Annotated in this window: 54 protein-coding genes (1 of these 54 running past the window's edge); 16 read left to right on the top strand and 38 right to left on the bottom strand. The window is 59.7% G+C overall.

All coding sequences use genetic code 11. The features are described from left to right. Positions 1-181: the 3' end of a PA3611 family quorum-sensing-regulated virulence factor gene (locus tag F8N80_RS13500; RefSeq protein WP_150745626.1), read on the top strand. 245 nt of this gene lie to the left of the window's left edge; the window shows 181 of its 426 coding nt (coding positions 246-426); its start codon lies off the left edge, out of view; it ends in the stop codon at positions 179-181. Here F8N80_RS13500 and F8N80_RS13495 read toward each other — a convergent pair whose 3' ends face one another. Both F8N80_RS13495 and F8N80_RS13490 read right to left on the bottom strand, forming a co-directional pair. Beyond that, on the bottom strand, positions 182-382 hold the full coding sequence (locus F8N80_RS13495; protein WP_150745625.1) for a hypothetical protein: 201 nt from the start codon (positions 380-382) through the stop codon (positions 182-184). Continuing rightward, on the bottom strand, positions 379-600 hold the full coding sequence (locus tag F8N80_RS13490; RefSeq protein ID WP_150745624.1) for a hypothetical protein: 222 nt from the start codon (positions 598-600) through the stop codon (positions 379-381). Before F8N80_RS13490 ends, F8N80_RS13495 begins: the two co-directional genes overlap by 4 nt. 56 nt (positions 601-656) lie before the next feature. On the opposite strand from F8N80_RS13490, the gene F8N80_RS13485 reads away from it, so the two are divergent. After that, positions 657-1,775 carry an LOG family protein gene (locus tag F8N80_RS13485; protein ID WP_150745623.1) on the top strand — a complete coding sequence of 373 codons (1,119 nt, stop codon included), beginning with the start codon at positions 657-659 and terminating at the stop codon, positions 1,773-1,775. Between the two features lie 44 nt (positions 1,776-1,819). Here the strand turns inward: F8N80_RS13485 and recX are convergent, their stop codons facing one another. The 3 genes from recX to F8N80_RS13470 form a co-directional block, all read right to left on the bottom strand. After that, positions 1,820-2,287, bottom strand: coding sequence for a recombination regulator RecX (gene recX / locus F8N80_RS13480; protein ID WP_150745622.1), 468 nt, complete (start codon positions 2,285-2,287; stop codon positions 1,820-1,822). Between the two features lie 8 nt (positions 2,288-2,295). Next, complete coding sequence (gene recA / locus F8N80_RS13475) at positions 2,296-3,348, bottom strand: recombinase RecA (RefSeq protein WP_064676129.1); 1,053 nt, start codon at positions 3,346-3,348, stop codon at positions 2,296-2,298. Between the two features lie 83 nt (positions 3,349-3,431). Continuing rightward, positions 3,432-3,932: a CinA family protein gene (locus F8N80_RS13470; RefSeq protein ID WP_150745621.1), complete on the bottom strand. Its 501-nt coding sequence runs from the start codon at positions 3,930-3,932 to the stop codon at positions 3,432-3,434. Between the two features lie 280 nt (positions 3,933-4,212). On the opposite strand from F8N80_RS13470, the gene mutS reads away from it, so the two are divergent. Further along, entirely contained in the window at positions 4,213-6,792 is a 2,580-nt protein-coding gene (gene mutS / locus F8N80_RS13465; protein WP_150784016.1) for a DNA mismatch repair protein MutS, read from the top strand. A 142-nt stretch (positions 6,793-6,934) separates the two neighbouring features. Further along, positions 6,935-7,258: a ferredoxin FdxA gene (gene fdxA, locus F8N80_RS13460; RefSeq protein ID WP_150745619.1), complete on the top strand. Its 324-nt coding sequence runs from the start codon at positions 6,935-6,937 to the stop codon at positions 7,256-7,258. Positions 7,259-7,733: 475 nt separating this feature from the next. On the opposite strand, the gene rpoS is transcribed toward fdxA, so the two are convergent. The 8 genes from rpoS to F8N80_RS13420 form a co-directional block, all read right to left on the bottom strand. Further along, the gene (gene rpoS, locus F8N80_RS13455; protein ID WP_150745618.1) at positions 7,734-8,741 is read right to left on the bottom strand and encodes an RNA polymerase sigma factor RpoS; all 1,008 of its coding nucleotides are present in this window, start codon (positions 8,739-8,741) and stop codon (positions 7,734-7,736) included. 105 nt (positions 8,742-8,846) lie between these two features. Then, positions 8,847-9,704: a peptidoglycan DD-metalloendopeptidase family protein gene (locus tag F8N80_RS13450; RefSeq protein WP_150784015.1), complete on the bottom strand. Its 858-nt coding sequence runs from the start codon at positions 9,702-9,704 to the stop codon at positions 8,847-8,849. 201 nt (positions 9,705-9,905) lie between these two features. After that, positions 9,906-10,541, bottom strand: coding sequence for a protein-L-isoaspartate(D-aspartate) O-methyltransferase (locus F8N80_RS13445; protein WP_191632924.1), 636 nt, complete (start codon positions 10,539-10,541; stop codon positions 9,906-9,908). Between the two features lie 41 nt (positions 10,542-10,582). Then, the gene (gene surE, locus F8N80_RS13440; RefSeq protein ID WP_150745615.1) at positions 10,583-11,332 is read right to left on the bottom strand and encodes a 5'/3'-nucleotidase SurE; all 750 of its coding nucleotides are present in this window, start codon (positions 11,330-11,332) and stop codon (positions 10,583-10,585) included. Next, entirely contained in the window at positions 11,320-12,378 is a 1,059-nt protein-coding gene (gene truD, locus F8N80_RS13435; protein WP_150784014.1) for a tRNA pseudouridine(13) synthase TruD, read from the bottom strand. Before truD ends, surE begins: the two co-directional genes overlap by 13 nt. Next, positions 12,375-12,848 carry a 2-C-methyl-D-erythritol 2,4-cyclodiphosphate synthase gene (gene ispF / locus F8N80_RS13430; RefSeq protein ID WP_150784013.1) on the bottom strand — a complete coding sequence of 158 codons (474 nt, stop codon included), beginning with the start codon at positions 12,846-12,848 and terminating at the stop codon, positions 12,375-12,377. Before ispF ends, truD begins: the two co-directional genes overlap by 4 nt. 212 nt (positions 12,849-13,060) lie before the next feature. Continuing rightward, on the bottom strand, positions 13,061-13,906 hold the full coding sequence (gene fghA / locus F8N80_RS13425; protein ID WP_150745612.1) for an S-formylglutathione hydrolase: 846 nt from the start codon (positions 13,904-13,906) through the stop codon (positions 13,061-13,063). An 8-nt stretch (positions 13,907-13,914) separates the two neighbouring features. Beyond that, entirely contained in the window at positions 13,915-15,027 is a 1,113-nt protein-coding gene (locus F8N80_RS13420; RefSeq protein WP_033059912.1) for an S-(hydroxymethyl)glutathione dehydrogenase/class III alcohol dehydrogenase, read from the bottom strand. 107 nt (positions 15,028-15,134) lie between these two features. On the opposite strand from F8N80_RS13420, the gene F8N80_RS13415 reads away from it, so the two are divergent. Further along, positions 15,135-16,031 carry a LysR substrate-binding domain-containing protein gene (locus F8N80_RS13415; RefSeq protein ID WP_150745611.1) on the top strand — a complete coding sequence of 299 codons (897 nt, stop codon included), beginning with the start codon at positions 15,135-15,137 and terminating at the stop codon, positions 16,029-16,031. A 153-nt stretch (positions 16,032-16,184) separates the two neighbouring features. Here the strand turns inward: F8N80_RS13415 and ispD are convergent, their stop codons facing one another. The 23 genes from ispD to rpsB form a co-directional block, all read right to left on the bottom strand. After that, positions 16,185-16,892 carry a 2-C-methyl-D-erythritol 4-phosphate cytidylyltransferase gene (ispD, locus tag F8N80_RS13410; RefSeq protein WP_150745610.1) on the bottom strand — a complete coding sequence of 236 codons (708 nt, stop codon included), beginning with the start codon at positions 16,890-16,892 and terminating at the stop codon, positions 16,185-16,187. Further along, positions 16,889-17,167: a cell division protein FtsB gene (gene ftsB / locus F8N80_RS13405; RefSeq protein WP_008028992.1), complete on the bottom strand. Its 279-nt coding sequence runs from the start codon at positions 17,165-17,167 to the stop codon at positions 16,889-16,891. The genes ispD and ftsB overlap by 4 nt, the downstream gene beginning before the upstream one ends. Positions 17,168-17,375: 208 nt before the next feature. Continuing rightward, the gene (gene eno, locus F8N80_RS13400) at positions 17,376-18,665 is read right to left on the bottom strand and encodes a phosphopyruvate hydratase (RefSeq protein WP_033059918.1); all 1,290 of its coding nucleotides are present in this window, start codon (positions 18,663-18,665) and stop codon (positions 17,376-17,378) included. Between the two features lie 91 nt (positions 18,666-18,756). After that, positions 18,757-19,602, bottom strand: a complete 846-nt coding sequence (kdsA, locus tag F8N80_RS13395; RefSeq protein ID WP_150745609.1) for a 3-deoxy-8-phosphooctulonate synthase — start codon at positions 19,600-19,602, stop codon at positions 18,757-18,759. A gap of 5 nt (positions 19,603-19,607) precedes the next feature. Next, on the bottom strand, positions 19,608-21,239 hold the full coding sequence (locus F8N80_RS13390) for a CTP synthase (protein ID WP_150745608.1): 1,632 nt from the start codon (positions 21,237-21,239) through the stop codon (positions 19,608-19,610). A 279-nt stretch (positions 21,240-21,518) separates the two neighbouring features. After that, the gene (gene tilS / locus F8N80_RS13385) at positions 21,519-22,841 is read right to left on the bottom strand and encodes a tRNA lysidine(34) synthetase TilS (protein ID WP_150784012.1); all 1,323 of its coding nucleotides are present in this window, start codon (positions 22,839-22,841) and stop codon (positions 21,519-21,521) included. A 146-nt stretch (positions 22,842-22,987) separates the two neighbouring features. Next, complete coding sequence (locus F8N80_RS13375; RefSeq protein WP_150745606.1) at positions 22,988-23,935, bottom strand: acetyl-CoA carboxylase carboxyltransferase subunit alpha; 948 nt, start codon at positions 23,933-23,935, stop codon at positions 22,988-22,990. 152 nt (positions 23,936-24,087) lie between these two features. Further along, positions 24,088-27,609, bottom strand: a complete 3,522-nt coding sequence (dnaE, locus tag F8N80_RS13370; protein WP_150745605.1) for a DNA polymerase III subunit alpha — start codon at positions 27,607-27,609, stop codon at positions 24,088-24,090. Positions 27,610-27,684: 75 nt separating this feature from the next. Continuing rightward, on the bottom strand, positions 27,685-28,311 hold the full coding sequence (rnhB, locus tag F8N80_RS13365; protein ID WP_150745660.1) for a ribonuclease HII: 627 nt from the start codon (positions 28,309-28,311) through the stop codon (positions 27,685-27,687). A gap of 11 nt (positions 28,312-28,322) precedes the next feature. After that, positions 28,323-29,453 carry a lipid-A-disaccharide synthase gene (gene lpxB, locus F8N80_RS13360; protein WP_150784011.1) on the bottom strand — a complete coding sequence of 377 codons (1,131 nt, stop codon included), beginning with the start codon at positions 29,451-29,453 and terminating at the stop codon, positions 28,323-28,325. 2 nt (positions 29,454-29,455) lie between these two features. Beyond that, positions 29,456-30,232: an acyl-ACP--UDP-N-acetylglucosamine O-acyltransferase gene (lpxA, locus tag F8N80_RS13355; protein WP_150784010.1), complete on the bottom strand. Its 777-nt coding sequence runs from the start codon at positions 30,230-30,232 to the stop codon at positions 29,456-29,458. After that, positions 30,229-30,669 carry a 3-hydroxyacyl-ACP dehydratase FabZ gene (gene fabZ / locus F8N80_RS13350; RefSeq protein WP_007907157.1) on the bottom strand — a complete coding sequence of 147 codons (441 nt, stop codon included), beginning with the start codon at positions 30,667-30,669 and terminating at the stop codon, positions 30,229-30,231. Before fabZ ends, lpxA begins: the two co-directional genes overlap by 4 nt. A gap of 108 nt (positions 30,670-30,777) precedes the next feature. Then, positions 30,778-31,833, bottom strand: coding sequence for a UDP-3-O-(3-hydroxymyristoyl)glucosamine N-acyltransferase (lpxD, locus tag F8N80_RS13345; RefSeq protein ID WP_150784009.1), 1,056 nt, complete (start codon positions 31,831-31,833; stop codon positions 30,778-30,780). A gap of 3 nt (positions 31,834-31,836) precedes the next feature. Further along, complete coding sequence (locus tag F8N80_RS13340; RefSeq protein WP_010462812.1) at positions 31,837-32,340, bottom strand: OmpH family outer membrane protein; 504 nt, start codon at positions 32,338-32,340, stop codon at positions 31,837-31,839. Between the two features lie 45 nt (positions 32,341-32,385). After that, the gene (bamA, locus tag F8N80_RS13335; RefSeq protein WP_150745601.1) at positions 32,386-34,761 is read right to left on the bottom strand and encodes an outer membrane protein assembly factor BamA; all 2,376 of its coding nucleotides are present in this window, start codon (positions 34,759-34,761) and stop codon (positions 32,386-32,388) included. Between the two features lie 74 nt (positions 34,762-34,835). Beyond that, positions 34,836-36,188 carry a sigma E protease regulator RseP gene (gene rseP, locus F8N80_RS13330; protein WP_150745600.1) on the bottom strand — a complete coding sequence of 451 codons (1,353 nt, stop codon included), beginning with the start codon at positions 36,186-36,188 and terminating at the stop codon, positions 34,836-34,838. A gap of 52 nt (positions 36,189-36,240) precedes the next feature. Then, positions 36,241-37,431 (bottom strand): 1-deoxy-D-xylulose-5-phosphate reductoisomerase, encoded by a 1,191-nt coding sequence (ispC, locus tag F8N80_RS13325; RefSeq protein WP_150745599.1) that lies wholly within the window; start codon positions 37,429-37,431, stop codon positions 36,241-36,243. Then, positions 37,428-38,234, bottom strand: a complete 807-nt coding sequence (locus tag F8N80_RS13320) for a phosphatidate cytidylyltransferase (RefSeq protein WP_150745598.1) — start codon at positions 38,232-38,234, stop codon at positions 37,428-37,430. The genes ispC and F8N80_RS13320 overlap by 4 nt, the downstream gene beginning before the upstream one ends. After that, the gene (uppS, locus tag F8N80_RS13315; RefSeq protein ID WP_150745597.1) at positions 38,234-38,989 is read right to left on the bottom strand and encodes a polyprenyl diphosphate synthase; all 756 of its coding nucleotides are present in this window, start codon (positions 38,987-38,989) and stop codon (positions 38,234-38,236) included. The genes F8N80_RS13320 and uppS overlap by 1 nt, the downstream gene beginning before the upstream one ends. Positions 38,990-39,002: 13 nt before the next feature. Beyond that, the gene (frr, locus tag F8N80_RS13310) at positions 39,003-39,560 is read right to left on the bottom strand and encodes a ribosome recycling factor (RefSeq protein ID WP_150745596.1); all 558 of its coding nucleotides are present in this window, start codon (positions 39,558-39,560) and stop codon (positions 39,003-39,005) included. Continuing rightward, entirely contained in the window at positions 39,557-40,300 is a 744-nt protein-coding gene (pyrH, locus tag F8N80_RS13305; RefSeq protein WP_003172271.1) for a UMP kinase, read from the bottom strand. The genes frr and pyrH overlap by 4 nt, the downstream gene beginning before the upstream one ends. Before the next feature lie 211 nt (positions 40,301-40,511). Then, positions 40,512-41,375: a translation elongation factor Ts gene (tsf, locus tag F8N80_RS13300; RefSeq protein WP_150784008.1), complete on the bottom strand. Its 864-nt coding sequence runs from the start codon at positions 41,373-41,375 to the stop codon at positions 40,512-40,514. Positions 41,376-41,565: 190 nt separating this feature from the next. Next, positions 41,566-42,303 (bottom strand): 30S ribosomal protein S2, encoded by a 738-nt coding sequence (gene rpsB, locus F8N80_RS13295; RefSeq protein WP_007907989.1) that lies wholly within the window; start codon positions 42,301-42,303, stop codon positions 41,566-41,568. A 374-nt stretch (positions 42,304-42,677) separates the two neighbouring features. Here rpsB and map point away from each other — a divergent pair, with 374 nt between their 5' ends. The 7 genes from map to F8N80_RS13260 all read left to right on the top strand — a co-directional run bounded on the left by map (position 42,678) and on the right by F8N80_RS13260 (position 50,994). Then, positions 42,678-43,460, top strand: coding sequence for a type I methionyl aminopeptidase (map, locus tag F8N80_RS13290; protein ID WP_150745594.1), 783 nt, complete (start codon positions 42,678-42,680; stop codon positions 43,458-43,460). Positions 43,461-43,523: 63 nt separating this feature from the next. Beyond that, positions 43,524-46,226 (top strand): [protein-PII] uridylyltransferase, encoded by a 2,703-nt coding sequence (locus F8N80_RS13285; protein WP_150745593.1) that lies wholly within the window; start codon positions 43,524-43,526, stop codon positions 46,224-46,226. A gap of 212 nt (positions 46,227-46,438) precedes the next feature. Further along, complete coding sequence (gene dapC, locus F8N80_RS13280; protein WP_150784007.1) at positions 46,439-47,635, top strand: succinyldiaminopimelate transaminase; 1,197 nt, start codon at positions 46,439-46,441, stop codon at positions 47,633-47,635. 195 nt (positions 47,636-47,830) lie between these two features. After that, entirely contained in the window at positions 47,831-48,193 is a 363-nt protein-coding gene (locus F8N80_RS13275; RefSeq protein ID WP_224790676.1) for an ArsC family reductase, read from the top strand. A 33-nt stretch (positions 48,194-48,226) separates the two neighbouring features. After that, positions 48,227-49,261, top strand: a complete 1,035-nt coding sequence (dapD, locus tag F8N80_RS13270) for a 2,3,4,5-tetrahydropyridine-2,6-dicarboxylate N-succinyltransferase (RefSeq protein WP_150745590.1) — start codon at positions 48,227-48,229, stop codon at positions 49,259-49,261. 126 nt (positions 49,262-49,387) lie between these two features. Further along, complete coding sequence (locus tag F8N80_RS13265) at positions 49,388-50,593, top strand: aminotransferase class V-fold PLP-dependent enzyme (protein ID WP_150784006.1); 1,206 nt, start codon at positions 49,388-49,390, stop codon at positions 50,591-50,593. After that, complete coding sequence (locus tag F8N80_RS13260) at positions 50,590-50,994, top strand: SufE family protein (RefSeq protein ID WP_150784005.1); 405 nt, start codon at positions 50,590-50,592, stop codon at positions 50,992-50,994. Before F8N80_RS13265 ends, F8N80_RS13260 begins: the two co-directional genes overlap by 4 nt. Positions 50,995-51,111: 117 nt before the next feature. On the opposite strand, the gene tcdA is transcribed toward F8N80_RS13260, so the two are convergent. Further along, positions 51,112-51,924, bottom strand: a complete 813-nt coding sequence (gene tcdA, locus F8N80_RS13255) for a tRNA cyclic N6-threonylcarbamoyladenosine(37) synthase TcdA (RefSeq protein WP_191632918.1) — start codon at positions 51,922-51,924, stop codon at positions 51,112-51,114. Positions 51,925-52,201: 277 nt separating this feature from the next. Here tcdA and F8N80_RS13250 point away from each other — a divergent pair, with 277 nt between their 5' ends. The 4 genes from F8N80_RS13250 to F8N80_RS13235 all read left to right on the top strand — a co-directional run bounded on the left by F8N80_RS13250 (position 52,202) and on the right by F8N80_RS13235 (position 57,435). Continuing rightward, the gene (locus F8N80_RS13250; protein ID WP_150745586.1) at positions 52,202-54,793 is read left to right on the top strand and encodes a glycosyltransferase; all 2,592 of its coding nucleotides are present in this window, start codon (positions 52,202-52,204) and stop codon (positions 54,791-54,793) included. 219 nt (positions 54,794-55,012) lie between these two features. Further along, on the top strand, positions 55,013-56,164 hold the full coding sequence (dapE, locus tag F8N80_RS13245; protein ID WP_150745585.1) for a succinyl-diaminopimelate desuccinylase: 1,152 nt from the start codon (positions 55,013-55,015) through the stop codon (positions 56,162-56,164). Continuing rightward, on the top strand, positions 56,164-56,973 hold the full coding sequence (locus tag F8N80_RS13240) for a putative RNA methyltransferase (protein WP_150784003.1): 810 nt from the start codon (positions 56,164-56,166) through the stop codon (positions 56,971-56,973). The genes dapE and F8N80_RS13240 overlap by 1 nt, the downstream gene beginning before the upstream one ends. Positions 56,974-57,057: 84 nt before the next feature. Further along, on the top strand, positions 57,058-57,435 hold the full coding sequence (locus tag F8N80_RS13235) for a hypothetical protein (RefSeq protein WP_150745583.1): 378 nt from the start codon (positions 57,058-57,060) through the stop codon (positions 57,433-57,435). A 118-nt stretch (positions 57,436-57,553) separates the two neighbouring features. On the opposite strand, the gene F8N80_RS13230 is transcribed toward F8N80_RS13235, so the two are convergent. Then, positions 57,554-57,671: cold-shock protein (locus F8N80_RS13230; RefSeq protein ID WP_191632917.1), on the bottom strand; the 118-nt coding region annotated here is incomplete at its 5' end.

Below are 57,671 nucleotides of genomic sequence, written 5' to 3'. Positions count from 1 at the left end.
GAAAGCGGTTTATTTCCAGCTCGGCTCCACCGTCTGCAACAACGCGGGCTTGCGCAAGCTGATGGCCAAGGGCGCAATCATGCGTTACGAGTTCACTGAGGTTAAAACCAACCGTCCGATCGCGAGCGAGCGCTTTCAGGAATCGGATTGCCCGAAAGCCGCACCCGCGAAGAAAAAATAATCACTGGGATTTGGCGCGCCGCTGCTCATCCTCGGCGCGCAGTTCTGCCAACAGCGCCTGCAAATAACATGAGCGCCGCTCGGCCGCCTCGAGGCGCCGGCAACACTCCTCCTCGAGACTCAAATGATGGTTCTCGGCCGATGACTTCAGTAACCGATACAGTTGCGTATCGATTTCGATTTCCAGAATGACTCTGGTCATTGCTTCGGCTCCATGCGCCTCGCCCTACTGTGAGCGATAAAATCCTTCAACCGCTTGTATCGTGCGCCCTGCCATTGACGCAAAGTTGTCATGTCACGCCTGATATTCAGTAAATCAGAGTGATGGACAATGAGCTTTGCGTTCAGACGAGCGGTGAAATCACCTTGCAAATCTTCAATAAGCGGTTGCCAGGAAAGACTTTGCGGCGCAATGATCAAGTCAGCGCAAATCCTCGCGAGGGTCTAGATTCATAGTGTGCAGAAGGAGAAGCTGAATGCCTTACCAACCGAATGACCTCCTGAGCCGTCATTTTGAAGAAAGCGGCCACGACCTCACCAGCAAGGTCGAAGAACAACTCAACCTGGTTTCACCCAACAGCCCGAACACCCCCATCTACCGCGATATGATCCTGACCGTGCTGCGCATGGCCCAGGAAGATCACAACCGCTGGAATGCCAAGATCACCCTGCAAGCCCTGCGCGAACTGGAACATGCCTTCCGTGTGCTGGAACAGTTCAAGGGAAGACGCAAAGTCACCGTTTTCGGCTCGGCCCGAACGCCGATAGAACATCCGCTGTATGGCTTGGCCCGAGAGCTCGGCGCGGCGCTGGCGCGCTCGGACCTGATGGTCATCACCGGCGCCGGTGGCGGCATCATGGCGGCGGCCCACGAAGGTGCCGGCCTGGAACATAGCCTGGGATTCAACATCACCCTGCCCTTCGAGCAGCACGCCAATCCCACCGTCAATGGCACGACCAATCTGCTGCCCTTCCACTTCTTCTTCACCCGCAAACTGTTCTTCGTCAAGGAAGCCGATGCGCTGGTCCTGTGCCCCGGCGGTTTCGGGACGCTGGATGAAGCGCTGGAAGTACTGACCCTGATCCAGACCGGCAAGAGCCCGCTGGTTCCGGTGGTGCTGCTGGATGCCCCAGGGGGCAAGTTCTGGCAAGGGGCGCTGGACTTCATTCACCAGCAACTGGAGGAGAATCGCTACATCCTGCCCACCGACATGAAGCTGTTGAGCCTGGTCTATAGCGCCGAAGAAGCGGTAGGGCAGATCAATCAGTTCTACAGCAACTTCCACTCAAGCCGCTGGCTCAAGCATCAGTTCGTGATCCGCATGAACCACGCGCTCAGCGACGATGCGCTCGAACACATGCAAGGCGCATTCGCCGACCTGTGCCTGAGCGATCACTTCCACCAGCATGCCTACAGCGGTGAGGAGCACGACGAACCGCAGTTCAGCCATTTGGCCAGACTGGCCTTCACGTTCAATGCCCGTGATCATGGACGCCTGCGGGAACTGGTGGACTACATCAACTTGCCGGAAAACTGGGCGCAGTCAAAACCCCACGCGCAACAACGCACACGGGAGCCGTTGAAGGCTACCTAAGGCCGAAAAAAACGGCCCGCTATCGAAATAGCGAGCCGTGTCATTCAATCGTCCATCCCTCGGCCGCTGAACAAGCGGCTGATCATCTCCATGGAATATCCCCGATAACTCAGGAATCGGCCTTGTTTGGCGCGCTCCCTGGCGTCTATCGGCAAATGTCCGGAGAACTTGCGCCGCCAGGTATCTGCCAGCTGCTCCTGCCAGTTGATACCGCTCTCGCGTAACGCGAGTTCGATGTCAGTACGTTGCAGTCCGCGCTGGCTCAACTCTTCGCGAATACGCAAAGGGCCATAACCGGAACGGGCACGGTAGGAAACGAAACTTTCGAGGTAACGGGCTTCGGATAAAAGCCCCTCTTCCGTCAAGCGGTCGAGTGCGGTGTCGATCATTTCAGGGAGAGCGCCGCGCTGACGCAGTTTACGCGTCAGCTCGACTCGACCGTGCTCGCGTCGCGCGAGCAGGTCCATTGCGGTTCGCCGCACTGCGACGAGTGTATCGAGTACGGCGGTCATCGGATCAATCAGATATCAGCGTCAGCCAGGTCATCAGCAGTCTCTTTGACCGGCGATGCCTTGACGTCCGGCGCTGGCGTCAGCAGCTTGTCGCGCAGTTGTTTCTCAAGGGTCGCGGCGATGTCCGGGTTTTCTGCCAGGTACTTGGCCGAGTTGGCTTTACCCTGACCGATCTTGGTGCCGTTGTACGCATACCAGGCACCGGACTTCTCGACGAAACCGTGCAGAACACCCAGGTCGATCATCTCACCGTTGAGGTAGATGCCCTTGCCATAAAGAATCTGGAACTCGGCCTGACGGAATGGCGAAGCCACTTTGTTCTTCACGACCTTGACGCGGGTCTCGCTACCGACGACCTCATCACCTTCTTTCACCGCGCCAGTGCGACGGATGTCCAGGCGAACCGAGGCGTAGAACTTCAGCGCGTTACCACCGGTGGTGGTTTCCGGGCTGCCGAACATCACACCGATTTTCATCCGGATCTGGTTGATGAAGATAACCAGGCAGTTGGCGTTCTTGATGTTGCCGGTGATCTTACGCAGTGCCTGGGACATCAGACGGGCTTGCAGGCCCACGTGCATGTCACCCATTTCACCTTCGATTTCGGCCTTTGGCACCAGCGCCGCCACGGAGTCGACGATGATCACGTCAACCGCATTGGAACGCACCAGCATGTCGGTGATTTCCAGGGCTTGCTCGCCGGTGTCCGGCTGGGAAACCAGCAGGTCGTCGACGTTGACGCCCAGCTTGCCGGCATATTCAGGGTCGAGGGCGTGTTCGGCGTCGACGAATGCGCAGGTCGCGCCGGCTTTTTGAGCCTGGGCGATCACCGACAGTGTCAGCGTGGTTTTACCGGAGGATTCAGGACCGTAGATTTCAACGATACGGCCTTTTGGCAGGCCGCCAATGCCGAGCGCGATGTCCAGTCCCAGAGAGCCTGTGGAGATAGCCGGGATCGCCTGACGGTCCTGATCGCCCATACGCATTACGGCACCCTTGCCGAATTGACGTTCGATCTGACCCAGGGCCGCAGCCAAGGCTTTCTTCTTGTTGTCGTCCATTAAAGTCCTCACGTAATCAATAAGGCCTGACGGCCAACACCTGTATAAGTAGCCAGTATTATTCCACAGCGGTTGAGGATCGCCTACCCCTGATTTGAGGTTTCTCCGGCGGCATGCCGCAGCAGCCCCTCTAGCGCGGCCTTCACCGTTTGTCGGCGAACCTCGTCGCGGTTGCCGGGGAAGTACTGCACCTCGCTGAATACCCGCTCGCCAACGCCCCAGGCCAGCCACACCGTGCCAACCGGTTTGCTGGGCGACCCGCCATCCGGCCCGGCGACACCGCTGACCGCCACGGCAAAATGCGCGCGGCTTTTTTCCTGCGCGCCCCGCACCATCGCCTCGACCACTTCGCGGCTGACTGCCCCAACCGTTGCAAATAACTCGGCAGGAACATTCAACTGCTCGGTTTTCTGGCGATTGGAGTAAGTGACATAACCCGCCTCGAACCACGCCGAGCTGCCGGGAATGCGGGTAATGGCCTCGCAAATCCCGCCGCCGGTACAGGACTCTGCAGCAGTGACGTGGGTATTGAGAACCTGCAAGCGCCTGCCAAGTTCAGCGGCCAGCTGGGTGATTTCTTTCACGGTCCTCTCCTGATCGGGCTGAATGGGACTACCGTACACGAGCGGATCGCGCTTGCAAGACACGGCATCAATCAAGATGTTAACGGACAAAGGCTCTGAGGCAGGCCTCCTCCTGTCCCATCCATTTCGCCAGGCATCCCACCCGACAGGGCGAGGATCACAGGGCTTTCATGCCTGCGTCGGGTGGACCGCCCATGTTAACCTTGCGCCCATCGCGGAAAAGCCGGGCCGACGCCCCTCCTTTGCCCTACACCTTTCAACGAATTTGCCTGATTATCCGATGAATAAAGCGCTCTCCGATCTGTCCTCCCACACGCCAATGATGCAGCAGTACTGGCGCCTGAAAAACCAGCACCCCGACCAGCTGATGTTCTATCGCATGGGCGACTTCTACGAGATCTTCTATGAAGATGCAAAGAAGACCGCCAAGTTGCTGGACATCACCCTGACCGCCCGCGGGCAGTCGGCCGGTCAGGCGATTCCGATGTGTGGGATTCCTTACCACGCCGCCGAAGGTTACCTGGCGAAACTGGTGAAGCTCGGCGAATCGGTGGTGATTTGTGAGCAGGTCGGCGACCCGGCCACCAGCAAAGGGCCGGTGGATCGTCAGGTGGTGCGGATCATCACCCCGGGCACGGTGAGTGACGAGGCGCTGCTGGATGAGCGTCGGGATAACCTGATCGCTGCGGTGCTGGGTGATGAGCGCCTGTTCGGTCTGGCCGTGCTGGATATCACCAGCGGCAACTTCACGGTGCTGGAAATCAAGGGTTGGGAAAACCTGCTCGCCGAACTGGAGCGGGTCAATCCGGTGGAGCTGATGATCCCGGATGACTGGCCCAAAGATTTGCCTGCGGAGAAACGCCGTGGGGTTCGTCGCCGTGCGCCGTGGGATTTCGAGCGTGACTCGGCGCTGAAAAGTCTCTGCCAACAATTCTCGACCCAGGACCTGAAAGGTTTCGGTTGCGAGAACCTGACCCTGGCCATCGGCGCTGCCGGCTGCCTGCTCAGCTATGCCAGGGAAACCCAGCGCACCGCCCTGCCCCACTTGCGCAGCCTGCGTCATGAGCGCCTGGACGACACCGTGGTGCTGGACGGTGCGAGCCGTCGCAACCTGGAACTGGACGTCAACCTGGCCGGCGGTCGCGACAACACGCTGCAATCGGTGGTTGATCGCTGCCAGACCGCCATGGGCAGCCGGTTGCTGACCCGCTGGTTGAACCGCCCCCTGCGCGACCTGAGCGTACTGCTGGCTCGTCAGACGTCGATCACCTGCCTGCTCGACGGCTACCGTTTCGAGAAACTGCAACCGCAGCTCAAGGAAATCGGTGACATCGAGCGGATCCTGGCGCGGATCGGCCTGCGCAATGCCCGTCCTCGCGACCTGGCTCGTCTGCGCGATGCACTCGGTGCACTGCCAGCGCTGCAAGTGGCGATGAGCGAACTTGAAGCGGCGCACATCATTCAACTGGCCAGCACCACCAGCACCTACCCGGAACTGGCGGCCCTGCTGGAAAAAGCCATCGTCGACAACCCGCCCGCGGTGATTCGAGACGGCGGCGTGTTGAAAACCGGCTACGACAGCGAACTCGACGAACTGCAATCGCTCAGCGAAAACGCCGGGCAGTTCCTGATCGATCTCGAAGCGCGCGAGAAGGCCCGCACCGGTCTTTCGCACCTGAAGGTCGGCTACAACCGTGTTCACGGTTACTTCATCGAATTGCCAAGCAAGCAGGCGGAATCGGCGCCCGCGGATTATATCCGCCGTCAGACGCTCAAAGGTGCCGAGCGCTTCATCACGCCGGAACTGAAGGCGTTCGAAGACAAGGCGCTGTCGGCCAAGAGCCGCGCCCTGGCCCGCGAGAAGATGCTCTACGAAGCGCTGCTCGAAGACCTGATCGCCCAGTTGCCACCCCTGCAAGATACCGCCGCCGCCCTGGCCGAGCTGGACGTGCTGAGCAACCTGGCCGAGCGTGCCCTGAACCTGGATCTGAACTGCCCGCGCTTCGTCGACGAGCCCTGCATGCGCATCAGCCAGGGTCGTCACCCGGTGGTCGAACAAGTGCTGACCACGCCGTTCGTGGCCAACGACCTGAGCCTCGACGACAGCACCCGCATGCTGGTCATCACCGGTCCGAACATGGGCGGTAAATCCACCTACATGCGCCAGACTGCCTTGATCGTGCTGCTGGCGCACATTGGCAGCTTCGTGCCGGCAGCCAGCTGCGAATTGTCGATGGTGGACCGGATCTTTACCCGGATCGGTTCCAGCGATGACCTGGCGGGCGGGCGTTCGACCTTCATGGTCGAAATGAGCGAAACTGCGAACATCCTGCACAACGCCACCGAGCGCAGCCTGGTGCTGATGGACGAAGTCGGGCGCGGCACCAGCACCTTCGACGGCCTGTCCCTGGCATGGGCCGCGGCCGAACGCCTGGCGCATCTGCGGGCCTACACGCTGTTCGCCACCCACTACTTTGAGCTGACGGTGTTGCCGGAAGCCCAGCCACTGGTGGCCAACGTGCACCTCAATGCCACCGAGCACAACGAGCGCATCGTGTTCCTGCACCACGTGTTGCCAGGGCCTGCCAGCCAGAGCTACGGCCTGGCGGTGGCGCAGCTGGCCGGTGTGCCGAGCGAAGTGATCGTGCGCGCTCGCGAGCATCTGGGCCGACTGGAAGCCACTGCCCTGCCCCATGAAGTGCCGAAGGCAACCAAGGGCAAACCGGCCGCGCCGCAGCAGAGCGACATGTTCGCCAGCCTGCCGCATCCGGTACTGGATGAACTGGCCAGGCTCGATCTGGATGACATGACCCCGCGCCGGGCGCTCGAATTGCTCTATGCACTAAAGACACGGGTCTAACGCACTTGCCTGCAAGCTGTTAGAATCTCGCGCGGTTTGGGATGCTGCAGGCTAATAGCCTGGCCTGCAGACTATCGCTCCCGAACCTGGCGACCCCAACGTGAAGGGGCTCCGCTGCCGCCGCCTGAGGAGAAATCTAGAAATGACCTTCGTCGTCACCGACAACTGCATCAAGTGCAAGTACACCGACTGCGTAGAAGTCTGTCCGGTGGACTGCTTTTACGAAGGCCCGAACTTCCTGGTGATTCACCCGGATGAGTGCATCGACTGCGCGCTGTGCGAACCGGAATGCCCTGCCGTGGCCATCTTCTCCGAAGATGAAGTGCCTGCAGGCATGGAAAACTTCATCCAGTTGAACGTTGAGCTGGCTGAAATCTGGCCGAACATCACTGAACGCAAGGATCCTTTGCCGGATTCCGCTGAATGGGATGGCAAGACTGGCAAGATCGAACACCTCGAACGCTGATTACCCCCGCGTTCCCGTAAAAGGCCCCACAAGGGCCTTTTTGCTTTTCTGCAGGCAAAAAAAAGGGGCGGTTTGACCCGCCCACATTTTTTCCTTAGTCCCTGTGTTCCTTTTCATCGTCCTGATGAATCGCTTCCTGCAATGTCCTTTCCCCTCTTCCTTGAAGGGCGTGTCCGTCCTTGGACACAACCCAGATATTAGACAGATCCCCGGCAAGAGCAATCACTGCTTAGTGCACAATCGGCCTGTCACACTTCGGTAATCTAAAAAAATAAGCCTGTTAATCAGCTAGATAAGTTGCTCCCCGGAGGAACATAGACGACTGCTGCCCTGTAAAAATAGTGAACACTTACGAAAGAGTAAGCAAAGACTTACAGCGCGAGACTACAAAGCCGAGGTGATTCCCACTCCGATTTCCAGACAACAAAAAGCCCCGAACCAGTCGAGGCTTTTTGTTTCCTGCTCAATGAATCGCTTACTGAAACAGCGACTCGCTCGACAGGCCATTCTTCTCGAGAATCTCCCGAAGACGCTTCAGGCCTTCAACCTGAATCTGTCTGACCCGCTCCCTGGTCAGGCCGATTTCCAGGCCTACATCTTCAAGTGTACTGCTCTCGTGCCCGCGCAGGCCGAAGCGGCGGATGACCACCTCGCGTTGCTTGTCGGTCAGTTCCGAGAGCCATTGATCGATGCTCTGGGACAGGTCGTCATCCTGCAACAGTTCGCATGGATCGGTTGGGCGATCATCGGTAAGGGTGTCCAGCAGGGTTTTATCCGAATCCGGGCCCAGCGAGACGTCGACCGAAGAAACCCGCTCGTTCAGGCCCAGCATGCGCTTGACCTCAGCCACTGGCTTTTCCAGCAGGTTGGCGATTTCTTCGGGTGAGGGTTCATGATCGAGTTTTTGCGTCAGTTCCCGCGCAGCCCGCAGGTAGACGTTAAGCTCCTTGACCACATGGATCGGCAACCGGATGGTCCGGGTCTGATTCATGATTGCGCGCTCGATGGTCTGACGAATCCACCAGGTCGCGTAGGTCGAAAAGCGGAAGCCACGTTCAGGGTCGAACTTCTCTACGGCCCGGATCAGCCCGAGGTTGCCCTCTTCGATCAAGTCCAGCAGCGACAAGCCACGATTGACGTAACGCCGGGCGATTTTCACCACCAGCCTCAGGTTACTTTCAATCATGCGTTTGCGCCCGGCAGGATCTCCACTTTGCGACAGGCGCGCAAAATGAACTTCTTCTTCGGGGGATAGCAGAGGGGAAAAGCCAATCTCATTGAGATACAACTGCGTGGCATCGAGCGCACGCGTGTAATCAATGTACTTGTGTTGCTTTAACGAGGCGGAGTGTTTGGATTTGGCGCGAACGGAAGGTGGAGCAGCCCCTTCATCATTCAACATCGAATCCGTGTCGATGCCGGTCTCCATAAGGAGAACCTCATCGTCGATGTCAAACTCCGGCACTTCTTTACTGAGAGCCATTGTTATAGTCCTTTGGTGAGTTCGACCCCAAGCTCAAGCGGCGCCTTTATCCTTGGCAACGCCGGAGCCTGTCCCCTCTACGTGACGGAACAGGCTGGATAGCGATCAACGACGCGGCAGGAATTGCAGCGGATCTACAGGTTTACCCTGTCGGCGAATCTCAAAGTGCAGTTTCACCCGGTCTGTACCTGTTGACCCCATTTCGGCAATTGTCTGTCCAACCTTGACCTGCTCCCCCTCCCGAACCAACAGCCTGCGGTTATGTCCGTAGGCACTGACGTAGGTATCGCTGTGCTTGATGATGACTAATTCGCCGTAGCCCCTTAAGCCACTCCCGGCGTAGACCACCGTCCCATCAGACGCAGCTAAAACAGGCTGTCCCAAATCCCCGGCGATATCAATTCCTTTATTCAAACTCCCGTTTGAAGAGAATTTGCCAATGAGAATGCCATTAGATGGCCACCCCCAGCCGGTCGGGGCGGGACCTGCCGCGGGCATCGGAACGGCTGCCGGTTTGTTCGCGACGGACGGTACAACCACCGCCGTGCTGGTGGTCGCACCTGTAGCGGGACGACGGAAGACTGTGGTTTTACTCGATGACGAAGGCGTTGAACTGGATGAGCTGACCACGGTTGTCGGCGTTGAACCGGTGCGCCCATCGAAGCGAATCGTCTGACCCGGATGGATCGTGTAGGGCGCTGCAATGTTGTTGCGTGCAGCCAGAGCCTTGTAGTCCCAGCCGTAGCGAAAGGCAATGGAAAACAGGGTGTCCTTGGGTCGGACGACGTACTGACCTGTAGTGACTGCCGGACGCTGCGCGACGGAATTGTTGCGTTCGATGACGCGCACCTCGCTCGACTTGTTGCTGGAACAACCAACCAGCAAGGTGCTCAAGACGAGGCCAGTCACCAGGCGCTGAAAGCTCGTTATACCCATTCGCTGCGCAATGACTGTGAGACTCACCCGCCGCTCCCTTTGTGGTGGCTGAAAATGTGGATTGCCGTGTTACGGCAGGAAATGTCGCCAGTATAACGGGCTGTGCAGGCTTTACCTTTAATGACGCGAGGCACACGTTTGCTACCTGACGATGAATCTCGTTAACGGATCGTTGCCGCTGTTAAGACAGGGGCAATCGAAGAGAATTCAGCGCGCAGAAACAAATGCTCAGGCCAGTGGCCCATTGAGCAATGGAACGAAGCGTACAGACCCGAGGATGCGTCTGGAAAAGCCCTGTTCTTCCCGAATGATCAACATCAATTGTTGAACCTCACCGGACCCGACCGGAATCACCAATCGCCCACCCGGTGCCAACTGATCGAGCAACGCCTGAGGCACTTCGGTCGCCACCGCGGTGACAATAATGCCGTTGTACGGCGCCAGCGCCGGCCAGCCCTCCCAGCCATCGCCCCAGCGAAACACCACGTTGCGCAAGTTAAGTTCCACCAGGCGTTCCTTGGCCCGGTCCTGCAGCACCTTGATGCGCTCGACCGAAAACACCCGTTCGACCAGTTGCGACAGGATCGCGGTCTGATAACCCGACCCCGTGCCGATTTCCATGACCTTGTCCAGCGGACCTGCCTCCAGCAGTAGCTCGCTCATGCGTGCGACCATGTAAGGCTGGGAGATGGTCTGGTTGTTCCCGATCGGCAACGCCGTGTCTTCATAGGCACGGTGGGCCAGCGCCTCGTCGACGAACAGGTGCCGCGGGGTACGGCGAATCACCTCCAGCACCTTGGTGTTGGAGATGCCCTCCTCATACAAACGCTGAATCAGCCGCTCACGGGTCCGTTGGGAGGTCATTCCGATGCCGCGATGCAGCATGGGGTCTTGTTCACGTGCCATTAGCGTAGCCCCTCCAGCCAGTCATCGAGACTTCTGAAGGCATCATTGAAGGTGCGATCCAGTTGCAGTGGGGTGATTGAAACAAAGCCCTGCATCACCGCATGGAAATCGGTGCCCGGGCCACCATCCTCGGCGTCCCCCGCCGCGGCGATCCAGTAACCGGATTTGCCGCGCGGATCCACCACTTTCAACGGCGCCGCCGCGCGGGCGCGATGACCGAGGCGAGTCAATTGTATTCCGCGGATGTGGTCCAGCGGCAAATTGGGAATATTCACGTTCAGCACCGTGCGCGGTGGCAAATCGAGGTCCGCGTGAGCCTCCACCAGTTTGCGCGCAAAATAAGCGGCTGTGGGAAGGTTCTCTACTTGCCGTGAGACAAACGAAAAGGCGAACGAAGGACGTTCCAGGAAACGCCCTTCGAGGGCTGCGGCCACGGTACCGGAATACAGCACGTCGTCCCCCAGATTGGCGCCCAGGTTGATCCCGGAAACCACCATGTCCGGTTCTTGCTCCAGCAAACCGTTGAGCCCCAGGTGGACGCAATCGGTGGGCGTGCCATTAAGGCTGATAAAGCCATTGGCCAGGGTTTGCGGGTGCAATGGACGGTCGAGCGTCAGCGAACTGCTGGCGCCGCTTTTGTCCTGGTCCGGGGCGATAACCACGCAGTCGGTGTAATCCGCCAGCGCAGCATATAGCGCGGCGAGACCGGGTGCGGTTACCCCGTCGTCGTTAGAAATCAGAATACGCATGGGCTGTCCGTCTGCCCCACCGGCACCAGATCAACGAGTTCGCGCACCAATACGGTGGCGAAGCATCCGGCCGGCAGGACGAATTCCAATTGCAGAATGTCAGGTTCGGGATAATGCCACGTCAACCCAGCAATGGGCAGCCGCAGGATACGACGTTCGTGGCTCATCCCGGCGTTGATCAACCAATCGCGCAGATCCGCCTCGCGTGCGGCGATTGCCTGCTCCAGTTCATGGACAGCGCCCGAGGCCGGCGAGTCACCTTCGCCCCACTGCGGACCGGTCGGGTGCAGGTCGAGAATCGCCAGGCGCGGGTCGTTGCACTCGGCAACACCTGCCGGAAAGAAGCTGCGGCTGTCAGTGAAAGCTAGCAGATCGCCGACCTGAGCCCGCTGCCAGGTGCCATCGGCGACACGCGCCGCCAACACCTGGTTAAACAGAAAACTACGGGCTGTTGAAAGCAGGCGCGAACGCACGTTGCGTTGCTCAGGCAAAGCCTTGCGCGCGGCCCAGGCACGGGCGTCGACCACGTTGCCGCCATCAAACCCGAAGCGCTGGGCGCCGAAATAATTGGGAATACCTTGCTTGGCGATCCGTTGCAGACGCTCTTCGATCGCCGCTTTGTCGCCCGCGAACTGCGTCAGGCGCAAGGTGAAGCCGTTGGCCGAATGGGCACCGCGCTGCAGCTTGCGTTTGTGCCGGCCGGTCTTGAGGATTTTCAGCGTGTCGTTTTCAGCAGGCGACAGATCAGGATCAGCCTTGCCCGGCAGCTGTACGCTGAACCACTGACGCGTCAGCGCCTGACGGTCCTTGAGGCCCGCGTAGCTGACGGTGCGCAAGGGCACACCTGCGGCCTTGGCGATCCGCCGTGCCGCTTCTTCGGTGTTCAGCCCGCGCTTCTCCACCCAGATCCACAGGTGCTCGCCATCGCCACTGAGAGGGATATCGAGCACTTCATCGACCTGAAAATCTTCCGTCGTCGCTTTCAGCACGGCGCTGCCGAGGGCTTCACCGTAGGCACGCGGACCGAGCAATTGCAGGTCGTTCATGCGCGCAGCAACAAGGCAACGCAATGCACGGCAATGCCTTCTTCGCGACCGACAAAGCCGAGCTTTTCAGTGGTGGTAGCTTTCACGTTCACTTGATCCAATTCAATTTGAAGATCCGCGGCAATCAGCGCGCGCATCGATTCGATATGCGGGGCCATTTTTGGCGCCTGGGCGACGATGGTGTTATCGACGTTGCCGACTTTCCAGCCCTTGGCGTGGATCAGTGCAACGACGTGACGCAACAGCGCGCGGCTGTCGGCGCCCTTGAATGTCGGGTCGGTGTCCGGAAAGTGCTTGCCGATATCACCCAGCGCGGCCGCACCGAGCAAGGCATCGCACAAGGCGTGCAGCAGAACGTCACCGTCGGAATGAGCGAGCAGCCCGAAGCCGTGTGCGATCCGGACGCCGCCCAGAGTAATGAAATCGCCTTCAGCGAAACGGTGCACATCATAGCCGTGGCCAATACGCATAAAAAAACGCCCCGATTTTTGTCAGGGCGTGATTCTACCTGCTTTGTCGGACATTAGGGTCTGTTGACGTTTGGTGGCAAGCCGCGTTGCAGTGCCAAGTTGTGCGAGGCAAGGCGCGGGATGCAGCCAATGGTTGTTCCCTTGGCAAATCCCGCAACGCAGCATCCCGCAACTTGGCGCGCAACGCGGCCGTCACCGAACGTCAACGGACCCTACGCGCTTAGAGCACGTCCGTGATGTTGCAAGTGGTCGTCAATGAAGCTGGCAATGAAGAAATAGCTGTGGTCGTAGCCCGGCTGCAGGCGCAACGTCAGCGGATGACCGGCCAGTTTGGCCGCCTGTTGCAAGGTTTCAGGCTTGAGCTGAGTGGCGAGAAAGTCATCGCGATCACCTTGATCGATCAGCAGCGGTAACTGCTCGTCAGCCTCGGCGATCAATGCACAGGCATCCCATTCGCGCCACTTCGAGCGGTCTTCGCCCAGGAAGCGGGAAAAGGCTTTCTGGCCCCATGGGCAATCCATCGGATTGTTGATCGGCGAGAACGCCGACACCGACTGATAACGCCCCGGATTGCGCAAGGCACAGACCAGCGCACCGTGACCGCCCATGGAGTGACCGCTGATGCCGCGCTTGTCCGATGCAGGGAAATGGGCTTCGATCAATGCGGGCAATTCCTGCACGACATAGTCATGCATCCGATAGTGCCGCGACCAGGGTTCCTGGGTGGCATTCAGATAAAAACCGGCACCGAGGCCGAAATCCCAGGCGCCATCCGGATCGCCCGGGACATCGGGGCCGCGGGGACTGGTGTCCGGTGCGACGATGATCAGCCCCAGCTCGGCGGCCATGCGCATGGCGCCGGCCTTTTGCATGAAGTTCTCGTCGGTGCACGTCAGGCCGGACAACCAATACAGCACCGGCAGCTTGCCGCCCAGCTCCGCTTGCGGCGGCAGGTACACGGCGAACACCATGTCGCAGCCGAGCACATCGGAGCGATGCTTGTAGCGTTTGTGCCAGCCGCCGAAGCTTTTCTGGCAGGAGATATTTTCCAGGCTCATGACCGACCTCAGAAATGGATGACGCTACGGATGCTTTTGCCTTCGTGCATCAGGTCGAATGCCTTGTTGATATCTTCCAGGCCCATGGTGTGAGTGATGAAGGTATCCAGCGGGATCTCGCCGGTTTCAGCCATTTCGACATAGCTCGGCAACTCGGTACGGCCGCGCACGCCGCCGAACGCCGAACCGCGCCAGACGCGACCGGTGACCAGCTGGAATGGACGGGTGGAGATTTCCTGGCCGGCGCCGGCGACTCCGATGATCACCGATTCGCCCCAACCCTTGTGGCAGCACTCGAGTGCCGCGCGCATCAATTGCACATTGCCGATGCACTCGAAGGAAAAGTCGACGCCGCCATCGGTCATGTCGACGATGACTTCCTGGATCGGCCGGTCGAAGTCTTTCGGGTTCACACAATCGGTTGCACCCAGCTGTTTGGCGATCTCGAATTTGGCCGGGTTGATGTCGATGGCGATGATGCGAGCAGCCTTGGCTTTGACCGCGCCGATGACCGCGGACAGACCGATGCCGCCAAGGCCGAAAATGGCGACGGTGTCACCTGGTTTTACCTTGGCCGTATTGAGTACTGCGCCGATGCCGGTGGTGACACCGCAGCCCAGCAGGCAGACTTTTTCCAGTGGCGCTTCTTTAGGAATTTTGGCGACGGAGATTTCCGGTAGCACGGTGTACTCGGAGAACGTCGAGGTACCCATGTAGTGGAAAATCGGCTGTCCCTTGTAGGAAAAGCGCGAGGTGCCATCCGGCATCAGGCCTTTGCCTTGGGTGGCGCGAATGGCCTGACAGAGGTTGGTCTTGCCCGACAGGCAGAATTTGCACTGGCGGCATTCCGGGGTGTAGAGCGGGATCACATGGTCACCGACCGCCACGGAGGTCACGCCCTCGCCGATCGCTTCAACCACCGCGCCACCTTCGTGACCGAGGATCGACGGGAAGATGCCTTCCGGGTCAGCGCCGGACAAGGTGTAGGCATCCGTGTGACAAACACCGGAAGCCACCACGCGCAGCAGGACTTCACCAGCCTTCGGCATGGCGACATCGACTTCAACGATCTCGAGGGGTTTCTTGGCCTCGAAGGCAACGGCGGCGCGCGACTTGATCATGCTGACTCTCCAGTAAATAAAAACGAGACAAGGAGTGTAATACACCCCCTTCCGATGAATAATCGGGACAAATGCAAAATATTATTGCCATACAGGGATAATCCTTGATGTCCGAAAACCGCTGGGAAGGTATCGACGAGTTTGTAGCCGTTGCCGAGTGCAGCCAATTCACCGCGGCTGCCGAACGTCTCGGGGTTTCGTCCTCCCATGTCAGTCGACAAATCGTACGGCTGGAAGAGCGCCTTCAGACGCGGCTGCTTTATCGCAGTACCCGTCGGGTCACCCTGACCGAGGCCGGGCAAACCTTCCTGCAGCATTGCCAACGTTTGCAGGATGGCCGCGAAGAAGCGCTGCGAGCGGTCGGTGATCTGACCAGTGAGCCTAAAGGCATGTTGCGCATGACCTGCGCCGTGGCGTACGGCGAACGCTTCATCGTGCCGCTGGTGACGCGTTTCATGGGGCTTTATCCGCAACTGCGGATCGACATCGAACTGAGCAACCGCCAACTCGACCTGGTCCACGAGGGCCTGGACCTGGCGATCCGCCTGGGTCGCTTGCAGGACTCTCGACTGGTGGCGGCACGTCTGGCGCCACGGCGCATGTACCTGTGCGCATCACCGTCCTACCTGGAACGCTATGGTCGCCCACACAGTTTGTCGGAACTGAGCCGCCACAACTGCCTCATCGGCAGTTCGGACATCTGGCAACTGGAACAGAATGGGCGGGAATTTTCCCAGCGGGTACAGGGAAACTGGCGTTGCAACAGTGGGCAAGCGGTGCTGGATGCGGCGCTACAGGGTGTCGGGATGTGTCAGTTGCCGGATTATTACGTGTTGGAGCATCTGAAAAGCGGCAACCTGATATCGCTGCTGGAAGCCCACCAACCACCGAACACCGCCGTGTGGGCGCTTTATCCACAGCAGCGGCATCTGTCGCCGAAGGTGCGCAAGTTGGTGGATTATTTGAAGGAGGGGTTGGCTGAGCGGCCGGAGTATCGCAGCTAGCAAATCCGTTGCTGTCATCAAGATCCTGATTGCTTGGGCCACCGCATTCGCGAGCAAGCCCGCTCCCACAGTTGACCGAGTTCTATCAGAAGAATGCGATCGAGTGTGGGAGCGGGCTTGCTCGCGAAAGCGGTCTGACAGACACCACAGCAGTCAGCGGCGGTTAGACCAGCGCTGGCGCAACCATTCAAGGTCTTCGGGGCGAGTGACTTTCAGGTTATCGGAGCGACCTTCGATCAGGCGCGGTGCCAGACCGGCCCACTCCATCGCCGAAGCTTCGTCAGTAATGACCGCATCCGCCACCAGGCTGTCGGCCAACGCCCGATGCAAGGCGCCGAGGCGAAACATCTGCGGTGTGTACGCTTGCCAGATCACACTGCGATCCACGGTTTCGACGACACGGCCCCGCTTGTCGACCCGCTTGAGGGTATCGCGTGCCGGCACCGCCAGCAGCCCGCCGACCGGATCGTCAGCCAGTTCACTGAGCAATTTATCCAGATCATCACGACTCAGGTTCGGCCGTGCGGCATCGTGGACCAGCACCCAATCCTCATCGTCAGCGCCTTGGGCATGCAAATGCAGCAACGCATTGAGTACCGACCCGGAACGCTCGGCGCCCCCTTCAACCCGCTGAATACGCGAATCGCCAGCGCACGCCAGATTCGGCCAATAAGGATCATCGACAGCAAGACTGACCACCAGCCCCTTCAGGCAAGGATGATCAAGGAAACAGCCAAGGCTGTGTTCCAGAATAGTGCGCCCGCCCAGTTGCAAGTATTGCTTGGGACGGTCCGCGGCCATACGGGCACCGACGCCCGCGGCAGGAATCACGGCCCAGAAGGCCGGTAACGGCAGGTTCATTGCGCCAGCTGGTAAAGGGTTTCACCGTCCTTGACCATGCCCAGCTCATGACGAGCCCGTTCTTCAACGGTCTCCATGCCCTTTTTCAACTCACTGACTTCGGCGTCCATCACCCGATTGCGTTCCAGCAACCCTTCGTTCTCAGCGTGTTGATCCGCGATCTGCTGAGTCAGTTCGGCCACTTGCGCCAGACTGCCATTACCCACCCACAGGCGGTATTGCAGGCCAGCCAGCAGCAGGAGCAAGACGAGGAACAACCAATTGGGACTGCGCATCGAATATCGGGTATCCAGTGAAAAAAGACAGCCATGCAAAACTTTGAAGCTGCTGATAGCACGAAGCCTGGAAGACCCAGGCTTGTGCTTGTAAGGCATCAGATTAGTGGCAAATTCATCGCTGTTGCGACTTTTTCGACACAATCCGCTGTCTTTTTACCATTTAGCGCCCTGCCTCACCAACACGCTGGCGAGGCCGGGCACCTTATCAGCCGCGGAATTCGCTGCGACCGTTGTATTTGGCTTTGCCATTCAACTGCTCTTCGATACGCAGCAGTTGGTTGTACTTGGAAACGCGATCGGAACGGCACAGGGAGCCGGTCTTGATCTGGCCAGCCGAAGTGCCCACGGCCAGGTCGGCAATGGTCGAATCTTCGGTTTCGCCGGAGCGGTGCGAGATCACGGCGGTGTAACCAGCTGCCTTGGCCATCTGGATCGCTTCCAGGGTTTCAGTCAGGGTGCCGATCTGGTTGAACTTGATCAGGATCGAGTTGGCGATCTTTTTATCGATGCCTTCTTTGAGGATCTTGGTGTTGGTCACGAACAGGTCGTCGCCTACCAGTTGGACTTTCTCGCCGATCTTGTCGGTGAGGATTTTCCAGCCAGCCCAGTCGGACTCGTCCAGGCCGTCTTCGATCGAGATGATCGGGTAACGCTCGGTCAGACCTTTGAGGTAGTCGGCGAAACCTTCAGCGGTGAACACCTGGCCTTCGCCGGACAGGTTGTATTTACCGTCTTCGTAGAATTCGCTCGCCGCGCAGTCCAGGGCCAGTGTCACATCGGTGCCCAGCTTGTAACCGGCGTTGGCCACGGCTTCGGAGATCACTTTCAAAGCGTCTTCGTTGGAGGCCAGGTTCGGCGCGAAACCACCTTCGTCACCGACTGCAGTGCTCAGGCCACGAGCCTTCAGCACGGCTTTGAGGTGATGGAAAATCTCGGTGCCCATGCGCAGGCCTTCCGAGAAAGACTTGGCGCCAACCGGCTGAACCATGAATTCCTGGATGTCGACGTTGTTATCGGCGTGCTCGCCACCGTTGATGATGTTCATCATCGGAACCGGCATCGAGTAAACACCCGGGGTGCCGTTCAGGTTGGCGATGTGTGCGTACAGCGGCAGGTCCTGATCCTGTGCTGCTGCCTTGGCCGCGGCCAGGGAAACGGCGAGGATCGCGTTGGCGCCCAGGGAACCTTTGTTTTCAGTGCCGTCGAGCTTGATCATCGCGTGATCCAGCGCTTTCTGGTCGCTTGGATCTGCACCTTTCAACAGGTCGCGGATCGGACCGTTGATGTTGGCGACGGCTTTGAGCACGCCCTTGCCCAGGTAACGGCTCTTGTCGCCATCACGCAGCTCGAGTGCTTCACGCGAGCCAGTGGAAGCACCGGACGGCGCGCAAGCGCTGCCGATGATGCCGTTATCGAGAAGCACGTCCGCTTCCACGGTGGGATTGCCACGGGAGTCGAGAACTTCACGACCTTTGATGTCGACGATTTTTGCCATTGTTGTAAACACTCCAAAGTTGACGAAAACGCTCAGTACGATCGATTTATAACTTGTGGGTCATATTTCTTTGTAATCGGGTTTGCCGATGTTACGCGGTTTCTACGACAGGAAAACTCTTCACCAGTTCGTCCAACGCTTTGAGCTGGGCCAGGAAGGGCTCCAGTTTGTCCAGACGCAAGGCGCAAGGGCCGTCGCATTTGGCGTTGTCCGGGTCCGGGTGCGCTTCGAGAAACAGGCCGGCCAACGACTGGCTCATACCGGCTTTTGCCAGGTCGGTGACCTGGGCGCGGCGACCGCCGGCGGAGTCGGAACGACCGCCGGGCATTTGCAGCGCGTGGGTCACGTCGAAGAATACCGGGTATTCGAACTGCTTCATGATGCCGAAGCCGAGCATGTCGACCACCAGGTTGTTGTAGCCGAAGCTCGAACCGCGTTCGCAGAGGATCAACTGATCGTTACCCGCTTCCACGCATTTGCTCAGGATGTGTTTCATTTCCTGAGGCGCGAGGAACTGGGCTTTCTTGATGTTGATCACCGCCCCGGTCTTGGCCATCGCGACCACGAGGTCGGTCTGGCGCGACAGGAAGGCCGGCAGCTGGATGATATCGCAGACTTCAGCGACGACCGCGGCCTGATCAGGCTCGTGGACGTCGGTGATGATCGGCACGCCGAACGCTTGCTTGATGTCCTGGAAAATCCGCATGCCCTCTTCCAGGCCCGGGCCTCGGTAAGAGGTCACGGAGGAACGGTTGGCCTTGTCGAAGCTGGCCTTGAACACGTAAGGGATGCCGAGTTTCTGGGTAACCTTCACGTACTCTTCGCAGACCTGCATCGCCATGTCACGGCTTTCCAGCACGTTCATGCCACCGAACAGCACCATTGGCTTGTCGTTGGCAATTTCGATATCGCCTACACGGATGATCTTCTGCGCCATTGGATTTACGCCTTCTTCCGGTGTTGAACCAAAGCTGCTTTAACGAAACCGCTGAACAACGGGTGGCCGTCGCGCGGTGTCGAGGTGAACTCAGGGTGGAACTGGCAAGCGACGAACCATGGATGATCCGGGGCTTCGATCACTTCAACCAGCGCGCCATCACCGGAACGACCGGAGATTTTCAGGCCGGCTTCCATGATTTGCGGCAGCAGGTTGTTGTTCACTTCGTAGCGATGACGGTGACGTTCGACGATCACGTCCTTGGCGTAGCAATCGTGCACCAGGGAACCCGGCTCCAGCAGGCAATCCTGTGCGCCAAGGCGCATGGTGCCGCCCAGGTCGGACGATTCGGTACGGGTTTCGACGGCGCCGGTGGCATCTTCCCACTCGGTGATCAGGCCCACGACCGGGTGACCGCTGGCACGATCGAACTCGGTGGAGTTGGCGTCTTTCCAGCCCAGCACGTTACGAGCGAACTCGATGACGGCCACTTGCATGCCCAGGCAGATACCCAGGTAGGGAACCTTGTTTTCGCGAGCGAATTGAACCGCAGTGATCTTGCCTTCCACGCCACGCAGACCGAAGCCGCCAGGCACCAGGATCGCGTCGACACCTTCCAGCAGCGCAGTGCCCTGGTTTTCGATGTCTTCGGAGTCGATGTAGCGCAGGTTGACCTTGGTGCGGTTGCTGATGCCGGCGTGACTCATCGCTTCGATCAGCGACTTGTAGGCGTCCAGCAGTTCCATGTACTTGCCGACCATGGCGATGGTGACTTCATGCTCAGGGTTGAGCTTGGCGTCGACCACGGCTTCCCACTCGGACAGATCGGCGCCACCGCATTGCAGGCCGAAACGCTCGACGACGAAATCATCCAGGCCCTGGGAATGCAGGATGCCCGGGATCTTGTAGATGGTGTCGGCGTCTTCCAGCGCGATCACCGCACGTTCTTCAACGTTGGTGAACTGCGCGATCTTGCGGCGCGAGGAGAGGTCGATCGGGTGATCGGAACGGCACACCAGCACGTCGGGTTGCAGGCCGATGGAACGCAGTTCCTTGACCGAGTGCTGGGTGGGCTTGGTTTTGGTTTCGCCGGCAGTGGCGATGTACGGCACCAGCGTCAGGTGCATCAGCATCGCGCGCTTGGCGCCGACTTCGAAACGCAACTGGCGGATCGCTTCGAGGAACGGTTGCGATTCGATGTCACCCACGGTGCCACCGATCTCGACCATGGCCACGTCGGCATCGCCAGCGCCCTTGATGATCCGGCGCTTGATTTCGTCGGTGATGTGCGGGATCACCTGGATGGTGGCGCCCAGGTAATCACCACGGCGCTCTTTGCGCAGGACGTGTTCGTAGACACGGCCGGTGGTGAAGTTGTTGTTCTGGGTCATGGTCGTGCGGATGAACCGCTCGTAGTGGCCCAGGTCCAGGTCGGTCTCGGCGCCGTCGTGGGTGACGAACACTTCACCGTGCTGGAACGGGCTCATGGTGCCCGGGTCAACGTTGATGTACGGGTCCAGCTTCAGCATGGTGACCTTAAGTCCCCGAGCCTCCAGGATGGCCGCCAATGAAGCCGATGCGATGCCTTTCCCCAATGAAGAAACAACACCGCCCGTGACGAATATGTAGCGCGTCATGAAAAACCCTAGAAGTCTGCGTTAAAGCGGTACGAGCCGCCGGGGAAAGCGAAGGAAGGCCGAAGCCCCCGATCACCTGCATCAATCACAGTGCATCTTTCAAAAAAACCGCCGCGTCGGGACAGACCGGGAGGTGAAACACCGGTACGTTGCTCGCTACACATTTTTTGGAATCGCCCAGCAAAGACTGCTTGGTAATCGGCAACTCCTGCAATTCAGGCGAATCCACAGAAGTTGTATCAAGAAGGGAGCGTAGTCTACCGGAAAGCCCCTTTCAGCTCAAATCTTGATCGCAGGTGGTGGCTGCCAATGTAAATTCCAGCCGTCCTTTGCGCTGCCGTTCAAGCCCTGCAGGTTCGCCACCGCCAGCAATTGCTCGCCCTGATACAGTAGCGGCAATCTGCCACGAGCGAAGTTCGGGACACCGCGCTCGTTGAGCAAACGCTTCAGGTCGCGGTGGCCACGACCGGGCAGATTCATCACCTCGCCTCCCTCACGATAGCGGATATGCAGCGGGCCATCGGGGATTTTCCCGGTGAGTGTGAGCACGCCGTTATCCGGCAACCCCAGCGATTGCGAGGGATCAGCCCAGATCCCGGCGTAGGGCGGAATGCGTAACCATCCGCCTGACAGCCACCAGATACGCCCACCAGCCCGATGAAGTTCGCCGTCTTCCAGCCGCCAGATCGGACGGGCATCACCGGTGGCATCGCGCAAATTTTCCCATCCCGACCAATGGTCGCTGTCCGGCAGTGGCGTGAACGGCGCGAGCCAGTAACTCAGCACATTACGCTGGCGCGCAGCAGAGAGGTTTGCCAGCGAGGCCAACGCAAGGGACGGCACACCCAACCAATCGAAATCACTGACCGTATTTGCCCGCGCCAGATCGATATGCGCCAGATCATTGAGCAAGGCCTGCGCTTCGCCAAGATGCGCAGCGCTGCGAGCCATGGTCGCCACCGCTTGCGGCCAGCGCTCGGTCAGTACCGGGAACACCTCGTGACGCAGGTAATTGCGCGAAAACTGTCGATCCTCGTTCGAAGGATCCTCGATCCAGTTCAGTCGATGCTCGGCCGCGTAGGCCTCAAGCTCGGCGCGGGCGACATCGAGCAATGGACGCAGAAGATGCCCCCGACCCAAGGCCCGCTCCCGAGGCATCCCCGACAAACCTCTCACTCCCGCCCCACGCAACAGCCGAAACAACAGCGTTTCCGCCTGATCGTCACGATGCTGGGCGGTCATCAACACTTCATTGGCCTGAATGGCCTCGATGAACGCACCGTATCGCGCATCCCGGGCGGCACGCTCAAGGCTGGCGCCGGGTTGAACCTGGACACGAACTACCTGTAGCGGCACACCCAGCGCGTCACAGACGGACTGGCAATGATCCGGCCACACATCAGCTGCAGCTTGAAGGCCGTGATGGACGTGGATGGCGGTCAGCGCCGGCAGGGATTCGGTTTTTGCGAGGTGGGCGAGAAGGTGCAGCAGGACGGTGGAGTCGAGGCCGCCGGAGAAGGCGATGCGCCAGGCCGGGGCGTTGCGCCACGGTGCGAGATTCAACAGGAGTCTGGCAGGCAGATCAATCATGGACTGACTCATATCGATCACATCACACAAAACAATGTGGGAGCGGGCTTGCCCGCGAAGGCGGCGGAACAGTCAACAAATTCGTTGAATGTTACATCGCTTTCGCGGGCAAGCCCGCTCCCACAGTTCTTTCTATTGTCGGCCGAAGCAGCGTCAGGTCAGAGACCGTAGCTCATCAGACGCTCGTAACGGCGGGCCAGCAGCGCTTCGTTATCGAACTTCTTCAGCATCGACAGTTGCGAGCTCAGCTCGGCACGGATCGAGGCTGCCGCAGCGGCTGGATTACGGTGGGCGCCGCCCAAAGGCTCGCCGATCACTTTGTCCACGATGCCCAGGCCTTTGAGACGCTCGGCGGTGATGCCCATGGCTTCAGCGGCATCTGGCGCTTTTTCTGCGGTTTTCCACAGAATCGAAGCGCAACCTTCCGGCGAAATCACCGCGTAGGTCGAGTACTGCAGCATGTTCAACTGATCGCACACGCCGATCGCCAGTGCACCGCCGGAACCACCCTCACCGATCACGGTGGCGATGATCGGGGTTTTCAGGCGAGCCATGACGCGCAGGTTCCAGGCGATCGCTTCGCTCTGGTTGCGCTCTTCGGCGTCGATACCCGGGTAGGCGCCCGGGGTGTCGATGAAGGTCAGGATCGGCATTTTGAACCGTTCGGCCATTTCCATCAGGCGGCACGCCTTGCGGTAGCCTTCCGGACGCGGCATGCCGAAGTTGCGGCGAACTTTCTCGCGCACTTCCCGGCCTTTCTGGTGGCCGATGATCATCACCGGCTGGTCGTCCAGACGGGCAATGCCGCCAACGATCGCAGCGTCGTCGGAGAAGTGACGGTCGCCGTGCAGTTCGTCGAACTCGGTGAAGATGTGTTCGATGTAGTCCAGGGTATATGGACGTTTCGGGTGGCGCGCCAGGCGTGCGATCTGCCAGCTGGTCAGCTTGCCGAAGATGTCTTCGGTCAGCGTGCTGCTTTTGTCCTGCAGGCGGGAGATCTCATCGCCGATATTCAGCGAATTGTCATTACCGACCAAGCGCAACTCTTCGATCTTGGCTTGCAGGTCGGCGATCGGCTGTTCGAAATCTAGAAAATTCGGGTTCATAGGCGTCCGTCTTGGGTCGACTCCAGGAAAACTTGGGTCGGCCGGTTGTCTATTCGCGCCCTACCTTAAGGGACAGGCGCGTTCAGGTCGAGATTAAAAAGTCCGGTCGAGATCAGGCCATGCTCTTGATGGAGAAGAATGAGGCCTGACCGTCAACGGTATTGGAGGAAGACGTTGTCTCGCCCGAACTGGTCACGCAGCGCTTGAATCAAGGCATCCGCCGGGTCGATTCGCCAGGTCTCGCCGAACTGCAGCAAGGCCTTCGCATCGGGACTCGTGTACTCCATGGTGATCGGGCACGCACCGCGGTGACGCTTGAACAGCTCACCCAGCCAGCGCAGCTGATCGCCCTTGAGGTCCTTGGTCTGCAGTTTCAGGCGCAGGCTTTCGGCCAGGTTGGTGCGCGCATCTTCCATGCTCATCACCCGCTTGACTCGCAGGCGCAGGCCACCGGAAAAGTCGTCGTTGCTGACTTCGCCTTCGACCACCACCATCGCGTCGGTCTGCAACAGCGACTGCGCGGAATGGAACGCGTCGGCAAACAACGAGGCTTCGATCCGGCCAGAGCGATCGTCAAGGGTAATGAACCCCATCTTGTCGCCCTTTTTGTTCTTCATCACACGTAGGGCGATGATCATGCCCGCGACCGTCTGGGTATCCCGAGCTGGTTTCAGGTCGATGATGCGCTGACGGGCGAAACGGCGGATCTCGCCTTCGTATTCGTCGATCGGGTGACCGGTCAGGTACAGGCCGAGGGTATCTTTCTCCCCTTTCAGGCGTTCCTTGAGGGTGAGTTCCTTGGCCTTGCGGTGATTGGCATAGACATCGGCGTCTGCCTCGACGAACAGCCCGCCAAACAAGTCCGCGTGACCACTGTCGTGGGTGCGGGCCGTTTGTTCGGCGGCCTTGATCGCCCCTTCCATCGCCGTCAGCAAGATCGCGCGGTTCTGGTCGATGCTGGCTTGATAGGCCTTTGGTTCGTCATGGAAACAGGGCCCCAGACGATCCAGGGCGCCGCTGCGAATCAATCCGTCCAGGGTGCGTTTGTTGATGCGCTTGAGGTCGACCCGGGCACAGAAATCGAACAGGTCCTTGAACGGCCCGTCCTGCCGCGCCTCGGTAATCGCCTCGACCGGCCCTTCGCCCACGCCCTTGATCGCGCCGAGGCCGTAAATGATGCGGCCTTCGTCGTTCACCGTGAACTTGAACTCCGAGGCATTCACATCCGGCGCGTCGAGACGCAGCTTCATGGTGCGAATTTCTTCGATCAAGGTCACGACCTTGTCGGTGTTGTGCATATCCGCCGACAGTACCGCGGCCATGAACGGTGCCGGGTAGTGTGTCTTCAGCCACGCAGTCTGGTACGACACCAGGCCATAAGCGGCGGAGTGGGATTTGTTGAAGCCATAACCGGCGAATTTTTCCACCAGGTCGAAAATGTTACCGGCCAGGTCGGCTTCGATATTGTTGGTCTTGCAACCCTCGATGAAGCCGCCGCGCTGCTTGGCCATTTCTTCGGGCTTTTTCTTACCCATGGCCCGACGCAGCATGTCCGCACCGCCGAGGGTGTAACCGGCCATGACCTGGGCAATCTGCATCACCTGTTCCTGATACAGGATGATGCCGTAAGTCGGTGCCAGCACCGGTTTGAGGCCTTCGTACTGGTAATCCGAGTGCGGGTACGCGAGTTCGGCGCGACCGTGCTTACGGTTGATGAAGTCGTCGACCATGCCCGATTGCAACGGGCCCGGACGGAACAGGGCCACCAGTGCGATCAAGTCTTCCAGGCAGTCGGGCTTGAGCTTTTTGATCAGCTCCTTCATGCCGCGTGACTCGAGCTGGAACACCGCGGTGGTTTCGGCCTTTTGCAGCAGCTGGTAAGTAGGTTTGTCATCCAGCGGGATGAATGCAATGTCCAGCGGCGGCTCATCGACCTTGGCGCGGTCGCGGTTAATGGTTTTCAGCGCCCAGTCGATGACCGTCAGCGTTCGCAGACCGAGGAAGTCGAACTTCACCAGGCCGGCGGCCTCAACGTCATCCTTGTCGAACTGGGTCACCAGGCCGTCACCGGCCTCATCGCAATAGATCGGCGAGAAGTCAGTCAGTTTGGTCGGCGCGATCACCACACCACCGGCGTGCTTGCCGACGTTACGCACAACGCCTTCGAGCTTGCGCGCCATCTCCCAGATTTCCGCGGCTTCTTCATCGACCTTGATGAAGTCACGCAGGATTTCTTCCTGTTCGTAAGCCTTTTCCAGGGTCATGCCGACTTCGAAGGGAATCATCTTCGACAGACGATCCGCCAGCCCGTAGGACTTGCCCTGCACCCGCGCCACGTCACGGACCACAGCCTTGGCCGCCATGGAACCGAACGTGATGATCTGGCTGACCGCATTGCGCCCGTATTTCTCGGCCACGTAGTCGATCACGCGGTCACGGCCATCCATGCAGAAGTCGACGTCGAAGTCGGGCATCGAGACCCGTTCCGGGTTAAGGAACCGTTCGAACAGCAGGTCATATTCCAGCGGGTCGAGGTCGGTGATCTTCTGCACATAGGCCACCAGCGACCCGGCACCCGACCCCCGGCCAGGGCCCACCGGCACACCGTTGCTCTTGGCCCACTGGATAAAGTCCATCACGATCAGGAAGTAACCGGGGAACCCCATCTGGATGATGATATCCAGCTCGAAATTCAACCGGTCGACATAGACCTGACGCTTGGCTTCATAGTCTTCGGTGGTGTCCCTGGGCAGCAGGACGCTCAAGCGATCTTCCAGACCGTCGAAGGACACCTTGCGGAAATACTCGTCGATGGTCATGCCATCGGGAATCGGGAAGTTGGGCAGGAAGTGCTTGCCCAGTTTCACTTCGATGTTGCAGCGCTTGGCGATCTCGACCGTATTTGCCAGTGCCTCGGGGATGTCGCTGAACAGCTCAGCCATTTCCTCGGCGCTTTTGAGGTATTGCTGGTCGCTGTAATTCTTGGAACGCCGCGGATCGTCGAGGGCGCGGCCTTCACCGATGCAGACGCGGGTTTCGTGGGCGGCAAAGTCTTCCTGCTTGATGAAGCGCACGTCGTTGGTCGCCACCAGTGGCGCACCGATTTTCTCGGCCAGGGCCACGGCGCCGTGCAAGTGTTCTTCATCGTTGGGGCGATAGGTGCGCTGGATTTCCAGGTAGAAGCGATCCGGAAACACCGCCATCCATTCGCGCGCCAGGTTTTCCGCTTCGGCCGGGTTGCCACTGAGCATGGCCAAGCCGATCTCGCCTTCTTTCGCAGCCGACAGCATGATCAAGCCTTCGCTGGCTTCGGCCACCCACTCGCGCTCGATGATGATCGAACCATTGCGCTGGCCGTCGATGAAGCCTCGGGAGATCAGTTCGGTCAGGTTGCGATAGCCGACGGCGTTCATGGCCAACAGACTGATCCGGCTCAGGGCGTTATCCGGATCCTTGTTCGACAGCCACAGGTCGGCGCCGCAGATCGGCTTGATCCCCGCCCCCATGGCCGCTTTATAGAATTTGACCAGGGAACACATGTTGTTCTGGTCGGTGACCGCTACGGCAGGCATGTTCATGCCGACCAGGGTCTTGACCAGCGGTTTGATCCGCACCAGACCGTCGACCAGGGAATATTCAGTGTGCAGGCGTAGGTGAACGAATGAAGCCGGCATAGTGATCCTGCGTATAATCTAAAAAACAACAAGGCCCGGATTGTACCGGGCCTTGGCGAAAACATCAGCCTGCGACTAACTCACGATCAGGTTTGCCCGCGCCTCGTAGGCCAGGCGTACCGGGGCGAACGAGCGCCGGTGAATCGGCGTTGGACCCAGGCGGGCCAGGGCTTCCAGATGAACGGGGGTCGGGTAGCCCTTGTGCCCGCCAATGCCGTAACCCGGGTAAACCAATTCGAAAGCAGCCATTTCACGGTCGCGACTGACCTTGGCCAGAATCGATGCCGCGGCGATGGCCGGTACCAGGCCGTCACCCTGGATCACCGCTTCGGCGCGCATCGACAGTTTCGGGCAACGGTTGCCGTCGATCATCGCCAGTCTTGGTGTGATGTGCAGGCCCTCGACGGCGCGCTGCATGGCCAGCATGGTGGCGTGGAGAATGTTCAATTCGTCGATTTCTTCGACTTCGGCGCGAGCGATGCACCAGCTCAGGGCTTTTTCGCAGATTTCGTCGTAGAGCTTTTCGCGGCGGGCCCCGGTCAGCTTCTTCGAGTCGTTCAGGCCCAGAATCGGCCGACTCGGGTCGAGGATCACCGCAGCGGTCACCACGGCGCCACAGAGCGGGCCACGACCGACTTCGTCGACGCCGGCAACCAATTCTTCGACTTCAGCGACCAAGTTGAAATCCAGCCCCATTTGCATGCTTGTTTTTTTCATTGTACTTGACCGATCAGGTTCAGCACTGCATCCGCAGCCTGGTTGGAGGCATCCAGACGAAGGGTCCGGTGAATTTCATCGAAGCCGTGGGTCTGCTCTTGCCCACCCTCGATCAGCGGCGACAAGGTCTGGGCCAGGGCTTCGACCGTGGCATCGTCCTGCAGCAGCTCGGGCACCAGCAGGCGCTGGGCCAGCAGGTTCGGCAAGGAGACGTACGGGCTTTTCACCATGCGCTTGAGAATCCAGAACGTCAGTGGCGCCAGGCGATAGGCGACCACCATCGGCCGCTTGTACAGCAAGGCTTCAAGGGTCGCCGTTCCGGAGGCAATCAGCACCGCGTCGCAGGCCGCCAGGGCCAGATGGGATTTGCCGTCGAGCAAGGTCAGCGGCAGATCGCGACCGGCCAGCAATTCCTCGAGCTGCTTGCGCCGCTCGGGGCTGGCGCAAGGCATGACGAAGCGCACGCCTGGGCGCAAGGCCCGCAGACGCTGGGCGGTATCGAGGAACAACGCACCGAGACGCCCCACCTCGCCACCGCGACTGCCGGGCATCAGTGCGACCAGCGGTCCGTCCGGCAAGCCGAGTTCGGCACGTGCGGCGGCGCGATCCGCTTCGAGCGGGATCGCATCGGCCAGGGAGTGCCCGACGAACCGCACCGGCACGCCCTTCTCTTCATAGAATTTCGCTTCGAAGGGGAACAGCGTCAGCATCAGGTCGCAGCCTTCGCGAATCTTCAGCACCCGTTTCTGCCGCCAGGCCCAGACCGACGGGCTGACGTAATGCACGGTCTTGATCCCGGCCTGACGCAGCTTGAGCTCGATGTTGAGGGTGAAGTCCGGGGCATCGATGCCGATGAACACGTCCGGCTTCTCGGCGATCAGGTCGGCGATCAGCTTCTTGCGGCGCTTGAGCAACTCACGCAAGCGGCCCAGCACTTCCACCAGGCCCATCACGGAAAGACGTTCCATGGGGAAATACGAGGTCAGGCCTTCGGCCTGCATCAACGGGCCGCCGACCCCGATGAACTCCACCGCCGGATGCCGCGCCTTGAGCGCGCGCATCAGACCGGCGCCCAGAATGTCGCCGGAAGCCTCACCGGCTACCAGCGCTATACGCAGATTAGCCATGATTAACGAGTGATGCCGCGGGTCGAAGACTGGATGGAATCACGAAACACCGCGACTTCCGGAAACTGCGCCGAGGGCTCGGCCAGTTCGCCGAGCGCCTGCTCGACCGTCAGGCCCTGGCGGTAAACCACTTTGTAAGCACGACGCAACGCGTGGATCGCGTCTTCGCTGAACCCACGACGGCGCATGCCTTCGAAGTTCATGCTGCGCGCTTCCGCCGGGTTGCCGAATACCGTGACGTACGCGGGTACGTCCTTGCCGATGGCGGTACCCATGCCGGAAAAGCTGTGGGCGCCGATGTGGCAATACTGGTGGACCAGGGTAAAGCCGGACAGGATCGCCCAGTCCTCGACGTGCACATGGCCCGCCAGCGCGGTGTTGTTGACCAGAATGCAGTGGTTGCCGATGACGCTGTCGTGGCCGATGTGGGCATAGGCCATGATCAGGTTGTGATCACCCAGGGTCGTTTCCGAACGGTCTTGGACGGTGCCGCGGTGAATGGTCACGCCTTCGCGGATGACGTTGTGATCACCGATGACCAGGCGGGTCTCTTCACCCTTGTATTTCAGATCGGGCGTGTCCTCGCCTACCGAAGAAAACTGGTAGATGCGGTTATGCCTGCCGATTCGGGTCGGGCCTTTGAGAATCACATGCGGCCCGATCACTGTCCCCTCGCCGATTTCCACACCAGCGCCGATGATCGACCAGGGGCCGACCTCGACGTCGTCGGCCAGGACGGCCGCCGGATCGATGATTGCGCGAGGGTCAATCAAACTCATAGTTTGCGTTCCGCGCAGATGATTTCCGCGGAGCAGACTGGCTTGCCATCGACCGAAGCCTGGCACTCGAACTTCCAGATCTGGCGCTTGCAGCTCAGGAACTTGGCTTCAAGGATCAACTGATCGCCCGGCAGCACTGGCTGGCGGAAGCGCAGCTTGTCGGAGCCGACGAAGTAATAGAGGGTGCCATCGGCCGGTTTCACGTCGAGCATTTTGAAACCAAGGATCCCGGCAGCCTGAGCCATCGCTTCGATGATCAATACGCCCGGCATGATTGGATGCGCAGGGAAGTGACCATTGAAGAACGGTTCGTTGATGCTGACATTCTTGTAGGCGCGAATGCGCTTGCCTTCCACATCCAGATCCACGACCCGGTCCACCAGCAGGAACGGGTAACGGTGAGGCAGGTATTCGCGAATCTCGTTGATGTCCATCATTTCGGGGGGAAGCCTATGTAAAGATTGGGAACGCGCGACTGACGCGCATTCCTCTAGCAAATCAAGGAGGCCGTCTAGCGGCTGTGCACACTTGATATGGAAATGGTATCAGCCATCTGATGAAGCATTATCGTCAGGGGTCACTTCCCCTACTCGCTTTTCCAGCTGTCGCAGTCGCCGTGCGATGTCATCGAGCTGACGCAGGCGTGCCGCGCTTTTGCGCCATTCGGCCGCCGGCTGCATGGCCGTACCGGAAGAATAGGAACCCGGCTCGGTAATCGAGTGGGTCACCATGGTCATCCCGGTGATGAACACGTTGTCGCAGATTTCGATATGCCCCACCAGCCCGACGCCACCGGCGAGCATGCAATGCTTGCCGATTTTGCTGCTGCCGGAGATCCCCACGCACGCAGCCATGGCAGTGTGATCACCAATCTGGACGTTGTGGGCGATCTGAATCTGATTGTCGAGCTTGACGCCATTACCGATGACAGTATCGGCCAATGCACCGCGATCAACAGCGGTATTCACGCCGATCTCTACATCATCACCGACCAGCACTCCACCGATCTGAGCGATTTTCTGCCAGACACCTTTCTCGTTGGCAAAACCGAAGCCTTCACCACCGAGCACGGCCCCGGATTGAATCACCACCCGCTTGCCGATGCGCACGTCGTGATACAGCGTGACGCGCGGGGCCAGCCAACCACCTTCACCAATCTCGCTGCGGGCACCGATAAAGCAATGCGCGCCGACAGTCACGCCGGCTGCAATGCGGGCTGCGCTTTCGATCACGGCAAAGGCCCCGATACTCGCCGCCGGATCGACCACCGCATCCGCCGCCACGACCGCCGTCGGGTGAATCCCGGCCACCGCTTCGGGCTTGGGATCGAACAGGTGGGAAACACGGGCGTAGGCCAGGTACGGATCGGCCACCACCAGTGCATCACCGACGAAACCTTCAGCATCGGCGGCCTTCAGCAACACGGCTGCGGCCCGGCTGTCAGCCAGGTATTTGCGGTATTGAGGGTTTGCCAGAAAGCTCAACTGAGCTGGGCCAGCCTCTTGCAAAGTGGCTAGCCCAGTAATTTCCTTCTCCGCGTCGCCACGCAGGGTGGCGTCGAGGAACTCGGCCAGCTGGCCGAGTTTCATGGTCGCTGTCATGGATTACTTCAGCTGATTCATGCGCTCGATAACCTGGCGAGTGATGTCGTATTGAGGCTTGACATCAATCACTGCGCCACGCTCGAAGACCAGGTCAAAAGCACCTTTCTTGATGACTTCTTCCACAGCGCTGTCCAGTTTCGGCTTGAGCTGCTTCAGCATTTCACGGTCGGCAACGGCTTTGGCTTCGTTCAGTTCCTTGGACTGGAACTGGAAGTCACGGGCCTTTTGCTTGAACTCGAGTTCCAGGCGTTCACGCTCGCCTTGCTGCATCTTGTCGCCGCCCGCCATCAGACGATCCTGAATGCCTTTGGCACTGCTTTCCAGCGTCTTGAGCTTGGACAACTGAGGGCCGAATTTTTTCTCGGCATCCACGGCGTATTTCTTGGCCGCGTCGGACTCCAGCAGAGCCATCTGATAGTTCAGCACGGCGATTTTCATGTCGGCAAAAGCCGGACCTGCTACCAGTACGGTCGCCAGGAGAACCAATTGAGTCAACTTACGCACGATGTACTCCTACAAAATTCATTGTCGTTATCTTGGGTCAGACGCTTAGAACGTCTGGCCGAGGGAGAATTGGAACACTTGAGTCTCAGCGTCATCCGGTTTCTTGACGGGCATGGCCAACGCGAAACTCAGAGGACCCAGTGCGGTGACCCAGGTCACGCCGACACCGACGGAACTGGCCATGTTGCTCAGACTGATATCGTTGCACTTCGTATTGGACGACGTACCGTTTGCGTTGGTGGTGTCTTCGCACTTCGAGTCGAAAACGTTACCCACATCCCAGAATACCGACGTACGCAGGGAGCGTTGATCCTTGACGAACGGCAGAGGGAACAGAAGCTCTACACCGCCCTGGATCAGGACGTTGCCACCAAACGGTAGCGGATCCTGGTCCGGATCGGCCAATGTACCCGGGTTTGTACCACGACTCGGCGTACTGCGCGGACCCAGGGTGCTGTCCTTGAAGCCACGTACCGAGTTGAAACCACCAGCATAGTAGTTTTCATAGAACGGCAAGCCATCGGTCGAACCGTAGCCATCGCCATAACCCAGTTCGGTGTGCAGGCGCATGGTGTAGTTTTCACTCAACGGCTGGAACAACTGGCCACGGTAATCGAGCTTGAAGAACGACAGGTCGCTGCCAGGCGTGGTGGTTTCCAGCACCAGGCTTTGGGAACGACCACGGGTGGCGAGTACGCCCTTGTTCAGGGTGGATTCGGACCAGCCGGCCGAGGCCTTGAAGTTCAGGTAGTTGTCGCCTTCCTTGTTAACGAAGTCGAAGATCTCGTCAACGGTGTAGACGCCTGTCTTGATCTTGTCTTGTTGCGCAGTCAGGCCGAAGGTCAGGCGCGACGTTTCGCTGATCGGGTAGCCGACGCTCACGCCAGCACCCAGGCTGTCCACGGCATAGCTGGCCACGTCGACGTCGAGATCGTCGTAGTCAGTGGTGCGATAGAAAGCGTTGTAACCCAGGCTCACGCCATCGGCAGTCCAGTACGGGTCGACATAACCGAAGTTATAACGGCTCTGGTATTCACTGCGGGTCAAACCGACGCTGACCTTGTTACCGGTACCCAGGAAGTTGTTCTGGGTAATCGAACCACCAAGGATCAGACCGGCGCTCTGGGCGAAACCGACACTGGCGGTAATCGAACCGGAAGCCTGTTCTTCAACGCTGTAGTTCACATCGACCTGGTCATCGACGCCCGGCACGGCCGGCGTTTCGACGTTGACTTCCTTGAAGAAGCCCAGGCGCTCAAGACGGGTCTTGGATTGGTCGATCAGGTAGGTCGAAGCCCAGCCGCCTTCCATCTGACGCATTTCACGGCGCAGCACTTCGTCTTCGGACTTGGTGTTGCCACGGAAGTTGATACGGTTGACGTAGGCACGCTTGCCCGGATCGACGGCGAACGTGATGTCTACCGTGTGGTCGTCATCGTGAGGCTGAGGCACGCCGTTGACGTTGGCGAAGGTGTAACCCTCGTTACCCAGGCGGCGGGTGATCAGTTCCGACGTGGTGGTCATCAGCTTGCGCGAGAACACCTGGCCTTTCTGCACCAGCAACAGCGACTTGACCTGGTCTTCAGGGACTTTCAGGTCGCCGCTCAGCTTGACGTTACGAACGGTGTACTTCTCGCCTTCGTTGACGTTGACGGTGATATAGACGTGTTTCTTGTCCGGGGTGATGGACACCTGGGTCGAAGCGATATCCATGTTGATATAGCCACGGTCCAGGTAGTAGGAACGCAGACGCTCCAGGTCACCGGACAGTTTTTCACGGGCGTACTTGTCGTCGTTCTTGAAGAACGACAACCAGTTGCTGGTCTTGAGTTCGAACAGGTCGATCAGGTCTTCGTCAGGGAAGACGGTGTTACCCACCACGTTGATGTGCTGGATAGCCGCGACGGTGCCTTCGTTGATGTTGACCTTCAGCGCAACGCGGTTACGCGGCTGTGGCACCACTTCGGTGTCGACAGTGGCCGAGTAGCGACCCTGGGCGACGTACTGGCGCTGCAGCTCGTTACGCACGCCTTCGAGGGTGGCGCGCTGGAAGATCTCGCCTTCGGCCAGACCGGACTGCTTGAGCCCCTTCATCAGGTCTTCAGTGGAGATCGCCTTGTTGCCCTCGATCTCGATACTGGCGACCGAGGGACGCTCGACTACAGTAATGACCAGGACGTTGCCATCGCGGCCCAGCTGGATATCCTGGAAAAAACCGGTTTTGAACAACGCACGAGTGGATTCCACCAGGCGACGATCGTCCGCCTTTTCACCGACGTTCAACGGCAAGGCACCAAAGACACTCCCCGCGGAAACCCGCTGGAGGCCATTGACGCGAATATCAGAGATGGTGAAGGACTCGGCGTGAACTTCGGCGATCATCAATACGGTGAGAACCGCAGTTAGCAGCAGACGTTTCATGAAGTCCTTTCTTATTCCAACTGGCAATAAACAAACTGCCGCAAAATGCGGCAGATTCGCAATTCAGCGAAGCGTTACAGTCGACCCAGATCATTGACCAGAGCAAGCAACATCACCCCGACCACCAAACTGATACCGATCTGTATCCCCCAACCCTGCACCCGATCCGACAAGGGGCGACCACGCACCCACTCGATCAGATAAAACAACAGATGCCCCCCATCCAGTACTGGAATGGGCAACAAATTCAGAACACCCAGGCTAATACTCAGATAAGCAAGGAAATTCAGGAAATCAGCGACACCCGACTGGGCAGAAGCGCCCGCCACTTTAGCAATGGTTATCGGTCCACTCAAGTTTTTTACCGAGAGCTCGCCGAACAACATTTTCTTCAGCGAATCGAGGGTCAGCACACTCATGGTCCAGGTGCGTCGAGCCCCCTCCCCGATCGCTGCCACGGGACCGTAACTGACCTCGCGAATCATCTCGGGCGGCCAGTCGACTGCCTTTACCCCCGCCCCGAGATAACCACTGGGTGCCTTCTTCTCCCCACGCGCCGCCAGCGTCACCGGGACGTCGATTTGAGCAGCGTCGCGCTCGATGCGCAGGATGATCTTGCTGTCAGGACGCATACGGACGGTATCGACCACTTGCTGCCAGTCATCGAGTGCCTGGCCGTCCAGGGCGCGCAATCGATCACCGGTCTTCAGGCCGGCAGCCTGGGCCGGGCCTTTTGGATCAAGTTCGGCCAGCACCGGTGGCAGGGCCGGACGCCAGGGACGAATCCCCAGCGAGCGAATCGGATCCGGCTCATCGGCGCCCTTGAGCCATTTGTCCAGCGCCAGCTCACGAGGCGATTCTGCCGAGGAGCCTTGCTCGCGAACCAGCAATTGCAGGGAACCGCTCTCGCCCAGGCGACGTACCAGCTGCAGGTTCACCGCAGCCCAGCCGGAAGTAGGCTCGCCGTCGATGGCAATGATTTCCTGGCCGGCGCTCAAACCTGCCTTGGCGGCAATGCTTCCCGACTCGACCGCGCCGATGACAGGTCGCACCTGCTCGCTGCCGAGCATCGCGACCACCCAGAAAAAAAACATCGCCAGTAAAAAGTTGGCAATCGGGCCGGCCGCGACGATAGCGATGCGTTGACGGACGGATTTGCGATTGAAGGACTGATCGATCTGATCGGCAGGTACTTCGCCTTCGCGCTCGTCGAGCATCTTCACATAACCGCCCAGCGGGATGGCGGCGACCACGAATTCAGTGCCTTGCTTGTCGTGCCAGCGCAGCAATGGCATGCCAAAGCCCACGGAAAAACGCAGCACTTTGACCCCACAGCGACGTGCGACCCAGAAATGGCCGAACTCGTGGAAGGTGACCAGCACACCCAAGGCTATCAGGGTGCCGACAATCATATAGAGCGCGCTCATCTACTTTCTCCGCAATCCTGTTCGTTGCTGCATGGGCCAACGTTTTCAGCACTTACCGCCCGTGACGACTCAACCATTGCCCGGCCAGCACACGCGCCTTCGTGTCCGCCGTAAACACCGCGTCGAGATCGTCCACCGTTACCACCGGCTCGAGATTCAACACTTCCTCGATGATACTCGCGATTTCCGGGTAACGAACCCGTCCGTCGAGAAAGGCCGCGACCGCCACTTCATTCGCCGCATTGAGCATGGCCGGCGCACTATTGCCCGCTTCGGCCGCCTGACGCGCAAGGCGCAGGCAAGGGAAGCGACCTTCATCGGGCGCCTGGAAATCCAGGCGCGCGATGGCAAACAGATCTAGCGGCGGCACGCCTGAGTCGATCCGCTCTGGCCAGGCCAGTGCATTGGCGATGGGGGTACGCATGTCCGGATTGCCCAATTGAGCCAATACCGAACCATCGATGTAATCGACTAACGAATGAATCACGCTCTGCGGGTGAATCACCACCTCGACCTGGGACGGCTTGGCATCGAACAGCCAGCAGGCCTCGATCAACTCGAGCCCCTTGTTCATCATGCTGGCCGAATCCACCGAAATCTTGCGCCCCATTGACCAGTTCGGATGGGCACACGCCTGATCGGGGGTAACGTGCTCCAGCTCGGCCATCGGTGTCTGCCGGAACGGACCACCCGAGGCTGTCAGTAAAATCCGACGCACCCCGACCGCCCCCAGACCACGGGCAAAATCCCCTGGCATGCACTGGAAAATCGCGTTGTGCTCACTGTCGATCGGCAGCAGCACCGAACCGCTTTTGTGCACGGCCTGCATGAACAGCGCACCGGACATCACCAGCGCTTCTTTGTTGGCCAGGAGGATTTTCTTGCCGGCTTCGACGGCCGCCAGGGTCGGACGCAAGCCCGCCGCTCCAACGATAGCCGCCATCACGGCATCGACCTCGGGATCGGCCGCCACCTGGCACAACCCCTCCTCCCCCACCAGCACCCGGGTCGACAGGCCCGCCGCATGCAAGTCGTCCTGCAAACCTCGGGCAGCGCTCGCCTCGGGCACCACGGCAAACCGCGGCGCATGACGCACGCACAGCGCCCGCAGCTCACTCAAGCGGGTGAAGCCACTCAAGGCAAACACCTGATAACGCTCAGGGTGACGCGCAATGACGTCGAGCGTGCTCAAACCGATCGAGCCGGTCGCCCCCAGAACGGTGATCTGTTGTGGGCGGCTCACGGTGCAGCCATCCACAGCAATACGGCAAACACTGGAATCGCCGCCGTAAGACTGTCGATGCGGTCGAGCACACCGCCGTGACCAGGCAGCAGGCTGCTGCTGTCCTTGATCCCGGATTGGCGTTTGAACATGCTTTCGGTGAGGTCACCCACCACCGAGATAAACACGATCACCGCGGCGCAGATCAGACCGATCAGCACCTGGGCGAAACTCCAGTCGCGAACGATCCCGACGATTGCCGTGATCACCAGGCTCAGGATCAACCCGCCATACACGCCTTCCCAGCTTTTGCCGGGACTGACCTTGGGGGCCAGTTTGCGCTTGCCGAACGCCCGACCAGAAAAGTAAGCACCGATATCGGCCCCCCAAACCAGCACCATCACCGCCATGATCAGCCAGTTACCCAATGGCTCCTGCTTGATCTGAACCAGCCCTTGCCAGGCCGGCAGCAAAATCAGCAGACCGATCACCAGCTTGCAGGCGGCGCTGGCCCAGTGCTCGCTGGAGCGCGGGTAAGTCAGTACCAGCCAGGTCGCAACAGCCCACCAGAGCACCGAGGCGCCCAGTACCCACGGCGCCAGCCCCGGCAGGATGTGCATGACAAACAGCATCAACGCGACCACCACCGCATAGGCGACACGGATCGGCTGCTCGGTGAAGCCCGCCAGGCGCGCCCATTCCCAGGCCCCGAGCGTCACGACCACCCCGATGAACAGGGCAAAACCCGTGCCTTCAAGCAGGAAAAACCCGCACAGCGCAATCGGTAGCAGGATCAGTGCAGTGATGATTCGTTGTTTAAGCATTAAACCCGGGCCCCAGACTCGACCTGCTCGCTCGTTTTACCGAAGCGGCGTTGGCGAGAAGCGTAATCGGCCAGCGCGTTACGCATGGCGTCGTGTTTGAAGTCCGGCCAGAACAGGTCGGAAAAGTACAACTCGGCGTAAGCCAGTTGCCACAGCAGGAAGTTACTGATGCGATGCTCGCCACCGGTCCGGATGCACAAGTCCGGCAACGGCAGATCACCGGTGACCAGACAGGTTTGCAACAGCTGCGGGGTGATATCTTCCGGACGCAGATGCCCGGCCTGAACTTCCCGCGCCAGATGCTGTGCGGCTTGCGCGATATCCCACTGACCGCCGTAGTTGGCGGCGATCTGCAGGATGAAGCGATTGGCGCCCACCGTCATGGCCTCGGCTTCACGCATGGCAGTCTGCAGCTCTGGATGAAAGCGAGAACGGTCGCCGATGATGCGCAAACTGATGTTGTTCTCGTTCAGGCGCCTGGCTTCACGCCGCAGCGCCCTGAAGAACAGATCCATCAAGGCACTGACCTCGGCGGCCGGACGCTGCCAGTTCTCACTGGAGAAGGCGAACAGCGTCAGCACTTCGACCTTGGCCTCGGCACACACTTCGATCACGGCCCGAACGGCGTCCACACCCGCTTTATGCCCGGCGACACCCGGCAAAAAGCGTTTTTTCGCCCAACGATTATTACCATCCATGATGATCGCGACATGGCGCGGCACCGCAGTCGGCGCACTCTGCTTGATCTTATCCATGACAACGCGACCCTTAGACGGCCATCAGGTCTTTTTCTTTCTGCGCCAAATTCGCGTCGATTTCAGCCACGTACTTTTTGGTCAGATCATCAATTTCGCCAGTGGCGCGACGTTCTTCGTCTTCACTGATTTCCTTTTCCTTGACCAGGTCCTTGAGCTGGCTGTTCGCATCACGGCGGATGTTGCGCACCGCAACACGGGCATCTTCAGCGACATCGCGAGCCTGTTTGGTGAAGCCCTTGCGGGTTTCTTCGGTCAGGGCCGGCATGGGGATCAGCAGCAACTCACCCAGGTTGGTCGGGTTGAGGTTCAGACCCGCGCTACCGATGGCTTTGTCGACGGCACCGAGCATGTTGCGCTCGAAGGCCACGACTTGCAGGGTACGGGCGTCCTTGACGGTGATGTTCGCCACTTGCTTGATCGGGGTGTCGGAACCGTAATACGGCACCATCACGCCTTCGAGAATGCTCGGATGCGCCTGGCCCGTACGAATACGGCCGAAGTTGTGCATCAGCGACTCGACGGATTTCTGCATACGCTCTTTAGCGTCTTTCTTGATTTCGTTGATCATTGTTGGCCTTCCTCGATCAGGGTCCCTTCAGCGCCGCCGTGCACGATGTTCAGCAGGGCGCCGGGCTTGTTCATGTTAAATACGCGCAACGGCATCTTATGGTCGCGGCACAGGCAAATGGCGGTCAGGTCCATCACGCCCAGCTTGCGATCCAGCACTTCATCGTAAGTCAGATGATCGAACTTCTCGGCATGCGGGTCTTTGAATGGGTCGGCAGTGTAAACGCCATCGACCTTGGTCGCCTTGAGCACTACATCGGCATCGATTTCGATTGCACGCAGGCAGGCTGCCGAATCGGTAGTGAAGAACGGGTTACCGGTACCCGCCGCGAAAATCACAACCTCCTTGGCGTTCAGGTGGCGCATGGCCTTGCGGCGATCGTAGTGATCGGTCACACCGACCATGGAGATGGCCGACATCACGATGGCCGAGATATTGGCCCGCTCCAGCGCATCACGCATGGCCAGGGCGTTCATCACAGTGGCCAGCATGCCCATGTGGTCGCCAGTGACCCGATCCATGCCAGCCGCACTCAGTGCCGCACCGCGGAACAGGTTGCCACCACCGATCACCAGACCGACCTGCACACCGATGCCCACCAGCTGGCCGACTTCCAGCGCCATGCGATCCAGAACTTTCGGATCGATCCCGAACTCTTCCGAGCCCATCAAGGCTTCGCCGCTAAGCTTGAGTAGAATGCGTTTATAGCGAGCCTGATAACCACTGCCCTGCTGAGCCATTGCGAATCTCTCCTGCGGCGTATTTTAAAAATTCTTTGCGAGCTGTTTACAGCTGGCTGTTCACTCTAGCCTGGCGCTGCTTCAGCGCCATCGGAACATGGCTTTGTAAGCCAGTTCCAAAGGGAAACCAATAAAAATTTGGTACCCCATCTGAAAAGAGGCTGCGCGCGTGAGCGGGCAGCCTCTTCTGGGCGACAGTTGAAAAACCGTCTTATTGCTTGGCGGCAGCCAGCTGGGCAGCAACTTCTTCAGCGAAGTTGTCGACCGGCTTCTCGATGCCTTCGCCTACTTTGAAGTAGGTGAAAGAAACGATTTCAGCACCGGCTTTCTTGGCCAGGTCGCCGACCTTGATTTCAGGGTTCTTGACGAACGCCTGCTCAACCAGGCTCGCTTCAGCCAGGAACTTGCTGATGCGGCCTTTGACCATGTTTTCAACGATGTTTTCCGGCTTGCCGGCGATCTTGTCAGCGTTGAGGGTCAGGAATACGCCCTTCTCACGCTCGACCGCTTCAGCGGAAACTTCCGATGGCAGCAGGAATTCAGGGTTGGTCGCCGCTACGTGCATAGCGATGTCCTTGGCCAATTCAACAGTGCCGCCCTTCAGGACAACCGCAACACCGATCTTGTTGCCGTGCAGGTAACCACCAACAACATCACCTTCAACGCGAGCCAGGCGACGGATGTTGACGTTTTCGCCAACCTTGCCGACCAGAACCAGGCGATCGGCTTCTTGAGCTTCGATCAGCGGAGCGACGTCAGTCAGCTTGTCAGCGAACGCTTTTTCAACGCTTGCAGCAACAAATGCCTTGAAGTCGTCCTGCAGAGCCAGGAAGTCGGTCTGCGAGTTCACTTCCAGCAGAACGGCGGATTTACCGTCTTCCTTGAGAGCGATAGCGCCTTCAGCAGCCACGTTGCCTGCTTTCTTGGCAGCCTTGATAGCGCCGGAAGCACGCATGTCATCAATGGCTTTTTCGATGTCGCCGCCGGCCTTGGTCAAGGCCTTTTTGCAATCCATCATGCCTTCGCCGGTACGCTCGCGCAGTTCTTTGACCAACGCTGCAGTAATCTCTGCCATTTCAAAATCCTCTTGGATAGGTTTTCAACCATTCCACCCGATCGAACGGGCGATCAATTCTTCCCGAACCACCGTTGTAAGCCGCTGCACGTTACAGCTCTGCAAGTGCGGGGCCGACAAACGGTTTTCGAGGTGGCAAAAAGGGGGCCAAGCCCCCTTTTTGCTTACTGAGTCAACGCCAGGGCGTCAATTACTCAGCTGCAGCTGCCGGAGCTTCTTCAACGAACTGCTCGGTACCGCCAGCAACGTGGTTGCGACCACGGATGACTGCGTCAGCCATCGAACCCATGTACAGCTGGATAGCGCGGATTGCGTCATCGTTGCCTGGGATGATGTAGTCAACGCCTTCCGGGCTGCTGTTGGTATCGACTACGCCGATAACCGGGATGCCCAGCTTGTTGGCTTCGGTGATCGCGATGCGCTCGTGATCAACGTCGATAACGAACAGAGCGTCTGGCAGGCCGCCCATGTCCTTGATACCACCCAGGGAACGATCGAGCTTTTCCAGGTCGCGAGTGCGCATCAGCGCCTCTTTCTTGGTCAGCTTGGCGAAAGTACCGTCTTCGGCTTGCACTTCAAGGTCACGCAGACGCTTGATGGAAGCACGGATGGTCTTGAAGTTGGTCAGCATGCCACCCAACCAGCGGTGATCGACGTACGGCGAACCGCAACGTGCTGCTTCTTCAGCAACGATCTTGCCAGCGGAACGCTTGGTGCCGACGAACAGGATCTTGTTTTTGCCCTGGGCCAGACGTTCTACGAAAGTCAGAGCTTCGTTGAACATTGGCAGGGTTTTTTCAAGGTTGATAATGTGGATCTTGTTGCGCGCGCCGAAAATGTACTTGCCCATTTTCGGGTTCCAGTAACGGGTCTGGTGACCGAAGTGCACACCGGCCTTCAGCATATCGCGCATATTGACTTGGGACATGATAGTTCCTTGATAAGTCGGGTTTGGCCTCCACGTATCCCAATGACCAACCAGCGGCAAAAGCCGAAGGCACCCAGGTCATCGTGTCGACACGTGTGTGGATTTAGGCTTTTCAGGGGATCCCCGGAAAGCGGCGCATTTTATACCACAAGGTGGGGGGAAACGGAACCCGGATTATGAAATCCAGGCCAGGGCTTTTATTTCGCGCCCTGGAATTCGCCAGCAATGCACCCTTCTATAGAGAGAAGCGACGCACAGAGGCTCAGATTTGCCCTGATCGTCTGATAGAATCGGGTTTTTCAGGGCCGCGACAGATCGATCGCGCAGCGCCCATTTCGTTTTAGCAAGCGCCATCGAGCGCAGAGAGAGCCTGTATGACCGTCACCCTCAAAACCCCGGAGGACATCGCAAAAATGCGTGTCGCCGGCAAACTGGCCGCCGATGTGCTGGAAATGATTGCCGAACATGTCAAACCGGGCATCACCACCGAAGAACTCGACCGCATCTGCCACGACTACATCGTCAACGAGCAGAAGGCCATCCCTGCCCCGCTGAATTACAAGGGCTACCCGAAGTCGATCTGCACCTCGATCAACCACGTGGTCTGCCACGGCATCCCGAACGAGAAGCCGTTGAAGGATGGCGACACCCTGAACATCGACGTGACCGTGATCAAGGACGGCTACCACGGTGACACCAGCCGCATGTTCCACGTCGGCACCGTGCCGGTCTGGGCCGAACGCCTGTCGCAAGTGACCCAGGAATGCATGTACAAAGCCATCGAAATCGTCAAACCCGGCTGCCGCCTGGGCGACATCGGTGAAATCATCCAGAAACACGCCGAAAAGAACGGTTTCTCGGTGGTTCGTGAGTTCTGCGGCCACGGCATCGGCAAGGTCTTCCATGAAGAACCGCAGATCCTGCACTACGGCCGTGCCGGCACCGGCATGGAACTCAAGGCCGGCATGACCTTCACCATCGAGCCGATGATCAACCAGGGCAAGGCCGACACCAAGGTGCTGGGCGACGGCTGGACCGCGATCACCAAGGACCGCAAGCTCTCGGCACAGTGGGAACATACCCTGGTGGTGACCGACACCGGCTACGAGATTTTCACCTTGCGCGCCGATGACACCATCCCGCGCGTTTCGGCCTGATCCGACAAGCGCAGCTCTCTGCCTTATAGAAGCTCTCAGCCTTATAGAAAGGAAAGCCAATCGATGCCGCAGGTGGATCCAGAACTCTTCGACCGAGGCCAGTTCCAGGCGGAACTGGCCCTGAAGGCAAGCCCGATCGCGGCCTTCAAGAAGGCGATCCGCCAGGCCCGCGAGGTGCTGGACGGGCGCTTTCGCGCTGGCCGGGAGATTCGCCGGCTGATCGAGGATCGCGCCTGGTTCGTCGATAACATCCTGCAAAAGGCCTGGGAGCAGTTCGACTGGAGTGAAGACGCCGACATCGCGCTGGTCGCGGTCGGCGGCTACGGTCGCGGCGAGTTGCACCCCTACTCCGACATCGACCTGCTGATCCTGCTGGACAGCGCCGATCATGAAATTTTCCGTGATTCCATCGAGCGTTTTCTGACCCTGCTGTGGGACATTGGCCTGGAAGTCGGCCAGAGCGTGCGCTCGGTGGACGAATGCGCCGTCGAGGCCCGCGCCGACCTGACGGTCGTCACCAACCTGATGGAAAGCCGCACCATCTGCGGCCCCGAGCGACTGCGTCAGCGCATGCTGGATGTCACCAGCACTGCACACATGTGGCCGAGCAAGGATTTCTTCCTGGCCAAACGCGCCGAGCAAAAGGCCCGTCACCACAAATACAACGACACCGAATACAACCTGGAACCCAACGTCAAAGGCTCGCCCGGTGGCCTGCGCGATATTCAGACCATTCTGTGGGTGGCCCGTCGCGAGTACGGCACCCTGAACCTGCGGGCGCTGGCCGGGGAAGGTTTCCTGGTCGAGAGCGAAAATGCCCTGCTGGCCTCCTCCCAGGAATTCCTGTGGAAGGTTCGTTACGCGTTGCACATGCTCGCCGGCCGCTCCGAAGACCGCTTGCTCTTCGATCACCAGCGCACCATTGCCGGGCTGCTGGGTTTCAAAGGCGATGACGCCAAGCAAGCCATTGAAAACTTCATGCAACAGTATTATCGGGTGGTCATGAGCATTGCCCAGCTCAGCGACCTGATCATCCAGCACTTCGAGGAAGTCATCCTCGCACCGCAAGACCAGGCGCCGTCGCAACCGATCAACTCGCGATTCCAGCTGCACGACGGTTATATCGAGGCGCGCAACGACAATGTGTTTCGCCGTACACCCTTCGCCATGCTCGAAATCTTCGTGTTGATGGCGCAGCAACCGGAGATCAAGGGCGTACGCGCCGACACCATTCGCCTGCTGCGCGAACACCGGCATCTGATCGACGACGACTTTCGCAACGACATTCGCAACACCAGCCTGTTCATCGAACTGTTCAAGTGCAAGATCGGCATCCATCGCAACCTGCGCCGGATGAACCGCTACGGCATCCTCGGCCGTTATCTGCCGGAGTTCGGCTTCATTGTCGGGCAGATGCAACACGACCTGTTTCACATCTATACGGTCGACGCCCACACCCTGAACCTGATCAAACACCTGCGTAAGTTGCAGTACACCCAGGTGTCGGAAAAATTCCCGCTGGCCAGCAAGCTCATGGGCAAGCTGCCCAAGCCGGAGCTGATCTACCTGGCCGGCCTGTACCACGACATCGGCAAGGGCCGACATGGTGATCACTCGGAGATCGGCGCGGTGGATGCCGAAGCCTTTTGCCAGCGCCACCAGTTGCCGGTGTGGGACAGCCGCCTGATCGTCTGGCTGGTGCAGAACCATTTGCTGATGTCGACCACTGCCCAGCGCAAGGACTTGTCCGACCCGCAGGTGATCCACGATTTCGCGCAGACCGTCGGCGACGAAACCCACCTCGATTATCTGTACGTACTGACCGTCGCCGACATCAACGCCACCAACCCGACGCTATGGAACTCCTGGCGCGCCAGCCTGTTGCGCCAGCTCTACACCGAGACCAAGCGGGCCTTGCGCCGTGGCCTGGAAAACCCGGTAGACCGTGAAGAACAGATCCGCCAGACCCAGAGCGCCGCCCTGGACATCCTGGTGCGCGGCGGCACCGATCCGGACGACGTCGAGCAACTCTGGTCGCAACTGGGCGACGACTACTTCCTGCGTCACACCGCCGGCGATGTGGCCTGGCACAGTGATGCGATCCTCCAGCAGCCGGCCGACGGCGGGCCACTGGTGCTGATCAAGGAAACCACCCAGCGCGAGTTCGAGGGCGGCACGCAAATCTTCATCTACGCACCGGACCAGCACGACTTCTTCGCCGTGACCGTGGCCGCGATGGACCAGCTCAACCTGAACATCCACGACGCCCGGGTCATCACCTCCAGCAGCCAGTTCACCCTCGACACCTACATCGTGCTCGATACCGACGGCGATTCGATCGGTGATAATCCGTTGCGGGTCAAGCAAATCCGCGATGGCCTGACCGAAGCCCTGCGCAACCCGGACGACTACCCGACCATCATTCAGCGTCGGGTGCCGCGCCAGCTCAAGCATTTCGCGTTTGCGCCCCAGGTGACGATTCACAACGACGCCCAGCGTCCGGTCACCGTACTGGAGCTCAGCGCCCCGGATCGCCCGGGTTTGCTGGCGCGGATCGGCACGATTTTCCTGGAGTTCGACCTGTCGCTGCAGAACGCCAAGATCGCCACCCTCGGCGAGCGCGTGGAAGACGTGTTCTTCATCACCGATGCGAACAACCAGCCGCTGTCCGACCCCTTGCTGTGCAGCCGCTTGCAGGATGCGATCGTCGAACAGCTGACGGTCAATCAGGAATCCGAAATAAAGCTGTCGCGAATCAGTATCTGATTTGAATTAACAAACTTCCCCTGTGGAAATGGGCAACCCCAAGAATGCTCAGTTAAGCGAAATCCCATGTGGGAGCGAGCTTGCTCGCGATAGCGCTGGATCAGCACACATTGATGTTGAATGTTCCGCCGCCATCGCGAGCAAGCTCGCTCCCACAGGTTTCGTGTCTTGAGTGATATTTGAGCGCGCTCCCCACATTGAACGAGGCCCCCATGAACAACGCTCTGACCCAGTTGCAGCCCTACCCGTTCGAGAAGCTCCGCGCCTTGCTCGGTGCCGTCACGCCCAATCCGGATAAACGCGCCATCGCCTTGTCCATCGGCGAACCGAAGCACCGTTCCCCAAGCTTCGTCGCCGAAGCCCTGGCGAGCAACCTGGATCAAATGGCCGTCTACCCGACCACCTTGGGCATCCCCGCCCTGCGTGAGGCCATCGCCGCCTGGTGCGAGCGCCGCTTCGGCGTCCCGAACGGCTGGCTCGACCCGGCGCGCAACGTGCTGCCGGTCAACGGCACCCGTGAAGCGCTGTTTGCCTTTACCCAGACCGTGGTCAACCGTGGCGACGACGCCTTGGTCGTCAGCCCGAACCCCTTCTATCAGATCTACGAAGGCGCGGCGTTCCTCGCCGGAGCCAAGCCGCACTACCTGCCGTGCCTGGATGAAAACGGCTTCAACCCGGATTTCGATGCGGTTTCACCGGACATCTGGAAACGCTGCCAGATCCTGTTCCTGTGCTCGCCGGGCAACCCGACCGGCGCCTTGATCCCGGTTGAAACCCTGAAAAAACTGATCGCCCTGGCCGACGAACACGACTTCGTCATCGCCGCGGACGAGTGCTACAGCGAACTGTACTTCGACGAACAAACCCCGCCGGCCGGCCTGCTCAGCGCCTGCGTGGAACTGGGCCGCAAGGACTTCAAGCGCTGCGTGGTCTTCCACAGCCTGTCCAAGCGTTCCAACCTGCCGGGCCTGCGTTCGGGCTTCGTCGCCGGTGACGCCGATATTCTCAAGGGCTTCCTGCTGTATCGCACCTACCACGGCTGCGCAATGCCGGTTCAGACCCAACTGGCCAGCGTCGCCGCCTGGAATGATGAAGTGCATGTGCGCGCCAACCGTGAGCTGTATCGCGAGAAATACGATGCGGTGCTGGAAATTCTCAGTCCGGTGATGGATGTGCAGCGCCCGGACGGCGGTTTCTACCTGTGGCCGAATGTGGCTGGCGATGACGAAGCGTTTTGTCGCGATCTGTTTGTCGAAGAACACGTGACCGTGGTGCCGGGTTCTTACCTGTCCCGGGACGTCGAGGGGACCAATCCGGGGGCCGGGCGTGTGCGCATGGCGCTGGTTGCGCCGCTGGCCGAATGCGTAGAAGCGGCAGAGCGCATTCGCGCCTTTATCCAGCGCCGGTAGGCGCGAGGCTTGCCCGAATGCGGTGTGTCATCTTAGACCCCTTCCCTGTAGGAGCGAGGCTTGCCCGCGAAAGCGGTGTGACAGGTTAGACGCCTTCGCCGCACCGCTCGCTCAGGTGGGTTTTGGGTTTTAACTCAAGGGTCATGGCATAATCCTTCACCTTTTATTTCCAGCACCTGCAAAGGGGGCAATTCCTTGACCGTTTCAAGTAAAACGTTGCACCTTTTCGGCATCAAAGCCTGCGACACCATGAAAAAGGCGCGCACCTGGCTCGATGAACACGCTGCCAGCTATGACTTTCATGATTACAAAACGGCCGGAATCGACCGTGAACACCTGACCCAATGGTGCGACGAGCACGGCTGGCAAGTGGTGTTGAACCGTGCAGGCACCACCTTTCGCAAGCTCGACGACGAACGCAAAGCCGATCTCGACCAGCGCAAAGCCATCGAACTGATGCTCGCACAACCCTCGATGATCAAGCGCCCGGTGCTCGATCTCGGTGACCGAACCCTGATTGGCTTCAAGCCAGATATCTACGCGGCAGCGCTCAAGTAAGGCAGCCCGTTCAATTTTGTTAGAGGTATTTACATGTCCACTACCCTGTTCAGCCTGGCCTTTGGTGTCGGCACTCAAAACCGTCAAGGCGCATGGCTGGAAGTGTTTTACGCGCAGCCACTGCTCAACCCGTCGGCCGAACTGGTCGCCGCCGTCGCGCCAATCCTGGGTTACACCGAAGGCAACCAGGCCATCGCCTTCACCCTCGCCCAGGCTTCGCAACTGGCCGACGCGCTCAAGGGCGTCGACGCGGTCCAGGCCGCCCTGCTCACCCGTCTGGCCGAAAGCCACAAGCCGCTGGTGGCAACCTTGCTGGCCGAAGACGCGCAACTGTCTTCCACGCCTGAGGCTTATCTCAAACTGCACCTGCTGTCCCATCGCCTGGTCAAGCCGCACGGTTTGAACCTCACCGGGATTTTCCCGTTGCTGCCGAACGTGGCATGGACCAGCCAGGGCGCCATCGACCTTGCCGAACTGGCCGAGCGTCAACTGGAAGCCCGCCTGCGTGGCGAGCTGCTGGAAGTGTTCTCGGTGGACAAGTTCCCGAAAATGACCGACTACGTGGTTCCGGCCGGCGTGCGTATCGCTGATGCGGCACGTCTGCGCCTGGGCGCCTATGTCGGCGAAGGCACCACTGTGATGCACGAAGGTTTCGTCAACTTCAACGCCGGCACCGAAGGCCCGGGCATGATCGAAGGTCGTGTTTCCGCTGGCGTATTCGTCGGCAAGGGTTCTGACCTGGGCGGCGGTTGCTCGACCATGGGCACCCTGTCGGGCGGCGGTAACATCGTGATCAAGGTGGGCGAAGGCTGCCTGATCGGCGCCAACGCCGGTATCGGTATCCCGCTGGGCGACCGCAACACCGTTGAGTCGGGCCTGTACATCACCGCCGGTACCAAGGTGGCATTGCTGGACGAAAACAACGCGCTGGTGAAAGTCGTGAAAGCCCGTGAACTGGCCGGCCAATCGGACCTGCTGTTCCGCCGCAATTCGCAGACCGGTGCCGTGGAATGCAAAACCCACAAATCGGCCATCGAACTGAACGAAGCGCTGCACGCTCACAACTAAGCCGAGCTATTGGCAGACACGATCACCTGTAGGAGCGAAGCTTGCTCGCGAAGCTTTTGGCGCGGGCAAGCCTCGCTCCTACAGGATTCGGCGTACCCCCGCCCATGTTTATCAGGGCCGAGCACCATGATGATTCCCTCTCCCTGGCGCGCCGATTTTCCGGCCATCGCCGCATTGCAACGGCAAGACCAGACCTATCTGGACAACGCCGCCACCACGCAAAAACCCCAAGCCCTGCTGGATGCCCTGGCGCATTACTACGCCAACGGCGCGGCCAACGTGCATCGGGCGCAACACTTGCCCGGCGCCCATGCCACCCAGGCGTTCGAGGACAGCCGCCGCAAGGTCGCCCAATGGCTCAATGCCAGCGATTGCGGACAGATCATCTTTACCCACGGCGCGACTTCCGCGCTGAATCTCCTGGCCTATGGCCTGGAACACCTGTTCAATCCGGGCGATGAAATCGTCATCAGTGCCCTGGAGCATCACGCCAATCTGTTGCCGTGGCAGCAACTGGCCCACCGTCGCGACCTGAAGCTGGTGATCTTGCCGCTGGATGCCAGTGGTTTGATCGATCTTGATGCCGCTGCGCAGTTGATCAATCCACGAACCCGCCTGGTGGCAGTCAGTCAGCTGTCCAACGTGCTCGGCGCCTGGCAGCCGTTGCCCGCGTTGTTGGCGCTAGCCCAGGCACACGACGCATTGACCGTGGTCGATGGCGCTCAGGGCGTGGTTCACGGTCGGCATGACGTGCAGGCCCTGGGTTGCGACTTCTATGTATTTTCCAGCCATAAGCTCTATGGCCCCGAGGGCCTCGGCGTGCTGTTCGGGCGCGATAAAGCGCTAGAGCAACTGCGCCACTGGCAATTTGGCGGTGAAATGGTGATGGATGCCAATTATCACGACGCCCGCTTTCGTCCGGCGCCACTGGGTTTTGAAGCAGGTACGCCGCCGATTGCCGGCGTGATCGGCCTGGGGGCGACCCTCGATTACCTTGCCGGGCTTGATCAGGAAGCCGTGTCCGCCCACGAAACGGCGCTGCATGACTATCTGCTCAAGGGCCTTGAGGCGCGCACCGGCATCCGCCTGCTGGGCAAACCGCAGTTGGCCCTGGTCAGTTTTGTTGTCGAGGGTGTACATAACTCCGATCTGGCACATCTGCTGACCGAACAAGGGATCGCGGTACGCGCCGGCCATCATTGCGCCATGCCGCTGCTGAAAAGCTTCGAACTGGCCGGGGCGATTCGGGTGTCATTGGCGCTGTACAACGACTCCGAAGACCTGGAACGGTTCTTTGACGCGCTGGATCAGGCGCTGGAGATGTTGCGATGAGTTTGCCTGCCGATGCCGTCATTGCGCTCGAAACCTTTCAGACTGCCGCCGGCTGGGAACAACGCGCGCGGCTGCTGATGCAGTGGGGCGATCGTCTGCCCGCGTTGAGTGATGTGGACAAAATCGATGCCAACCGGGTGCACGGCTGTGAAAGTCAGGTCTGGTTGGTGGGCGCGTTGCAGGACGGCCACTGGCAGTTCGCCGCAAGCAGCGATGCGCGATTGATTCGCGGGTTGGTCGCGTTGTTGCTGGCTCGGGTCAACGGGTTGTCGGCGGCTGAGTTGCAACAGGTGGATTTGCCGGAGTGGTTCAGTCAGTTGGGTTTGTCACGGCAACTGTCTCCCTCGCGGAGCAATGGCCTCAATGCCGTGCTACAGCGGATGAATGAGTTGGCTGGTTAACCGCTTCGCGAGCAAGCCCGCTCCCACATTTTGATCTGAGGTGGACTTGGATTTTGTATCCGGCGCAGATCAAAATGTGGGAGCGGGCTTGCTCGCGAAGAGGCCATCCATAGCCCCCTAAATCTCAGGCTTTACGCGATCCGCCGGCCGCCGCACCCCAGCCACAATCTTATCCACAGCCTTGGTCGCCGCGACCATGCCGAACGTCGCCGTCACCATCATCACCGCGCCGAATCCCCCGGCGCAGTCGAGCTTCACCCCATCCCCGACAAAACTCTTCTGCAGGCAAATGCTGCCATCCGGTTTCGGGTAGCGCAGCTGTTCGGTGGAAAACACGCACGGCACGCTGTAATGGCGGGTCACGGTGCGTGAGAAGTTGTAATCGCGGCGCAGGGTCGAGCGTACTTTCGACGCCAGCGGATCGTTGAAAGTGCGATTCAGGTCGCACACCTGGATCAGCGTCGGGTCGATCTGCCCGCCTGCCCCGCCGGTGGTGATGATCTGGATCTTGCGCCGCTTGCACCAGGCGATCAGTGCAGCCTTGGCATTCACACTGTCGATGCAGTCGATCACGCAGTCGATGTCCGGCGTGATGTACTCGGCCATGGTCTCGCGGGTGACGAAATCCGCCACCTGGTGCACCGTGCAGTCCGGGTTGATCCCGCTCAGGCGTTCGGCCATCACCTCGACCTTGGGTTTGCCGACCGTACTGTCGAGCGCGTGCAACTGACGGTTGGCATTACTGACGCAGACGTCGTCCAGGTCGAACAGCGAAATCTCGCCCACGCCGCAACGCGCAACGGCTTCCGCCGCCCAGGAGCCGACGCCGCCGACACCGACGATCGCCACATGGGCCGCGCGCAAGCGCTCCAGGCCTTCGATGCCATACAACCGGGCGATGCCAGCAAACCGCGGATCTTCTGTACTCATGACCATTACCCCAAAAACCGGCGCGCATTATAGGGCCGAAGACGGCCAAGAGCATCCTTGGGCTATGAACGGTGTTTCGGTCACTCCAATCAGACTACGCAGTACAAAGAATTAACCTACAAAGGCCGACGAAAGAACTTAAGTCGAGTTGGATTGCCAAACGTAGGGCATTTCCCTGTCAGCTGTACGCTCAGGGAGCGCCCGGTGTAGGATGCGCGCCCCTTGGCTCCCGCCGACCGGTCCTTAGTTCCACAGCCTTTTGGAACCCGAAATAGCTATGTCATCGCGTAAATTTGGACTCAACCTGGTGGTGGTGCTTGCCATCGCTGCCTTGTTTACCGGCTTCTGGGCGCTGATCAATCGCCCGGTCACCGCCCCCAACTGGCCAGAACAGATCTCCGGCTTTTCGTACTCGCCATTCCAGCAAGGCCAGTACCCACAGAAAGAGCAATACCCGAGCGACGATGAAATGCGTCGCGATCTGGAGATCCTGAGCAAGCTGACGGACAACATCCGTACTTACTCGGTCGATGGCACCCTGGGAAACATTCCCAAACTGGCAGAAGAATTCGGCCTGCGGGTCACTCTCGGCATCTGGATCAGCCCGGATGAGGAGCGCAACGAGCGTGAGATCACGCGTGCGATCGAACTCGCCAACAGTTCGCGCAGTGTGGTTCGCGTGGTTGTAGGCAACGAGGCGATCTTCCGTAAGGAAATTACCGCCGCGGAACTCAGCATTATTCTCGATCGAGTCCGCGCGGCGGTGAAAGTGCCGGTGACCACCTCCGAGCAATGGCACGTCTGGGAAGAAAACCCCAGCCTGGCCAAGCACGTCGACCTGATCGCCGCGCACATCCTGCCGTACTGGGAACACGTGCCGATGGAGCAGTCAGGGCAGTTCGTCCTCGATCGCGCCCGGGACCTGAAAAAAATGTTCCCGAAAAAGCCGCTGCTACTGTCGGAGGTTGGCTGGCCGAGCAACGGTCGCATGCGCGGCGGCGCCGATGCGTCTCCGGCAGACCAGGCGATTTACCTGCGCACGCTGGTCAACAAACTCAATCGCCAGGGTTTCAACTACTTCGTGATCGAAGCGTTTGACCAACCGTGGAAGGCCAGTGACGAAGGCTCGGTGGGCGCTTACTGGGGCGTTTTCAACGCCGCACGGCAGCAGAAATTCAACTTTGAAGGACCGGTCGTCGCGATCCCGCAATGGCGGGTGCTGGCTGTCGGTTCGGTGGTGTTGGCCCTGCTGTCCCTGACCCTGTTGATGATCGACGGCTCGGCCCTGCGTCAACGCGGCCGTACCTTCCTGACCTTCATTGCGTTCCTCTGCGGTTCGGTGCTGGTGTGGATCGGTTATGACTACAGCCTGCAATACAGCACCTGGTTCAGCCTGACGGTGGGCTTCCTGCTCGCCCTCGGCGCCCTCGGGGTGTTTATCGTGCTGCTGACCGAAGCCCACGAACTGGCCGAAGCGGTCTGGACCCACAAGCGTCGGCGCGAATTCCTGCCGGTGGTGGGTGATTCGCACTACCGACCGAAAGTCTCGATTCACGTCCCTTGCTACAACGAGCCGCCGGAGATGGTCAAACAGACCCTCAACGCCCTGGCCAACCTCGATTATCCGGATTTCGAAGTCCTGATCATCGACAACAACACCAAGGACCCGGCGGTCTGGGAACCGGTGCGCGACTATTGCGAAACCCTCGGCCCGCGTTTCAAGTTCTTCCATGTCGCGCCGTTGGCCGGTTTCAAGGGTGGCGCGCTCAATTACCTGATTCCGCACACCGCCAAGGATGCCGAAGTGATTGCGGTGATCGACTCGGACTACTGCGTCGACCCGAATTGGCTCAAGCACATGGTGCCGCACTTCGCCGATCCGAAAATCGCCGTGGTGCAGTCGCCGCAGGATTACCGCGACCAGAACGAAAGCACCTTCAAGAAGCTCTGCTATGCGGAATACAAAGGCTTCTTCCACATCGGCATGGTCACTCGCAACGACCGTGACGCGATCATCCAGCACGGCACCATGACCATGACCCGGCGCTCGGTGCTCGAGGAGCTCGGTTGGGCCGACTGGTGCATCTGTGAAGACGCCGAGCTGGGCCTGCGTGTATTCGAAAAAGGCCTGTCGGCGGCGTATTACCACACCAGCTATGGCAAAGGCCTGATGCCCGATACCTTTATCGACTTCAAGAAACAGCGGTTCCGCTGGGCCTATGGCGCGATTCAGATCATCAAGCGCCACACCGCCAGCCTGTTGCGCGGCAAGGACACCGAACTGACCCGTGGCCAGCGTTACCACTTCCTCGCGGGCTGGTTGCCGTGGGTGGCGGACGGCATGAACATTTTCTTCACCGTCGGCGCACTGTTGTGGTCGGCAGCGATGATTATCGTGCCGCAACGGGTCGACCCGCCGTTGCTGATTTTCGCGATCCCGCCATTGGCGCTGTTTGTATTCAAGGTCGGCAAGATCATCTTCCTCTACCGTCGCGCGGTGGGGGTCAACCTCAAGGATGCCTTCTGCGCGGCACTGGCCGGACTGGCGTTGTCGCATACCATTGCCAAGGCGGTGTTGTACGGTTTCTTCACCAGCAGCATTCCATTCTTCCGCACACCGAAAAACGCCGATAATCACGGCTTCTGGGTGGCCATTTCCGAGGCGCGGGAAGAAGTGTTCATCATGCTGCTGTTGTGGGGTGCGGCGCTGGGGATTTACCTGGTGAACGGCATGCCAAGCAACGACATGCGCTTCTGGGTGACCATGTTGCTGGTGCAGTCGCTGCCATACCTGGCGGCGCTGATCATGGCGTTCCTGTCTTCGCTGCCGAAACCTTCGGTCGAAGCCGAGCCACTGCCAGCGGTCTAAATCGCTGCGGATGCACTAAACGGCGGCCAATGGCTGCCGTTTTGCTTTAAGATAACCGCCATTTTGCAGGCCTTGGCGGGACTCGGTTTAACGGCCGAACTCAATACCTGTGGGAGCGGGCTTGCTCGCGAAGGCGTCATCACTGACGCTAAAAGCTTCGCGAGCAAGCCCGCTCCCACATTAAGACCGCGCCCATATTCAAGTTTTCCGGAGTTTTCCATGACGGCCCACGCCGACCTTTCGCCGACCCTTCAACTCGCCATCGACCTGATCCGCCGTCCGTCCGTGACGCCGGTCGACGCCGATTGCCAGAAGCAGATGATGCAGCGCCTGGGCGATGCCGGGTTCAACCTCGAGCCCATGCGCATCGAAGATGTGGATAACTTCTGGGCGACCCACGGTAAACACGAGGGTCCGGTGCTTTGCTTCGCCGGCCACACCGACGTCGTCCCGACCGGCCCGGTCACCGCCTGGCAGATCGAACCGTTCAACGCGTTGATCGACGAACACGGCATGCTCTGCGGCCGTGGCGCGGCGGACATGAAAGGCAGCCTCGCCTCCATGACCGTGGCAGCCGAGCGCTTCGTCGCCGACTACCCGGACCACAAGGGCAAGGTCGCTTTCCTGATCACCAGCGACGAAGAAGGCCCGGCGCACCACGGCACCAAGGCAGTAGTTGAACGCCTCGCCGCCCGCAAGGAGCGTCTGGACTGGTGCATCGTCGGCGAACCGTCGAGCACCACGCTGGTCGGTGACGTTGTGAAAAACGGTCGTCGCGGCTCCCTCGGCGCCAAACTGACCGTGCGCGGCGTGCAGGGTCACGTGGCGTATCCACACCTGGCGAAGAACCCGATCCACCTCGCCGCACCGGCACTGGCCGAACTGGCCGCCGAGCACTGGGACCACGGCAACGATTTCTTCCCGCCGACCAGCTTCCAGATCTCCAACGTCAATTCCGGCACCGGCGCGACCAACGTGATCCCCGGTGACCTGGTGGCCGTGTTCAACTTCCGCTTCTCCACCGAGTCGACCGTCGAAGGCCTGCAAAAGCGCGTTGCCGACATCCTCGACAAGCATGGCCTGGACTGGCACATCGATTGGGCGCTGTCCGGTCTGCCATTCCTCACCGAGCCGGGTGCGTTGCTGGATGCCGTCGCGTCGAGCATCAAGGACATCACCGGTCGCGAAACCAAAGCCTCGACCAGTGGTGGCACGTCCGACGGACGTTTCATTGCGACCATGGGCACTCAAGTGGTTGAACTGGGCCCGGTCAACGCGACGATCCACCAGGTCAACGAGCGCGTGCTGGCCGCCGACCTCGACGTGCTGACCGAAATCTATTACCAGACCCTGATCAAGTTGCTCGCCTGATGCTGGCCTGCCCGATCTGCAGCGAACCGCTGAATGCGGTGGACAACGGCGTGGCCTGCCCCGCCGGGCATCGTTTCGACCGCGCGCGCCAGGGTTACCTGAACCTGTTGCCGGTGCAGCACAAGAACAGCCGCGACCCTGGGGATAACCTGGCGATGGTCGAAGCCCGCCGCGACTTCCTGAACGCCGGCCATTACGCGCCGGTGGCCAGGCGTCTGGCGCAACTGGCTGCCGGGTATGCGCCGCAGCGCTGGCTGGACATCGGCTGTGGCGAAGGGTACTACACCGCGCAAATCGCCGAGGCCCTGCCCAATGCCGATGGTTACGCGCTGGACATCTCCCGGGAAGCGGTCAAACGCGCCTGCAAGCGCAACCCGCAGCTGACCTGGTTGATCGCCAGTATGGCCCGGGTGCCGTTGGCCTCTGGCAGTTGCCAGTTTCTCGCCAGTGTCTTCAGCCCGCTGGACTGGGAGGAAGCCAAACGTCTGCTTAGCCCCGGCGGCGGTTTGATGAAGGTCGGGCCGACCAGCGGCCATCTGATGGAATTGCGCGAGCGGCTGTACGACGAAGTCCGTGAGTACACCGATAATAAGCATCTGGCCCTGGTGCCGGAAGGCATGACGCTGCAACACAGTGAAACACTGGAATTCCAACTGACGCTGGAAAGCGGTCAGGATCGCGCGAACCTGTTGGCCATGACGCCTCACGGCTGGCGCGCCAGTGCCGAACGCCGGGCAGCAGTCATCGAGCAGGCCGAGCCGTTCGAGGTCACCGTCTCGATGCGCTACGATTATTTCGTGCTGCAGTAACTTCTAACTTTTTTGGCCTTGAGCAAAGGCTTGAGGCCGGCTAAATCCGCGAATGGATTTTTCAGACCCGCAGTGAGGACATCCATGCGCCAACCCGATATCGAGATTTACCTCAAAGACGCCGACGTCGACTACAAGGCCATCGCGGCCTGGCTCGGCCAAGCGTTGGGACCGTGCACCGACTGGGTGCAGAAAGGCCAGACCTACAAGTGCAAGGCCGGCAGCGTGCCGGTGACCTGGCTGCCGAAAGCCGTGGGCAAATGGAACAGCCTGTACCTGGAAAGTGACCAGACCCCGTGGGAAGACGACATCGCCTGCGCCCGCGCCGCGTTTGCCGCGCTGAACGTAGAAGTGCGCTGCGCACCGGGTAGCTGGGTCGAGGAAGAAGGTGAAGAATCGGCGGATCGCTGGATGCGCATCAGCGCTGATGGTGAAGAAGAGATCACCTGGAAAACCGCGTAACCCGCAACACCGGAAACCTGTAGGAGCGAGGCTTGCCCGCGAAGCTCTTGGCGCCAGTGCGGACGCCTTCGCGGGCAAGCCTCGCTCCTACAGGGTTTTGGGTGGCCCGAGGAGCGAGTTACAGGCCGACGACGTCTTCAGCCAGCAAGCCCTTCTCGCCCGTCACCACCGCATATTCCACCTGCTGCCCCTCAGCCAGCGAGCGGTGCCCTTCCCCGCGGATCGCACGGTAGTGC

The organism is Pseudomonas fluorescens, from assembly GCF_902497995.1.
Lineage (GTDB): Bacteria > Pseudomonadota > Gammaproteobacteria > Pseudomonadales > Pseudomonadaceae > Aquipseudomonas > Aquipseudomonas fluorescens_BK.
This window is presented reverse-complemented; position numbering and strand designations above follow the sequence as displayed.

Excerpts from the sequence above, each read along its gene's own strand:
- ispF (WP_150784013.1), bottom strand. The coding sequence starts at position 12,848 with ATGCGTATTGGCCACGGCTATGATGTGCACCGTTTCGCTGAAGGCGAT.
- rseP (WP_150745600.1), bottom strand. The coding sequence starts at position 36,188 with ATGAGCGCGCTCTATATGATTGTCGGCACCCTGATAGCCTTGGGTGTG.
- F8N80_RS13420 (WP_033059912.1), bottom strand. The coding sequence starts at position 15,027 with ATGATCAAGTCGCGCGCCGCCGTTGCCTTCGAGGCCAAGAAACCCCTC.
- mutS (WP_150784016.1), top strand. The coding sequence starts at position 4,213 with ATGAATAAAGCGCTCTCCGATCTGTCCTCCCACACGCCAATGATGCAG.
- F8N80_RS13250 (WP_150745586.1), top strand. The coding sequence starts at position 52,202 with ATGTCATCGCGTAAATTTGGACTCAACCTGGTGGTGGTGCTTGCCATC.
- truD (WP_150784014.1), bottom strand. The coding sequence starts at position 12,378 with ATGAACGACCTGCAATTGCTCGGTCCGCGTGCCTACGGTGAAGCCCTC.
- F8N80_RS13260 (WP_150784005.1), top strand. The coding sequence starts at position 50,590 with ATGAGTTTGCCTGCCGATGCCGTCATTGCGCTCGAAACCTTTCAGACT.
- F8N80_RS13265 (WP_150784006.1), top strand. The coding sequence starts at position 49,388 with ATGATGATTCCCTCTCCCTGGCGCGCCGATTTTCCGGCCATCGCCGCA.
- lpxB (WP_150784011.1), bottom strand. The coding sequence starts at position 29,453 with ATGGCTAATCTGCGTATAGCGCTGGTAGCCGGTGAGGCTTCCGGCGAC.
- F8N80_RS13320 (WP_150745598.1), bottom strand. The coding sequence starts at position 38,234 with ATGCTTAAACAACGAATCATCACTGCACTGATCCTGCTACCGATTGCG.
- F8N80_RS13415 (WP_150745611.1), top strand. The coding sequence starts at position 15,135 with ATGTCCGAAAACCGCTGGGAAGGTATCGACGAGTTTGTAGCCGTTGCC.
- recX (WP_150745622.1), bottom strand. The coding sequence starts at position 2,287 with ATGACCGCCGTACTCGATACACTCGTCGCAGTGCGGCGAACCGCAATG.
- F8N80_RS13375 (WP_150745606.1), bottom strand. The coding sequence starts at position 23,935 with ATGAACCCGAATTTTCTAGATTTCGAACAGCCGATCGCCGACCTGCAA.
- rnhB (WP_150745660.1), bottom strand. The coding sequence starts at position 28,311 with ATGCAAATGGGGCTGGATTTCAACTTGGTCGCTGAAGTCGAAGAATTG.
- F8N80_RS13445 (WP_191632924.1), bottom strand. The coding sequence starts at position 10,541 with ATGACCTCCCAACGGACCCGTGAGCGGCTGATTCAGCGTTTGTATGAG.
- kdsA (WP_150745609.1), bottom strand. The coding sequence starts at position 19,602 with ATGGCGCAGAAGATCATCCGTGTAGGCGATATCGAAATTGCCAACGAC.
- eno (WP_033059918.1), bottom strand. The coding sequence starts at position 18,665 with ATGGCAAAAATCGTCGACATCAAAGGTCGTGAAGTTCTCGACTCCCGT.
- recA (WP_064676129.1), bottom strand. The coding sequence starts at position 3,348 with ATGGACGACAACAAGAAGAAAGCCTTGGCTGCGGCCCTGGGTCAGATC.
- bamA (WP_150745601.1), bottom strand. The coding sequence starts at position 34,761 with ATGAAACGTCTGCTGCTAACTGCGGTTCTCACCGTATTGATGATCGCC.
- fghA (WP_150745612.1), bottom strand. The coding sequence starts at position 13,906 with ATGAGCCTGGAAAATATCTCCTGCCAGAAAAGCTTCGGCGGCTGGCAC.
- rpoS (WP_150745618.1), bottom strand. The coding sequence starts at position 8,741 with ATGGCTCTCAGTAAAGAAGTGCCGGAGTTTGACATCGACGATGAGGTT.
- ispD (WP_150745610.1), bottom strand. The coding sequence starts at position 16,892 with ATGAACCTGCCGTTACCGGCCTTCTGGGCCGTGATTCCTGCCGCGGGC.
- tilS (WP_150784012.1), bottom strand. The coding sequence starts at position 22,841 with ATGAGTCAGTCCATGATTGATCTGCCTGCCAGACTCCTGTTGAATCTC.
- F8N80_RS13495 (WP_150745625.1), bottom strand. The coding sequence starts at position 382 with ATGACCAGAGTCATTCTGGAAATCGAAATCGATACGCAACTGTATCGG.
- F8N80_RS13235 (WP_150745583.1), top strand. The coding sequence starts at position 57,058 with ATGCGCCAACCCGATATCGAGATTTACCTCAAAGACGCCGACGTCGAC.
- F8N80_RS13390 (WP_150745608.1), bottom strand. The coding sequence starts at position 21,239 with ATGACGCGCTACATATTCGTCACGGGCGGTGTTGTTTCTTCATTGGGG.
- surE (WP_150745615.1), bottom strand. The coding sequence starts at position 11,332 with ATGCGTATTCTGATTTCTAACGACGACGGGGTAACCGCACCCGGTCTC.
- F8N80_RS13485 (WP_150745623.1), top strand. The coding sequence starts at position 657 with ATGCCTTACCAACCGAATGACCTCCTGAGCCGTCATTTTGAAGAAAGC.
- lpxA (WP_150784010.1), bottom strand. The coding sequence starts at position 30,232 with ATGAGTTTGATTGACCCTCGCGCAATCATCGATCCGGCGGCCGTCCTG.
- ftsB (WP_008028992.1), bottom strand. The coding sequence starts at position 17,167 with ATGCGCAGTCCCAATTGGTTGTTCCTCGTCTTGCTCCTGCTGCTGGCT.
- fdxA (WP_150745619.1), top strand. The coding sequence starts at position 6,935 with ATGACCTTCGTCGTCACCGACAACTGCATCAAGTGCAAGTACACCGAC.
- dapC (WP_150784007.1), top strand. The coding sequence starts at position 46,439 with ATGAACAACGCTCTGACCCAGTTGCAGCCCTACCCGTTCGAGAAGCTC.
- F8N80_RS13285 (WP_150745593.1), top strand. The coding sequence starts at position 43,524 with ATGCCGCAGGTGGATCCAGAACTCTTCGACCGAGGCCAGTTCCAGGCG.
- lpxD (WP_150784009.1), bottom strand. The coding sequence starts at position 31,833 with ATGACAGCGACCATGAAACTCGGCCAGCTGGCCGAGTTCCTCGACGCC.
- F8N80_RS13240 (WP_150784003.1), top strand. The coding sequence starts at position 56,164 with ATGCTGGCCTGCCCGATCTGCAGCGAACCGCTGAATGCGGTGGACAAC.
- dnaE (WP_150745605.1), bottom strand. The coding sequence starts at position 27,609 with ATGCCGGCTTCATTCGTTCACCTACGCCTGCACACTGAATATTCCCTG.
- rpsB (WP_007907989.1), bottom strand. The coding sequence starts at position 42,303 with ATGTCCCAAGTCAATATGCGCGATATGCTGAAGGCCGGTGTGCACTTC.
- map (WP_150745594.1), top strand. The coding sequence starts at position 42,678 with ATGACCGTCACCCTCAAAACCCCGGAGGACATCGCAAAAATGCGTGTC.
- fabZ (WP_007907157.1), bottom strand. The coding sequence starts at position 30,669 with ATGATGGACATCAACGAGATTCGCGAATACCTGCCTCACCGTTACCCG.
- pyrH (WP_003172271.1), bottom strand. The coding sequence starts at position 40,300 with ATGGCTCAGCAGGGCAGTGGTTATCAGGCTCGCTATAAACGCATTCTA.
- dapD (WP_150745590.1), top strand. The coding sequence starts at position 48,227 with ATGTCCACTACCCTGTTCAGCCTGGCCTTTGGTGTCGGCACTCAAAAC.
- tsf (WP_150784008.1), bottom strand. The coding sequence starts at position 41,375 with ATGGCAGAGATTACTGCAGCGTTGGTCAAAGAACTGCGCGAGCGTACC.
- frr (WP_150745596.1), bottom strand. The coding sequence starts at position 39,560 with ATGATCAACGAAATCAAGAAAGACGCTAAAGAGCGTATGCAGAAATCC.
- tcdA (WP_191632918.1), bottom strand. The coding sequence starts at position 51,924 with ATGAGTACAGAAGATCCGCGGTTTGCTGGCATCGCCCGGTTGTATGGC.
- uppS (WP_150745597.1), bottom strand. The coding sequence starts at position 38,989 with ATGGATAAGATCAAGCAGAGTGCGCCGACTGCGGTGCCGCGCCATGTC.
- dapE (WP_150745585.1), top strand. The coding sequence starts at position 55,013 with ATGACGGCCCACGCCGACCTTTCGCCGACCCTTCAACTCGCCATCGAC.